Origin of the sequence: Fulvimarina endophytica, from assembly GCF_003403015.1 — a bacterium.
Classification (GTDB): domain Bacteria; phylum Pseudomonadota; class Alphaproteobacteria; order Rhizobiales; family Rhizobiaceae; genus Fulvimarina; species Fulvimarina endophytica.
The window spans coordinates 57672-114713 of record NZ_QURL01000005.1; the positions used below are offsets into that span (position 1 = coordinate 57672).

Consider the following 57042-nt stretch of genomic DNA (forward strand, 5'->3'; position numbering starts at 1 on the left):
CGCCTGCAGTTCGTCATCCTTGACGAAATCGATCCCGCCTTCGCAGAGCGCATCGACGAGGCTCGCGGTGCCCTCCGGATCGAGGCCGACCGACGGCTTGACGATGGTCCCGACGATGGGACCGGAGGCGACACCCGCCAGGCGCCGCGTTCCCTCGATGCCGAAGCCGGGGCCCGGATAGGCCGCCTTGAAGCTCCCGGGCAGATGGATGTCCTCGATCTTGAGACCCGCCACTCCCTTGAGTTCGAACAGATTGCCGGCGACCGTGGCAAGAAGATTGGGGATCGAGGGTCCGAGATTGGACATCGGCCAGGAGAGCCGCAGGCGGAACGAGCGCGCTCTATCAGCGCCGGACGAACCGGGAAGCACCGGGGTCGCGTCGTCCTCGACTTCCTCCAGTCTCTCGACGGTCGCCGAGGCGCGCTCCTTCAGCGCCAGATCCTCACCGGGGGTCGCGATGAAGGTTCCGGAAGACTGTTCTCCGGCGACCGTCTCGGCCACCTTGCGCGGGTCGTCCTGCGTGCGAAGACGATAGTCGACGATCAGTCGCTCAACCAAATGGATGTTCCTTCGTGAGGTGACGGAACTGCATGGGAGTCCCTCGAAGCGAACCCGGTTCATATTTCGCGATGGCGCCGAGTTCAACGCGTTGGCGTTGGGCGATCCACTCGCCCATCAGCGAAGTCATCGAAGAAGGAACGCCGGTTCGGTCCTCGACCATCGGCAATCAGGCTGAAGTTCCACTCATCCAGCCAAGCCCTTCGGATGTCGTGTGCTCGGGCACGTATTCGCAACCGATGAAACTGCGATAGCCGTTCTTCCGAAGCGCTGCCTTAACGGACGCAAAATCGATGGACCCGCTCCCCGGTTCATGACGACCCGGCACATCGGCAATATGGACATGCGCGATTCGCCCGTGTTCGGCGTTGATCAGGGCGACAGGATCGTCACCGACCGAGACCGTATGGAAGACGTCGAGGAGAAGGCCGAGATTTCGGTGACCGGCCTCGTCGATCGCTTCGCGCGCAGCGGCGAGCGTCGGGAGATAATAATCGGGAACGGCTGCGGGGCTCATTGCTTCGACGATGATGCGGATCCCCCGCTTTTCCGCTTCTTCGGCCGCCAGCGCGAGGTTTTCGATGTAACAGGCACGATGTTCGGGACGGCGCCGACCCTCGGGCAGGACGCCAGCCATTGCGTGCAGCATTTTTACGCCGATCGTCTCGGCATAATCGAGAGCTTCGGCGAGATTGGCGCGGAATTCCGCCCGCCTGTCGGGGAATAGACCGATCCCCTTTTCGCCCTTCGACGCATCACCCGAGCGCAGGCCGAACTGCACGTAGGGGAGTTCGGCATCGGCGAGAAGCCTCGCCATGTCCGGGGCCGGTGTTCCGTAAGGTGCCGGAAATTCGACGGCGGAAAAGCCGGCATCGCGCGCGGCTCGGATCCGCTTCTCGAACGGCAGTTCCGTGAAGAGATAGCCGATATGGGCGCTGTAGGCGAAAGATTCGGTCATCGGCGCCTCCCAGCGCTCGTCTCGTGTCATCGGTTAGAGGCAGAGCGCCGTCTCAGGCGAACATGTCCGGTCCGAACATTCCTTCACGCCTTGCGGGCCGCGCAGGTCGCCCTCCCCCGGCAAGCCTGTGATCGACGGCCCATTTGACGACAGGTTCCGACGGAGCCTTCCGCGACGACGCCGATCGACATCCCGTCTCAGTTCGCTTCGACAAGTTGCTTCATCCGCGAGACGGCGGCTTCCGGCGCGGTAAAGACCGGCACGTCGACCACGGCGCGAACGGCCTCAGCGGCGCGCGAGGTCGAGAAATGCGCGAGCATGATCGCATCGCGACCCGCAAATTCCGGCGCGCGTTCGGCGACCAGTCGGTTGTGGCTCTCGACGTCCCCCTTGCGCAGGAGATCGATCGCATCGGCAACGACGATGGTTTCGAGTTCGGCGGAAGACCCGGTTTCGGCTCTGAAATTCAGAAATTCGTCGGTCATCGTGGAGACCGACGGGCCGAAGGTCGCGATCATGCCGATGCGCTCGCCCGCCTCGATCGCTTCCCGAAACATCGCCTCGTTCGGACGAACCACCGGGATCGGCAGGACCTCGCTCATCCGGTCGATCGCGGGCCCGAAGGCGGAACAGGTGACGAGAACCCCGTCGGCTCCGATCCGGCGGGCATAGCGACCGAAATCGACGAAGCGATCCGTCAGTTCCTGCGAGATCGTCGGGCCCTCTTTGGCCCGATCGAGCGTCAGGCCGTCGTCGAGCAGGTTCACGGCCTCGGCCTGCGGCCAGAATTCGGCCATCGCGATGCCGACCGGCTCCATGGCGACCGGCGTTGCATGAAGGAGGACGATACGAGGACGGGCGGACATGGAGATATCCTCAGTTTGCTGGTGCATTGGAAAGACGGGAGGTCAGGCCGCTGGCCTCGTAGGCTCGAGCCGCCTCGGGCGAGGTCAGGTGCTGAACGAGGCGTGCCGCCTCCCTCGCATGTTCGGCATCGGCGAAGATCGCCACGGAGAAGTCGGTGCCGGACTGGACATCGGCCGGCAGCGGGCCGAGGATATCGACATCCTCGACCGACATCAGTTCGCTGATCTGCTGGATCGCGAGGTCAGCCTTTCCCTCGACGATCTGCCGGGCGGTGAAACCCTCCGGGATGACGGTCGCCTTCTCGTTGACCGCATCGGCGATCCCGAGCCGTTCGATCAGATCGGCGAAATAGATGCCGCTGGCACCCGCACGCGAATAGGCGACGGATCGAGCCTTCAGGAGCGCGCCCTTGAACTCGTCGACGCTTTCGATCGCAGGACGGTCCGCACCTCTCGCCATGGCGATACCGATCTTCGCGGTCGCGATGGGACGAACGCTGTCCGCGACGACGATGCCCTTCTCAACGAGTTCGGCCATGGATTTGTCGATCAGCACGAGCGCATCGGCTCGCCGGCCGTCCGCGATGCGCTGCATGATCACCTTGGTCGGGTTCCAGCTGACGTCTAGGGCGATGCCCGTCGTCTCGATGAAGGACGGAAGAAGATTCCGTTTCAGCGCGACCTCCACGGCGAGCGTGCTCATCAGGTTCAGGGTCATGGTCGATCCTCGTTGTTTCAGGTGCCACCCGTCAGCGCTTCACGGGCCGCGAGTTGGGGGATCAGAGCGGGCGACCGTCGGTTCGCACGACGAAACCCTGATCGAGATCGCCGGGCCGTCTGACGCCGAGGAGCGCGAGATCGCGATCGATCTCGGTGCGCAGGATGCCGATCGCATGACCGACGCCGTCCGCGCCCCCGACCGTCGCCGCATAGAGGAAGGGCCGGCCGAGAAAGACGAAATCGGCACCGAGCGCCACGGCTTTGAGAACATCGGTTCCACGCCTCAGACCACTGTCGATCATCACTTTCATGGCGCCCTTTTCGGACGCGGCTTCCGCGAGGCTGTCGAGCGGTGCGATCGTGTGGTCGAGCTGGCGCCCGCCATGGTTCGACAGGATAACGCCATCGGCCCCGCTCTCGCGGGCGATCCGTGCATCGGATGCCGTCACGATGCCCTTGATGACGAGGTTTCCCGTCCAGCGGCGCCGGATCGCCTCCACATGCTTCCACTGAAGTTCGTCGCGCTTGGCCGTGTTGCGCACCAGCTTCGACATCATCGGCGGCCCGCGCTCGGCATCCGTGTTCTCGAAATGTGGGCTGCCATGGCGCCAATAGGTCCGCCCGACCGTGCCGAGCAACCAGCCGGGCGCCATGGCGCTCTGCCAGACGACCTTCGGGGTCAGCTTCATCGGCATCGAAAAGCCGCTGCGAATATTGTGTTCGCGATTGCCGAGGATCGGCGTGTCACCGGTGACGACGAGCGTCTTGAATCCTGCTGCCGCAACGCGGTCGATCAGCCGGTCGATACGCGGCTGATCGCCGGCGAGATAGGCCTGGAACCATGCATCCGGATTGGCGGCATGCACGTCCTCGAGGCGGATGAGGGAGGACGCGCTGAGGATCATCGGAACGTTCTCGGTCCGGGCGGCTTCGGCAAGGCGGATATCCGCCCGGTAGGCCACGAAAGCCGCGCCACCCAAGGGAGCGATGCCGAAGGGCGAGGACCATCTGCGCCCGAAAAGCTCCACCGACTGGTCGCGCCCGGACACGTCGACGAAGGTTCTCGGCTTGAAGCGGTAGTTCTGGAAGGCAAGCCGCGCGGTATCGAAGGACGCGCCCGTCTCCACCGCACCCGCCACATAGCCGTAGACCATGCGCGGCAGCCGGCGCCTCGCGTGACGGTCGAAGTCCTCGATCGCGAGAAGGTCCCGGAACTTGCGCGGCGTCGGCCTCGGGCGCTGACCGATCGCGGCGCCGGGATCGATGCGGGATGTCGTCCGGGCCTGATCGGTCGCCGGCTCGGACACGCCGAACAACGCGTGATCGCCGGGACGCCCGCCGACGCTGCCGCTGCGCTCGTGACCCGTGACGGTCGCCGACCGAGCCCCGACGTCGCCGGCTGTCCGTTCGATCGCATTCGCCACAGTTCAACCTCCGTTGTTTCCGCTCCCTCTTGCTTACATTATTGTCAACAATTTCGTCAACATCACGGGACTCGACGATCTGAAGCCCTCGACGCCGTCCGGCATGTCGGACGATCGAAGGGTCGGGAAATGAATGATGAGAGAGCGGAGAAGACGTCGCCTCGCCGCTCGCTTCTCGATGCGACGAGGCCTCGGATCGCGAGCGGGTCGCTCGGGCAGCCGAGCGTTCGTCCAAGCGTCGGCCGCCGCCTTGGGGCTGCGATGCCCCAGGCTTCGCGAATTCGATCAGATCGCAGCACGCGGATCGAATTTCGCAAGGCGCATCAAAAGACGGTCCACATCCGCCCTGGTGCGATCGGTCAGCTTCGGTCCGGGCGTGCGCAGCGTGTCGTGCGCGATGGCGCCACGCTTCTTCAGAATGTATTTGCGGACCGAGAGACCGATGACCGGCTGCTGCTCGTAACGCAGCAGCGGCAGATGCGTGTCGAAAATGTCCTGGGCACCGTCGAGATCACCGGCAAGGCTCCGATCGACCACGTCGCGCAGCATCTCGGGAAAAGCGTATCCGGTCATGGCGCCGTCCGCTCCGCGCTGCATCTCGAGTTCGAGAAACAGCGCACCGTTTCCGCACAGGATCGAGATGTGTCGCAGATCGCCGCTGTCTTCCCAGTCTCGCAACTGGGAGACCTTATCGAGCCCGGGCCAGTCCTCGTGCTTGAGCATGACGCAGGACGGGTTGTCGTCGACGATGCGCCGGATCACCATCGGCGTTATCTGAACGCCTGTCGCCTGCGGGTGGTCCTGAAGCACGAACGGGATGTCGCGACCGATCTGCGCGATCGCCTGCGCATAATAGCCGACGATCTGATCGTCGGTCCGCAGGGCGGAGGGCGGAGCGATCATGACGGCGGCAGCACCGGCTTCCATCGCCTCGTTCGCGAGCCGCTTCATCGCGGCAAAGCCGGGGGCCGAGACACCGACGACGATCGGCCGCCCGTCCGCCTTCGCGATCACCTGCCGGACGATCTGCATCGACTCTTCGGGTTCCAGCTTCTGGGCTTCGCCCATGATGCCGAGAATGGTCAGGCCGTCGGCGCCGGCCTTCCAGTAGAACTCCGTCATCTGGTCGACGGAGGCCTCGTCGAGGCTGCCATCGGGCAGAAACGGTGTCGGAGCGATCGCGAAAACGCCCTTCGTGTCGGTCGAAAGCATCGTCCTGTCCTTATTTCTGTTCGTCGTAGCGGGCGCGGGTCTCGGCGTTCATCGGATAGAGACCGGGGAGCGACCGGCCCGCCTCCACCTCACCGACGATCCAGGCCTCCATGCGCTCCTGCTCGGGACCTTCCTTCAGCACGTCGTCGACCAATGCCTGCGGGATGACGACCGCGCCGTCGTCGTCGACGACCATCACATCGTCCGGAACGATCGCGACATGGCCGCAGCCGATCGTCTCCTGCCAGCCGACGAATGTCAGCGCCGCGACCGAGGGCGGAGCGGCAAAGCCCCGGCTCCAGACCGGCAGGCCGGAGTTCTTGACGCCGACGACGTCGCGCAGGACGCCATCCGTCACCAGTCCCGCGACGTTCCGCTTCGCCATGCGCGCGCAGAGAATGTCGCCGAAGATGCCGGCATCCGTCACGCCCATGGCATCGGCGACGACGACACATCCCTCGGGCATTGCCTCGATGGCCGCGCGCGTCGAGATCGGCGACCCCCATGAGGCCGGCGTCGCGAGATCTTCACGCGATGGCACGAATCTCAACGTAAAGGCCGGCCCGACGATGCGCGCCTGCCCCGGCGACAGGGGCATGGCCCCACGGACCCACACATTGCGCAGACCCTTCTTGAGAAGGATCGTCGTGACCGTCGCGGTCGAGACGCTTTGAAGGATTTCGATGGCTTCCTTGGACAAGGACATTCGGTAAACCTTTCTAGATGCTGGGGATGTAGCCGCCGTCGATCCGCACGACGCTGCCGGTGACGTAGGCGGCGCGTTCGGAGGCGAGGAATGCGACGACGTCGGCATATTCCTGCGGGTCGCCATAGCGCCCGAGCGCGATCGATCCGGTGCTCTGCGCCACCACATCCTCGATCGCCCGGCCCTCGCGCTCGGCCTTGTTCCGGTCGAGATAGGTGATGCGCTCCGTGGCGATGCGGCCGGGCAGCACGATGTTGGCGGTCACGCCGTCCCTGCCGACCTCGCCGGCGAGCGTCTTCGACCAGCCCAGAAGGGTGGATCGCAACGCATTGGACAGGCCGAGATTGGGGATCGGCGCGACGACACCCGACGATGTCGAGGTGATGATACGGCCCCAGCCGCGTTCCCGCATGCCCGGCACGACGCGATCGGTGATGGCGAAGACGGAGAGGACCATCGCCTCGAAATGCTTGCGCCAGAGATCGGGCGACTGGCCAAGGACGCCGCCGGGGGGCGGACCGCCGGTGATCGAAACGAGGATATCGACGCCGCCGAGTTCGGTCTCGATCGTCGAGACGTTCCGGTCGATCAGATCGAGGTTGGCAAGGTCCCATTCCAGCGCGATCGCGCGGCCACCGCCTTGCGAGATCGTGTCGACGGTTCGGCCCGCAGCGCCACGGTCGAGATCCGCGACGGCGACCTTCGCCCCCTCGCCGGCCAGCGTTGCCGCGATGGCGCTTCCGAGGCCCCCGCCGGCTCCGAGAACCAGCGCGGTTCTGTTTCCAAGTCCAAGATCCAAGACGATCTCCTTCGCTGCGATCACGTGGCACCTGCCGGAACCTTTGCATGTTGAAACGCGAAAGGAAGTCTGCTGTTCTCCGTTGAGAACGAAGAGAGGTTTCGCTTTCATGGACAGCCGCCTGCTCGAGACCCTGATTGCCGTCGCCGCGAAGGGATCGTTCGTCGGTGCTGCGGATGCGTTGGAGATCACGCCGAACGCCGTCTCCCAACGGCTTCGCGTCCTGGAAAAGGACATCGGAGTTCAGCTTGTCGCGCGATCCGGTCGCACCGTGCGCCCGACAGAAGCCGGCCATGCCGTGCTTGCGCACTCGGAGGCTGTTCTGCGGCAGGTTCGGGATCTGCGCACTGCGGCCCGCGGCGGCGACATCGCAGGCGAACTGCGGATCGGGGCCATCTCGACGACCCTCACGGGCCTCTTCCCGCAGGTGCTCGAACGTCTTTCGGAGCGTCACGCCAAGCTCGACATCTACCTCGAGCCGGGAACCTCCGCCGGGCTCTACGATCGTGTCGTGTCCGGTGCGCTCGATGTCGCCGCCATCGTGCAGCCGACCTTCGAGATGCCGAAATCCGTGGACTTCGTGTCATGGCGACAGGAACCGCTGGTCCTCGTCGCCCCGATCGGAGAACGGCGAACGGACGTCGTCGCGATACTCGAGACGACGCCGTTCATTCGCTACGATCGCCGCCAATGGGGCGGGCGTCTCGCAACATCCTTCCTCGAAGCCTTCGATATCGCGCCGAAGGAGCGTTTCGAGCTGGACGCTCTCGACGCAATCGTCATGATGGTCTCGCGCGGTCTCGGTGTTTCCCTGGTCCCGGATTTCGCGGGGCCCTGGGCTGAGGGCGTGCAGCGCCTGCCCCTTCCCCATCCGGCTCCCGTTCGCAGGATCGGGTTTCTCCATCTTCGCAATTCGCCGCGCAACCACCTCGTCAGCGTCCTCACGAGCGTCGCGGCCGAACAGAGCACCTGATGCACCGTTCCGGCCGACCCGACGGCGCGTTTCGACCGTGCTTCGCGCATTCGGTCTTCTTCTCGATTTTCGTTGCCAACTTTCGACGAGGACGCCGTCCGGCACCATGCGCTGGACGGCAGGGCTTAGTCTCAGCCCACGAAGCCCACGACTGCTAGCCGTTCAGATGGGAAGAAGGCTGCGTCAGTTCGTGCCGTTGTCGTTCTCATGCGGCTCGGCGAAGCGCGAGCGATAGGTCTCGACGTAGAAATTCTTGGCGGGCGCGAGATGGTTCCGGCAATGCTCGACGAACGCCTCGCGGTCACCGGCCTTAGCGGCGGCCACGATACGGGCATGGTCCTCGGCCGCCCACAAGAGATAGGATCGGTCGTTCACGAAGATATGCCGATAGGCATGCGACTTCTGCGCGAAGGTATTGATCGCCTCGATCAGGGCATCGTTGCCGCAAAAGCTGAACAGGGTCTGGTGAAAATCGATATTGGCGCGGAAGACGGTGTAGCCGTCTCCGGCCAGCACCGCTTCATGGTGGCGCTTCTGAAGCGTGTCGAGCAGTGCCAGCGCCTTCGGCGGCAGCGGAAGAGGCACGAGCGACGCCGCGCGGGACTCCAGCAGTTCGCGAACCGCGTTAATGTCCTCCACCTGCTTGGCGGTGTAGAGGCGCACGACCGCTCCGCGATTGGGATGGCGGTCGACGAGGCCGAGACTCTCGAGTTTGACGAGAGCCTGACGCACCACATGGCGCTTGGCATCGAAGCGGAGCGCGATGTCTTCCTCCACCAGCCGCTCGCGCGGATGAAGGCGCCCGAAGACGATGTCCTCCTCCAGGCGAGTGACGATCCTGTCGATCAGATCCTCGCTCTTCTGGCGCTTCTCGCCGGGGCGGATCGTGCTCTCTTCGGACTTTTGCTGAAGTTCGGACATCGGCTTCCCTCGCTCAACACCCGTCTAGGACAACCGAGGGTCTCTGACAATTTGTAACGCCGGGGGCCCGATACACGAAAAGTCGCATCCGGTCGCTCCCCCGCGCTCACTCTCAGTCGCGGCTCCCGGCCATGTCGCCGCCTGCCGGTTCCGCGCCCTTCGGCGGCTTCTTCCGGAACGCCTTGACGATCGAGCCAAACAGCGGGGTTGCCTGGAGGATGGAGAGGAGCGCGAACGCGAGCAGCGTCGCCGAGATCGGGTTCTGGAGGAAGACCATCCAGTTCCCACCGCCGATGAGCAAAGACTGCTGCAGCGTGGTGTCGAGGATCGGACCGAGGATCAGCCCGATCACCAGCGGCGGTGTCGGAATGCGGAAGGTATCGAAGACGAGACCCAGGATGCCGAAGGCGATCATCAGGCCGATGTCGAACACCGAATTGTTGATCGCATAGGCGCCGATGACGGACAGGACGACGATGACCGGGCCGACGACACGATTGGGGATCTTCGTCACGGCGACGCAGGCGCGGGTGAAGAGAATGCCGACGAGGAACAGCGCGACATTCGCGAAGAGGACAGCCCAAAGAAGCGTGTAGGTGACGTCGCCATAGTCCGACATCAGCGTTGGACCCGGAAGGATACCATGCACCATGAGCCCCCCGAGAAGGACCGCGGTCGAGGACGAACCGGGAATGCCGAGCGCGATGGTCGGGATCAGCGCGCCGCCGACGACCGCGTTGTTCGCAGCTTCCGGGGCGACGATGCCGGCGGGATAGCCGGTACCGAACTCGGCCTTGCGACGCGAGAACCGCTTCGCCTCGTTATAGGCGAACCAAGAGGCGGTATCGCCGCCCGTGCCGGGAATGAGGCCGACGAAGACGCCGATGAAACCGGACCGGATGCTGTTGGGAAGCAGCTTGACGAATTCGCGTCCCGTCGGAAGCATCCGGTCGGCGATGCGCGAGACCGTGCCCTTATCCCGTTTGCCGTTGCCTTTCATGACGAGACGAACCGCCTGGGGAATCGAGAACAGGCCGATCAGCGCGACTGTGAAGTCGATCCCGCCGAAGAGTTCGAGGTTGTCGAAGGCGAAACGGGGCGTTCCCGTCGTCGGGTCCATGCCGATGGTTGCGAGCAGCAAGCCGATGGCACCGGACAGGAGACCGAGGATCGTCGAGCCTTGCGAAAGCGAGCCGATGATCGTGATGCCGAGCACGGCCACGGCGAAGATCTCCACCGGGCCGAAATTGAGGACGACGCGGCCGAGGAGAGGCGCGACGGTGAGAAGAATGACGGAGGACAGAAGGCCGCCGATGAGAGAGGCGGTCAGCGAGAGGCCGAGCGCCTGACCGGCCTTGCCCTTCTGCGCCATCGGATATCCGTCCATCACGGTCGCGGCCGCGGCAGGCGTTCCGGGAGTGCGCAGGAGAATGGCCGCGATCGATCCGCCATACATCGCGGCGAGATAGAGCGATGCGAGAAGGGCAAGGCCCGTTTCCGGCTTGAACGAATAGGTCAGCGGCAGCAGGAGCGCGATGGCCATGGTGGCCGAGAGCCCCGGCATCGCGCCGACGAACATTCCGATGATCGTCCCGATCGCGATCGCGGTGAGGTTCATCGGATCGAGGACGTTCGTCAGACCGACCCAGAAGAAGGATTCCATGTCTCTACGTCCTCAGAAAGCCGGATAGAGGGGGATCGACAGGTTCAGGAACCAGACGAAGACGCCGAAGATGACGGCCGTCACCGAAACGATCGTGGCGAGAGTGGCGACGAGCCCGACGGGTCTCAGCACGATCAGCGGGATCAGCAGGAAGAGCGGCGTCGCGACGAGATAGCCGATGCGCGTGATGCTCCAACCGTAAAGAACGATGAGACCCAGGAACCCGGCCGCAACAGCAAGATCGCGCCATTCGGGCGATGGCTCCGCGGCCGCGACGTCCCCGCGAAGGCGCAGCCGTGCGACGCTCGCTTGGACGATCGCCGCAATGGCGAGAAGCGCGACGACGACCGCCAGAAGCTGGGGCAGTTGCGCTGCCGTTTCCGGATAGGTGGACGCCTCCGTCCAGAAGAAGCCGGCGAGCGCAATCGCCGCGAGCGCGACGCAGATTTGACCGATCAAGGGAAAGCCTCTCCGTGAGAAGACGGCGGCGCGCGTTCGCGCGCCGCGTCAGGCCTCGGATGTTATTGAGCCTGCGCCTGTCCTTCGGACTGCAACTCGCTCCAGAGTTCCTTGAACTCGCCTTCCTGCTCTTTCAGCATGGCGCGGTAGTCCTCGCCGAAGACGAAATCGAGGTTCAGGGCCTGGGCCTTGGCGGCGGCCTGGAAGTCGGGATTTTCCATGACCCGCTGGAAGCCTTCGATGAGCTGCTGGCGCGCTTCGTCCGGCAGCCCGCCGGGACCGCTGTAGCCGCGCGAGGACCCGGCGACGAGGTCGTAGCCGAGTTCCTTGGCGGTCGGCACATCGGGCAGTTCGGGCAGACGCTCCTCGGCGAACACGGCGAGCGCCCGCAGATTGCCTTCCTTGATCTGCGGATAGGTCACGCCGACATTGGTGAAGCTCGCATCGATCTTGCCGCCCATGGCGGCGGTCCATGACGGGCCATCCCCCTGGAACGGCACCTTCTGCAGCTGGACCCCGGCCTGGCGCTCGAACTGGAGCGAGGTGAAGTAGTCGTCGCCGCCAACGCCCGAATTTCCGACCGTTACCGTGGAAGGCTTCTCCTTGGCCGCGTTGACGAAATCCTCGAAGCTCTGGAAGGGCGAGTCCGCTGCGACGACCGCGATCCCCGGATCGGTGACTACATTGGCGATCGGGGTGATCTCGTCGATCGTGTAGGTGATCGACGGGTTCATGATGTAGTTTGTCTGCAGCATCGGCGTGTTGGTGATGCTGATGGTGGAGCCATCGGCGGGCGCCTGCTTTGCAAGGCGCGTCCAGGCGATGGCCCCGGTGGCGCCGGGAATGTACTGATTGACGAAATTCACGCCGAGTTCCCGGGCAAGATAGGGCTGAACGAGCTGGGCGAGCGCGTCCGATCCGCCACCGGCCTTGAAGCCCTGCATGACGTTGATCTCGCTCGCCGCCTCGTATTTCGCATCCTGTGCAAGGACCGGTGAGACGAGGACGGTGGTCGCAACGAGGGTCGCAGCGAATGCGCGTTTCATGATGAACCTCCCATAAATTTGGCCGGCGCTCCTCCAGCGCCTCACGATGATAGGAACATCGTTCCTTTTTTGTCAAATATATTGTTGACAATTTTGATGACGGAATGCTTTGACGGATCTTGGTGGTTGCAGGGAGAAGCGGAATGGCCGAACGCGCGGAGCAAGGGTTGAAGAAGGGGCTGACGAGCTACGGGGATACCGGGTTCTCCCTGTTTCTGCGCAAGGCTTTCATCAAGGGCATGGGCTATTCCGACGACGCGCTCGATCGGCCGATTGTGGGCATCATCGATACGGCGAGCGGTTTCAACGCCTGCCATGCCAACGTCCCGGATCTCGTCGAGGCGGTCAAACGCGGCGTGATGCTGGCCGGCGCGCTGCCGGTGCCGTTTCCGACCATTTCGGTTCACGAGTCTTTCTCCCACCCGACCTCGATGTTCCTTCGGAACCTGATGGCGATCGATACCGAGGAGATGATCCGCGCCCAGCCGATGGATGCGGTGGTCATGATCGGGGGATGCGACAAGACCGTACCCGCCCAGCTGATGGGCGCGATCAGCGCCGATATTCCGGCGATCCAGCTCGTCACCGGGCCGATGCTCACCGGGCGCCATCGCTCGGAGCGGGTCGGCGCCTGCACGGACTGCCGCAGGTTCTGGGGACGCCACAGGGCCGGCGAGATCGACGAGGCCGAGATCGCGGAGGTCAACGACCGGCTCGTCCCGGGCGCAGGCACATGCGGCGTGATGGGCACCGCTTCGACAATGGCCCTCGTCACCGAGGCGATGGGGATGATGGCGCCCGGCGGTGCGACGCCGCCGGCGGTCTCGGCCGATCGCAGGCGCGTCGCCGAGACAACCGGCGGGCTCGCCGTGCGCCTCGCTGCCGAAGGGCGAAAGCCCTCCGAGATCGTCACACGCGATTCGATCGAGAACGCTCTCGTGGTTCTCCTTGCGACCGGCGGCTCGACCAACGCCATCGTCCATCTCGCCGCCATCGCCGGCCGGGCCGGCCTGAAGCTCGACCTAGACGCCTTCGATGCCATCGGGCGCCGGGTGCCGGTGCTCGTCGACCTGAAGCCGTCCGGCAGCAACTACATGGAGGACCTTCACGCGGCGGGCGGCCTGCTGACGATCCTGCGCGAGCTGACCGGGCATCTGCATCTCGATTGCATGACGGTGACCGGGCGCACGCTCGGTCAGGAGATCGAGGCGGGTCCCGCGGGCTGGCGGCAGGAGATCGTCGCGCCACTCGCCAAGCCGATCTATCCCGAAGGCGGCATCGCCGTTGTGCGCGGCAATCTGGCCCCCGGCGGCGCGATCGTGAAGCAATCGGCCGCGACCGCGAACCTTCTCACCCATCGCGGACGTGCGATCGTCTTCAGTTCGATTGCGGACATGGCCGCTCGGGTCGACGACCCCGATCTCGACGTGAGAGCCGAGGATATTCTCGTTCTTCAGAACGCCGGACCGAAGGGTGCGCCCGGCATGCCGGAGGCCGGCTACATGCCGATTCCGAAGAAGCTCGGCGCAGCCGGTGTGAAGGACATGGTCCGCATCTCGGACGCGCGGATGAGCGGAACCGCTTCAGGGACGATCGTCCTTCACGTCACGCCGGAATCGGCCGATGGTGGCCCGCTCGCGCTCGTCAGGACCGGCGACATCATCGAGCTCGACGTGCCGGGACGCCGCCTGCATCTCGATGTTTCGAACGAGGAACTGGAAGAGCGGCGCAAGAGCTTCGTCGCCCCGGACCATCAAGGCTCCGATCGCGGCTACAAGAAGCTTTTCCTCGATACGGTTCTCCAGGCCGACGAAGGCTGCGACTTCTCGTTCCTGCTGCCGGCGCGGACGGGCGTCGTGCCGGGGAGCGAATGACCGGACTGCATCGAGACGGTTTCGCAATGACCGATCGGCCCAAGGACGAGGGTCGCTCCACCCCGGAACAGGACAGAAAAGAGGTATCATGGTGAGCAATTCCGGACCCGGCATCTTTCGCCCCGACGAGATCCCTGCCCGCGAACGCGGAGGCGGCGCGAAAACGATACCGCTTGTCAACCGGGCATCGGGAACGACCAGTTTCATCAACGGCATCACGATCTTCGCACCGGGCGCCGCGATCCCGTTGCACAGCCACAATTGCGAGGAGAGCGTCATGCTTCTCGAAGGTCATGCGATTGCCGAGATGGGCGGCGAACGCCATGAGCTGAAGCCGCAGGACACGACCTTCATTCCGGCAAACCTTCCCCACCGATTCATCAACAAGTCGGAGACGAAGCCCATGAAGATCCTCTGGATCTACGCTTCCGTCGACGCGACGCGGACGATCATCGAAACCGGCGATACGCGTTCGATCGACGACGAACACGCCGCTCGAACGGCTGAATGAGGAGACGAGGATGTTTCTGGAAATCGCCGAGATCAATGTGAAGCCTGGTTCCAATGCAGCCTTCGAGGCAGCCGTCGCAGAGGCGGTCCCGGTCTTTCTGCGGGCGCAAGGATGTCTGGGGGTCGAACTCCACCAGACGGTCGAGGAGCCGCAACGCTACCGGCTGATCGTGCAGTGGCAGCGCGTCGAGGATCACATGGAGACTTTCCGCAACTCCGAAGATTTCCAGGAATGGCGCCGCCTCGCCTCCCCACACTTCGCCGCGCCCCCGCGCGTGGTGCACACGCGGTCGGTGGTCTCGAGATCGGCTGCGACCGATGTGGATTGAAGAAGCCGGCCTTGGGCAGAAAGGGCGACATTCTACTACGCGCGACACCGGCGATCCGGTCCATCATCGAACAGTGAGAGATTGCTTATCGCGAACCGGGTGACCGGGAAGACGTCATCGAACGGGTCTTCGTCGCCCCGCCCGTCGAAGTCCTCGGAGAACTTCGGCAACTTGCCGTGTCCGTGCACCGGACGCGCAACGATCGCGTCCAGTACCACTTCACGTTCAGCAAGGACGACGGGAGCCCTGGAATCGGTGTTGCAGGTGGACACTCGAGCGCGAGCTCGAGGAGGTCAGCGGAAGAAGGCGCCCCCGACGCTTCGACCGAAGCACAAGACATCGAGGAGAGCAACGACACCAGCGACCCGGGGAGCGGTACCCGGTTGGCCTATCGGATAACCCGATCGACAGCACAGAAAGCGCCGCTGGCGATGCCGACGCGAGGCCGGGAATCAACCCCGGAGGGCCATCCGCCGAAGACGGACCGCTACCTGGCTTCGAAGTGCCACTTCAACGCGCCGGCACGGCCAATCTATTTCGATCCCCTAGAAAGAACAACCAGGGGACGGGATGTCTAACTCGACTGTCTAACGCGACATGGTCGCGCACAATCGTGCTGGTCCGGAGCTCTGGAAGGCCTGCAAAACAAGGGGTTAGGTGGTAGCGGGAGAGGGACTTGAACCCCCGACACGCGGATTATGATTCCGCTGCTCTAACCAGCTGAGCTACCCCGCCACGATATGCTGCCGACGCTCGTAAGGGCCGGAGGCATGGCGGTCCTATAAGCAAGGATCGCCATGCCTGTCAACGGTTCGCCATCGCAGCTTCGTCCAGCCAGAAGGTCGGGAGTTGATAGCCGTAGAGCGGCGTCTTCTCCGGATGCTCGACGAAGGCCCAGCGGGCCAGCCGCTGTTCGGGGAGATGGAAGAGCGGGATGACGTACTGACCGGAGACAAGGACGCGGTCATAGGCGCGCACGGCGGTCACGAAGTCCTCGCGGGAGCGAGCGGTCACGATCTTCTGGATCAGCGCGTCGAGGGCCGGATCGGCGACGCCTGCGAAGTTGAAGGTGCCCTCGACGTCCCGCGAACCGGAGCCCCAGCGATAAACCTGCTCAGCGCCCGGTGAAAGGGAGGCGGCATAGGTCGCGAAGATCATGTCGTAGTCGTAGCTCGCCCTGCGGGCCTGATACTGGGAATCGTCGACCGTGCGCAGCTTCAGGTCGATCCCGAGCCGCGAAAGCGTTCGCTTGTAGGCGAGCGCGATTCGCTCCTGCTCGTTCGTCTGGGCCAGAACCTCGAAGGAGAGCGGCCGTCCGTCAGGCCCGACAAGACTGCGACCCTCGAATCGGTATCCGGCGTCGTTGAGAAGTTTCAGCGCCCTGCGCATCACGTCGCGGTCGGCCCCCGATCCATCCGTCGTCGCCGGCCGGTAGGTGCCGTCCATCACGTCCGGGGCCACGGCACCCGGGAACGGGGCGAGAAGCTCGCGTTCGGCCGCGCTGGCCGGAATACCGGAGGACGACAGCTCGGAGTTCTCGAAGAAGGAGGAGGTCCGTGCATAGGCCTCGTAGAAGAGGTTCCGGTTCACCCATTCGAAATCGAACAGCATGGCCAGCGCCTCGCGCACCTTGCGGTCCTCGAAGACCTGTCGCCGGGTGTTGAAGACGAAGCCGAGCATGTTCGACGGCGCGCCGACCTCGAACCTGTCCTTGATCACCCGGCCGTCCCGGACCGCCGGAAAGTCATAGGCCGTGCGCCAGTGATTGGGGTCGCCATCGGGATAGACGTAGGTGTTGCCCTTCTTGAAGGCCTCGAACTGGGCATTCGCATCGCGGAAATAGTCGATGACGATCCGGTCGTAATTGTCGAAGCCCTTCTTGATCGGCAGGTCCCTGCCCCAATAGTCCGGGTTCTTGCGATAGGTGATCTGCTGTCCGGGACGCACGTCGTCGATGACATAGGGGCCGGAGCCGATCACCGGCTTCAGCGTCGTGCGCTCGAACGTCTCCCGGTCGAAGGCATGCTCGGGCAGGACCGGCAGCCCGGCGATCAGAAGCGGCGTCTCGCGGTCGGCCGTCTCGTCGAAGGTGAAGCGCACGCCGTGCTCGCCGACCTTCTCGATCGTCTTGGCCGGGCGCAGCCAGTTCGCATAGAACGGCCGGCCGTGCTCGCGCAGCATCTCGACGGTGAAGAGGACATCCTCCGGGCGAACCGGCTCGCCATCGGAGAATCTGGCCTCGGGGTTCAGCTGGAACTCGACGAAACTGCGCTGCTCGTCCGTCTCCACGGTCTCGGCAAGGAGCCCGTACATGGTGAACGCCTCGTCCCGGGAGCGCTGCATCAGCGGCTCGAAGACCAGATTGCCGAATTCCCGATCGAACCAGATGCCGCGCGCAGTCGTCAGGGCACCGCGAACGATCACCGGGTTCAGGTTGTCGAAACTGCCATAGACGCCGTAGCGCATGGTTCCGCCCTGGGGCGCGTCCGGATTGACCGACGGCACGTGATCGAAATCGGCGGAAAGCTCCGGCTCTCCCTGCATGGCGAGCGCATGGGAAGGCTCGGCCCTCGAAGGACCCGCCATCAGACCAGCGGCGCCCGCCAGAACGACGACGAGGAACGAGAGGGTTCGTTGCCGGGCAAGGAACGTCAAAATGCAGTCTCCACGCAGCATGTCTGTCATCGGGCACCCGCAGGAGGCGGTGAGCCGAAGGGAGGCCCGGAATCGCCATTCCTGCGGTGCCGGGCGCGTGCTGTCTAGGTCTTCAATTGGCCTTATTTGCGTCAGACGGAGCGGCCGGCTAAGGAACGACCGAATACCGGCCGGAGCCGATCTCGCGATGCGATCGAAGGGTCATCGCGTTCGACCCTCGGACCGGAGGGACATCACCAAGGTCCGTCGCGAACCCCAGAGGAACAAAGGCCCGATTTCATGCACCGCCATTCCCTTTCCCTGACGATCGCCGCCGCTCTCGTCGGCGTTGCAACGCTCACCGGTGGAGCCGCCGCACAGCAGGCCGAGCCCCAGCGTGCAGCGGGCGCTGCCGGCCAGGCTCCTTCGGTTCCCGGCGAATGGTTCAAGGTCTGTTCCGAACAGGGTGAGAACAATATCTGCAACACGCAGTTCACTCTCGTTGCCGATACCCGTCAGCTGATCACCGCGGTGAACCTCATCGAAGTCACCGGCAAGGTCAATCAGAAGGTGGTTCAGGCCGTCGTTCCGACCGGCCGCGTCATTCCGGCGGGCGTCCAGATCAAGGTCGACGAGAACACCCCCGTAACGCTGAACTATTCGGTCTGCTTCCAGGATCGCTGCATCGCGGAGGCCGAACTGACGGACGCGCTCGTCAGCAGCATGAAGCGCGGCCAGCGGATGGCGGTCACCTCAATCAACTTCCAGCGCCAGCCCAACCCCGTTCCCATCACGCTTGCCGGCTTCACCGCCGCGATCGACGGCGAACCGAGGGATGCGTCCGAGATCGCATCGCGCCAGCGCGAGCTCAACGAAGCTCTTCAGCAGCAGGCCGAACAGCGCCGCCAGAAGTTCGAGGCGGCACAGGAAGCGGCCAAGAGCGGTGGAGCCGAAGGCGCAAGCAGCGCTCAGTAATCAGAGCGGTCTTCTCGATCGAACCGAAGGAGCGTCCCGGCCAGTCCGGGGCGCTCTTTCTTTTTGGGAACTCCGCGGACCGGGGAAGGTCTTCGAGCCTCGCCCGGCAGCGAGCCTACTTGCCCGCCTTCTTCTCGAATGTCAGGTCGGACACCGTCACGTCCTCGCCGTCGATCTTCTCGACGACGGTCATCTGGAAGGTGCCGTCGCCCGTGTTCGCGATGCGCATTTTGGCCGTGTCGTCGTCATAGATCTTCTTGTTCCAGGTCACGGTGAGATCGAGCGCATCGCCTTCACGGCTTCCCGCAAGTTTGGCCGGCCCGCTCTTCGAACCCGTATAGACCCCCGTGTAGTCACCGGTCGCTTCGTCGAGGGTAATCTGCGCACCGATATCGTTGCTCATCACGAGGAAGGCGCTGCAATTTCCGGCGAGCGAGAATTCGGTGTCGCTCTCGACCACGCCGTCGAGATCGCAGGACACGTCGACGGGAGCCGGCAATTGCTGGACCCTCACCTGTCCGCCGCCGGTCCAAGGTCCGGCATAGCGTTCGAAATAGTCCCGCGAGCCGTCCTGCGCCATCGCCGAAAGCGGCAGAGCGAATCCCGCCGAAAGGGCGATCGCTAAGGCACGTGCGCAAATCTTCATTCTCGAATTCCTGTTCTTGTTCTGGGCAGTCCGTCGGGTTCGGTCCTCGGAGACAACCCAACGGAAAGGGATCCATCGCTTCCGGCCGGCGTCCCCTCCGGATGTCCCGGACCCTCCTGAATATCGGATGCCATGATCGGATGGCGATATTCGGACACGGAACGTCAGGGGGACACGCTGCGTTGCACACCGAATTTCAAACTTCCAAACCGGAGCATCAGAAGTCATGGACATCATCAGGATCATTCTGGCGATCATTCTGCCGCCGCTCGGCGTCTTTCTTCAGGTCGGTCTCGGCAAGCATTTCTGGATCAACATTCTTCTGACGATCCTCGGCTTCATCCCGGGCGTCATTCATGCGATCTGGGTGATCGGGCGTTACTGAGCGCGACCGCGCCACGGACGATTCTGAAAGCGGAGAGCCCGGATCCCAAATCCGGGCTCGATTTATGAGAGGATGGCCCGATGCCGCATTTTTCCAGCGATGGTCTCGACCTCCATTTCGTGGACGAAGGGCCCCGCGATGGAGCCCCGATCCTCCTCGTCCACGGATTCGCTTCCTCCATCCGCTTCAACTGGACCGATCCGGGCTGGATCGAAACCCTGACCAAGGCCGGCTACAGAGCCATCGCGTTCGACCATCGCGGCCATGGCGAAAGCGCCAAGCCGACGGAGGAAGCGGCCTACCGGCCCCAGCGTATGGCCGAGGACGCGTTCCGCCTTCTCGATCATCTCGAACTCGAAACGAGCGTCTTCTTCGGATATTCCATGGGCGCGCGGGTCAGCGCCTTTGCCGCGATCGACCGGCCAGAGCGGGTTTCCAAGCTCGTCCTCGGGGGTCTCGGCTCGGGGCTGATCGATGGCGTCGGAGACTGGGACCCGATCGCACGGGCCTTGCGCGCTCCTTCCATCGATGAAGTGAAGGACGCCCGCGGCCAGATGTTCCGCGCCTTTGCCGACAAGACCCGGAGCAATCGCGAGGCACTCGCCGCCTGCATCGCTCACTCGCGCCAGGAACTGACGGAGGATCAGGTGCGGTCGATCACCTGCCCGACGCTCATCGGGGTCGGATCGAAGGACGACATCGCGGGTTCGGCGGAGAAACTCGCCGCGATCATGCCGAATGCGACGGCCTTCGAGATCGCCAATCGCGACCACATGCTGGCGGTCGGCGACAAGACGTTCAAGGCAGCGGTGCTTCAGTTTCTCGAAACATGATTGCGGCCAAAGGCCCCGGCGCGCAAACTTGATCCATCGCGGTTGGATCGAGAAGCAGAACAGCCTATCTTTACGCCCAGCAGCCTACCATCGGTTCGCGATAGCGCAACAGTCCATGAACCGGAGCCCGTCGATGGTCACCCGAAACGCGACCAAACTCAGCACCATTCAGAACGTCGATCCGATCTGGACCACGTTGCGTGACGAAGCCAAGGCGATGGCCGATTTCGAGCCGTCGCTTGCCGGTTTCGTCTATTCGACGATCCTCAATCAGAATTCGTTCGAGGCGGCGCTCGCCCACCGCATCGCCCAGCGAATGGATCACGGCGACGTTCCCGCCTACATGATCTCCCAGGCGTTCGAGCAGATGTTCGCCGACGATCCGGAGATCTCCCAGATCGTCCGCACCGATATCCAGGCGGTTCTCGACCGGGACGCCGCCTGCGACCGGTACATCGAGCCGTTTCTTTATTTCAAAGGATTCCACGCGCTCCAGACCCACCGTCTGGCCCACTGGTTCTGGAAGAACGATCGTCGGGACTTCGCGCTTTTCCTCCAGTCGCGCTCGTCCTCCGTTTTCCAATGCGACATCAATCCGAATGCGCGCTTCGGGCGGGGCATCTTCCTCGATCACTCGACCGGGATCGTCGTCGGCGAAACTGCGGTCGTCGATGACGACGTGTCGATCCTTCAGGAGGTCACTCTTGGCGGAACCGGCAAGGAAGACGGTGATCGCCATCCGAAAGTCGGCAAGGGCGTGCTCATCGGTGCCGGAGCCAAGATCCTCGGCAATATCCGCATCGGCGACTGCTCGAAGGTGGCGGCCGGCTCGGTCGTCCTGAAGGACGTTCCGCAATATGCGACCGTCGCCGGCGTTCCCGCGCGCGTTGTATCCGTTCGCAAGGGCTGCGAGCCACCGTCCCGCGTGATGGATCAGGGCATAGAGCGCTGATCCCTACGGGGTCAGCCGTGCCAGATCGTTTCGGCGAGGATCGGAAGCACGGATAGCACCAGCAGTCCGGCCATCGCCCCATTGAAGATGCGGCGGCGCCGGCTGCTGGAGAGCCATTTTGAGACCGCGGCTCCGCCGACCAGCCAGATGCCCGAAAAGGGTGAGCCGGCGACGAGGAAGACGGCGGCAAGAACCATCGCCTGAACGATCGGGTCGGAGTGGCCTGTCGCGTAGGTCACGCTGGCACTCGTCGCCATGATCCAGGCCTTGGGATTGACCCACTGGAACAGTGCGGCTTCCGTAAACGTGATCGGCTGGCCACGGCCCGCCTGGGTCCCCGACGTCTCCGCCGTCGCGATGCGAAAAGCGAGGTAGAGGAGGTAGGTGATCCCGACGAAACGGAGCACTGCCGAAAAGATCGGAAACTGGAGAAGCGTCGCGCCGAGACCGGCCGCGACGACAAAGACCATGGCGGTAAATCCGAGATTGACGCCGAGGTAATGCGGCAGAGCCCGCCGAACCCCGAAATTGGCGCCAGAGGCAAGAAGCATCGCATTGTTCGGCCCCGGGGTCCCGACGGCGACGATCACGAACAGGACGAGAGGGAGGAGGGTCTCGCTCATCGACCTTCGACCGAGGGATCGTCGACGGTGCCGAGAAACGGCTCCACCTCTCGCCCGGGCTCGAATTCGCCGATGCGCTTGATCTCCCACTCCAGAAGGATGCCCGAATTCTCGTGAACGCGGCGACGGACGGTTTCCCCGAGCGTCTCCAGATCGTGCGCGCTCGCAGTGCCCGTGTTGATCATGAAGTTGCAGTGCATTTCGGACATCTGGGCATCGCCCACCATCAGGCCGCGACACCCGGCCTTGTCGATCTCCTTCCAGGCCGATGTCCCCTCGGGGTTCTTGAAGGTCGAGCCGCCCGTCTTCTCCTTCACCGGCTGCACGGTTTCGCGGTGATGCTGGACCTCGTCCATCTTCGCCTGGATATCGGACGGATCGCCCGACGGGCCCTCGAAGACCGCGCCCGTGAAGATCAGGTCCGTATCGGCGGATGAATGCCGATAGGCGTAACCCATCTCCTCGTTCGTCAAGACGTGGCGCCGCCCATCACGGCCGAGAGCGTGAACCTCGACGACGCGCTCGCGGGTCTCGACGCCGTTGGCGCCTGCATTCATGCGCAGGGCGCCACCGACGCTCCCGGGAATGCCGTGATAGAAATGAAAGCCGGCAAGCCCCGCATCGAGAGCGGCTGCCGCAAGCCGCTTGTCGGGACAAGCCGTTCCTGCCCGAAGCCGCGTCTCGCCCACCCGTTCGACCGACCCGAACCCCTTCGCCGAAAGCCGGATCACGACGCCCGGTATGCCGCCGTCCCGCACCATCAGGTTCGAGCCGATCCCCACAACGCGCACTGGAATGTCGACTGGGATCGCGGCGAGAAGGAGGGCGAGATCCTCTTCGTCGGCCGGCATCGCGAGGAGGTCCGCCGGACCTCCGACGCGGAACCAGGTGACCTTCTCCATAGGCGCATTGGCCGTCAACCGGCCGCGGAAGTCACCGAGACGGGCCTGAAGATCGGCGAGAAGGGCATCACCGCCCGTCATCGTGCGGCGTTCCGTTCGCGCAGCTCTTCCAGCTGCTTAGGCAAGGCATAGGCCCACTGGGTGATCGAACCTGCACCGAGCAGGATCACGAGATCGCCGGACTGCGCGACGATGTCGACGATGCCGGCGAGTTCTTCCGGTCCGTCGATCAGGCGGGCGTCGCGATGGCCGCCGAGCTTGATGCGTTCGACCAGAAGCTCGGAATCGGCAAATTCGATCGGCTCCTCGCCCGCCGCATAGACCGGCGCGACGATGACCGTATCGGCATCGTTGAAGCAGGAGGCGAAGTCGGCGAACAGCGCTTGCAGGCGCGAATAGCGGTGGGGCTGCACGATCGCGATCACCCTGCCCTCGGCCGAGGCCCGTGCGGCCGAAAGCACCGAGCGGATCTCCACGGGATGGTGTCCGTAATCGTCGTAGATCGAGATCCCGTCGACGGTCCCCGTATGGGTGAATCGACGCTTGACGCCGCCGAAGCTCGCGAGGCCCTTCTGGATCTGCTCCGGCTTCAGACCGATGCGATGGGCGAGCGCGATGGCCGCCGTCGCATTGGAGACGTTGTGCTTGCCGGGCATCGGAAGCGTCAGATCCACGAGACGCTCTTCGGTTCCCTTGGCACGGTCGCGGATCGTCACCGAGAAATGGGACTTGCCCGGCTCGAAGCTCACGTTTTCGAAGCGGACATCGGCCTGGGGGTTCTCGCCATAGGTGATGACCCGTCGATCCTCGATCTCCGAGACCACGCTCTGGACGACCGGATGGTCGATGCACATCACCGCGAACCCGTAGAAGGGGACGTTCTCGACGAAGGACCGGAAGGCCTCCTTCACCTTGTCGAAGGTGCCGTAATGATCGAGATGCTCGGGATCGATATTGGTGACGACGGCAACGTCGGCAGGCAGCTTCAGGAAGGTGCCGTCGGACTCGTCGGCCTCGACCACCATCCAGTCGCCCTCGCCCATCCGGGCATTGGTGCCGTAGGCATTGATGATGCCGCCATTGACCACCGTCGGATCGAGACCACCGGCATCGAGAAGCGTGGCGACCATGGACGTCGTCGTCGTCTTGCCATGCGTCCCGCCGATCGCGATCGCCTGTCGGAAGCGCATCAGCTCGGCCAGCATCTCGGCGCGGCGAACGATCGGAAGAAGGCGCTCGCGGGCCTCCGAGAGCTCCGGATTGGACCGCTTGATGGCGGTCGAGACCACCACCACCTCGGCCTCGCCGAGATTGTCGGCATGGTGGCCGATGGCGATCGTCACGCCCTTGTCGCGCAACCTCTGCACATTGGCGTTCTCGGACTGGTCCGATCCCTGGACCCGGTAACCGAGATTGACGAGAACCTCCGCGATCCCGCTCATCCCGATGCCGCCGATGCCGATGAAATGGATCGGGCCGATATCTGGCGGCATCTTCATGGGGATCTCCTGTGCGGCGGTTCCGGCTGCCGGTTTCACGGGTGAGAAACCGGAAGGCGCGGAAATTCGAGAACGAGACGGGCGCCCTGCCCCTATGCGGCTCGCGTCGCGGCGCGGGCCGTCGATCAGACTGAACGCGGCATAGACTCTACGAGGTCGGCGAGCAAGAAGGCGGCATCGGGAACGCCGGTTCGCTTGGCCGCCGCCGCCATGGCGGATGCGCGTTCCGGGTTGTTCGCGATCTCCTCGATGATGCCTGCGAGATTTTCCGGGGAAAGGTCGTCCTGGCGCACGACCATGGCTCCGTTTTCGGCCTCGAGCCGTGCGGCATTGGCCGCCTGGTCGTGATCGAGCGCGTAGGGATAGGGCACGAGAACGGCCGGGCGTCCGATCACCGCGATCTCCGAAACCGTCGACGCGCCCGACCTGCAGATGACGAGCTGGGCGTTCGCGATCCGCGAGGCCATGTCGTTGAAGAAAGGCGAGACCTCGGCCGGGATACCCCTTTCGGCGTAATAGGCCTTCACTTGGTCCGCATCTTCTGGGCGTGCCTGCTGGGTCACCCTTAGGCGCCTGCGCAATGCATCCGGCATGCGTTCCATCGCCTTGGGCACGACTTCGCCGAAATACTTCGCGCCCTGACTGCCCCCGAAGACGACGAGCTCGAACGGCTCGTCGACGCTCGGCACCCGGTAGGGCGTCTCGGCCGCCTTCAGCACCGGCCCGCGAACCGGATTTCCGGTGACGGTGGTCTTGTCCGCGATCGCCTGTTCGGCATCGACCTGGGGAATGCCGACGGCGATCTTCGTGACGCGGCGGGCGAGAAACTTGTTGGCCCGCCCCATCACCGCATTCTGCTCGTGGATTAGCGTGGGCCGGCCAGCCCGGAATGCCGCCATCAGCGGCGGAACGGTCGGATAGCCGCCGAAGCCCACCACCACGTCGGGCCGGATCCGACGCACGAGACGTCCGGCCTCGCGAAATCCGCGCCAGAGCGTCAGCAGCGTCTTGAGGACCGCGACCGGATTGCGGGAGGCGAAGGTCGCCGACTGAATGACGTGCACGGCCTCGCCGGGGAAGCTGTCGATGAAGCGTCCTGCCCTGTCGTCCGTTGCGAGGTGAACGCTGTGGCCGCGTGCGGCAAGCTCCTGCGCCAGAGCCTCGGCCGGGAACAGGTGACCGCCGGTCCCGCCGGCCGAGAGAAGAACTGTGCTCATGAAATTCCTGTCAGCGCCTCATGGGTCGCAGATGACGTCTTCGATGATCCGAAGCACGGGCCGCGACGTTCGCGGCAGCATTCCGCCTGGCACCGGAAGATATGGCGAGAGCGCCGGGCTTCGAGGCCCGGCCACTCCGTCTCAAGTCCCGTGAACGAGTGCCGTCCGCTCCAGGAGCCTGTCCGTATAGGACCGGTTTTCCGGCCGCCTGCGCGTCAGGGCGAGAACGAAGCCCGCGCTGATCGAGATCGCGATCATCGAGGAGCCGCCATAGGAGATGAACGGAAGCGTCATGCCCTTGGCCGGCATCAGCTGAAGGTTCACCGCCATGTTGATGATCGACTGAAGCCCGAACACGAAGACCAGACCGGAAATCGAGAGACGAACGAACGGGTCGCGCTGGGCAAGGGCGACCGACAGGCCACGCATGACGATGAAGGCGAAGACGAGCGACAGCGCGATGCAGGTGATGATGCCGAATTCCTCGGCGACGACGGCAAACGCGAAATCGGTATGACTGTCGGGCAGGAGGCGCTTGACCGTTCCCTCGCCCGGACCCTGGCCGAACCATCCGCCGTTGAGGATGGCCTGGTGGGCCGTATCGGTCTGGAAGGTATCGCCCTCGCCGGTGAGGAACCGGTCGATACGGCTCGCCACGTGGTCGAACACTTCATAGGCGAAGAAGGCGCCCGTCAGACCGATGGCTCCGAGAACCGCGATCCAGAGCCACGGCATGCCGGCCATGAAGAAGAGCCCGCCCCAGGTCGCGGCGACGAGCAGCGTCTGCCCGAGATCCGGCTGTGCGACGAGAAGCGCGACCGAGATCAAAAGCAGCACGAGAGCGCAGAGATTGCCGGGGATCTCCGAGCGCCGTCCGTTCTCGGCGAAGAGGAAAGCGCAGACGACCACGAAGGAGGGCTTCAGGAATTCGGACGGCTGGATGTTGATCGGACCGAAATCGATCCAGCGGCGCGCGCCCTTGATCTCCGTTCCGAAGAACAGGGCAAGGATCATCAGCACCATCGCCCCGCCGAGCATGATGAAGGCTGCGCGCCGAACGCCGCGTGGCGTCAGAAGCGAGGTTGCGAACATCACCATCGCGGACGGAATCAGGAAGAAGATGTGGCGCTCGACGAAATGGAACGGCTGAAGGCCGATCCGCTCGGCGACCGGCGGGCTTGCCGCGAAGGAGAGAACCGCACCCCCGATCAGGAGGATGAGGAACGCCCCGAGGAGCCAGTGGTCGAGCCCGCGCCACCAGTCCGATATCCTGATGATCTTGTGTCCGCTATCGCTCATTTCTTCGTTTCACTTTCGACATCGGCCAATGCGAGCACGCACTCGCGGAAGGCATCGCCTCGAACTTCGAAGTTACGATACTGGTCGAAGCTGGCGCAGGCCGGGGAGAGCAGGACGGCGGACGGCCGATCGTCGGCTGCGGCATCCCGGGCGGCACTGACGACCGCATTCGGAAGCGTCGCCGAAATCTCGAACGGTACGCTCATTCCGAGCGTTGCGGCAAAGGCCGGTGCGGCTTCACCGATGAGATAGGCTTTCGCGATCTTCGGGAAGAAGCGGGCGAGATCCGCGATTCCGCCTGCCTTGGGCAGGCCGCCGGCGATCCAGTAGATCCGATCGAAGGAGGCGAGCGCCGTCGCGGCCGCATCCGCATTGGTCGCCTTGGAGTCGTTGATGAACAGGGTCTGGCCGATCCGCCCGACCTCCTCCATCCGGTGCGAAAGGCCCGGGAAGCTCTTGAGGCCGTTTCGGATCTCGTCGTCGGAGAGACCGGCGAGGGTCAGAGCGGCGACCGCCGCCGCAGCGTTCTGGCCATTGTGACGCCCGCGCAGGGACCCGATGCCGGAGAGGTCGAAATCGGCCTGCGGATGACCGCCCATCCGGCGCCGCACGACGCCATCCGAAAAGCCCACTCCGTCATCGACGTCGCCGTTCGCGCTGACCCGCACCACCGGTCGGCCCTGGGCTTTCAGGTCGTCGGCGATGGCGGCGCACCAGCTGTCGTCGATCCCGACGACCGCCTGCTCCGCGACTGCGACGAGCCTTTCCTTCACCGCCGCGTAATGCTCCATCGTGCCATGGCGATCGAGATGGTCGGGCGTGAGGTTCAGGAGAAGACCGATCGAGGGCGCGAGACCCGGCGCGAGATCGATCTGATAGGACGAGCACTCGACCACGTAGTGGCGCTCGGGCGCCGGATCGTCCAGCGTCAGAACGGGCACGCCGATATTCCCGCCGAGCTGCGTAACGCGGCCGGCGGACCTCAGGCAGTGGGCGATCAGTGCCGTCGTCGTCGACTTTCCGTTGGTGCCGGTGATCGCGACGAAAGGAGCACTCGGCGCCTGCGCCGCGCGTTCCCGGCCGAAGATTTCGACATCGCCGATGATCGGCACACCCGCCGCATTCGCAAGATCCACGGTCCAGTGCGGCTTGGGGTGCGTCAGCGGCACACCGGGCGACAGAACGAAGAGTTCGATCTCCGACCAGTCGATCTCTTTCAGATCCTGAACGCGAAGGCCCGCCTCCGCCGCCACTTCCGCCCGCTCGGGGTTGTCGTCGAAGACGAAAAGATCGGCGCCGCCCTCGGCCAGAGCCTTCGCGGTCGCAAGTCCAGATCCTCCGAGACCGAACAGGGCGAGCCTTTGTCCGGAAAAGCTGACGATCTTCATGGGCCTTACCGCAGTTTGAGAGTGGACAACCCGACGAAGGCGAGAAGGAAGGCGATGATCCAGAACCGGATCACGACCTGGCTTTCCGTCCAGCCGAGCTTCTCGAAATGGTGGTGGATCGGCGCCATCAGGAAGACCCGGCGGCCCGTCAGCTTGAACCACGCCACCTGGATGATGACCGAGAGGGCCTCGATCACGAAGAGCCCGCCGATGATCGCGAGCACGAGCTCATGCTTGGTAGAGACCGCGATCGCGCCCGTCATGCCGCCGAGGGCGAGGGACCCCGTATCGCCCATGAAGATCGCCGCCGGAGGGGCGTTGAACCAGAGGAAGCCGAGGCCCGCGCCGATGACGGCGCCGCAGACGGGCGCGAGCTCCCCGGTTCCCATCACGTAGTGGATCTGGAGATAGTTCGCGAAATTGATGTTGCCGGCGAGGTATGAGATCAGCCCGAGAGCCGCGATCGCGATCATGATCGGAACGATCGCCAGCCCGTCCAGCCCGTCCGTGAGGTTCACCGCATTCGCGGCTCCCACGATGACGAAGGCCGCAAAGCCGATATAGAACCAGCCGAGATTGAGAAGCAGTTCCTTCACGAACGGGAAGGTCAGGGACGTCGCAAATCCGCCTTCGGTTCGCATGACGACGAGGAGCACGGCGAGCGAGGCGATGATGAACTCCAGAAGGAGCCGCATCTTGCCGGAAAAGCCCTTGTCGCTCTGCTTGGTCACCTTCAGATAGTCGTCGTAGAAGCCGATCGCGCCGAAACCGACGGTCACCAGCAGCACGGACCAGACATAGACATTGGTAAGGTCTGCCCAGAGCAGGATCGAGACCAGGACACCCGAGAGAATCATCAGACCGCCCATCGTGGGCGTTCCGGCCTTCTTGAAATGGGTCTGCGGTCCGTCCGCGCGGATCGGCTGGCCGCGCCCCTGTCGCAGGCGCAGACCCTGGATGATCGCCGGTCCGAACAGGAACACGGTGATGAACCCGAAGATCATCGCCGCGCCGGTGCGGAAGGTGATGTACCTGAAGACATTGAACAGCGCGATCTGATCCGCGTACGCTCCGAGATAGGCGATCATCGGGTCGGATTCTCCGGTTGTTCGTCGTCGTTCTGCGGCTCGGCCGCCTCTTCGGCGGTTTGGATCGGCGCAGGGGGCACGTCAAGTTTGGCAGGCGGCGGGAAGCGCGAGACGAGCGCTTCCACGACGCTCTCGAGGCCGATGCTGCGCGAGGCCTTGACGAGGATCGCATCGCCGGCGCGCATATCGGTGAGAAGCGACTCCTGCGCCTCCTTCGGCGATGCGTGCATCGAGACGGTCATATCGTCTTCGGCAAGAGCCTGCGCGAGCGGCGCGATCTCCTCACCGACGAGGAAGAGGCGCGACACGCCTGCCTCGCGAAGAGGATCGGCGAGACCCGCGTGAAGGTCGTGGCTGTGGCCGCCGAGTTCCTTCATGTCGCCGAGGACCGCGATGCGGCGTCCGTCCTCTCCGAGCCGGGCCTGGGCGAGCGTCGCGATCGCTGCCCGCATCGAAGCGGGATTGGCGTTGTAGCTGTCGTCGAAGAGCTGGATCTCGCCGCCGGACGGCATCGGCAGGTGATAGCGCTGCCCCCTGCCCTTGACCGGCTGCCAGCCGGCGAGTTCGGCGGCGACGGCCTCCACATCGGCGCCCATCAGGCTGGCCGCTCCGAGGACCGCAAGCGTGTTCTGCGCGAAATGGCGTCCCGACATCGCAAGATCCACCGAGACGGTCGTCCCGGCGATCTCCGCGATCATCGTCGCGCCATCGGCGGAGGCTTCGAAGTCCGTCAGCCGGAAGTCGGCGCCATTCGCCTCGCCGAAGGTCGAGACCTTCGAGACGCCGACGCTCCTTGCGATCGATGCCAATTTCACGGATTTCGGATCGTCCGCATTGACGATCGCGGTGCCACCGGTGACGAGACCTTCGAAAATCTCGGCCTTCGCATCCGCAATCTCGTCGAGATCGCGGAAGTGACCGAGATGGGCGGCCGCGATCAGGGTGACGATCGCGACATGCGGGCGAACGAGCTTCACCAGCGGGCGGATCTCGCCCGGATGGTTCATGCCGATTTCGAAGACCGCATAGCGCGTCTCGGCCGGGAGACGGGCGAGACTGAGGGGGACACCCCAGTGATTGTTGAAGGATGCCGCGCTGGCATGGACGCTGGCGCCGTTGGCGGCCAGACCGTGACGCAGGGCCTCCTTGGTCGTGGTCTTGCCGACACTGCCGGTAACGGCGACGATCTGCGCCTTGCTGCGCGCGCGCGCCGCTTCCGCGAGGCGGCCGAGCGCGGCGAGCACGTCGTCGACGACGAGCATCGGCGCCTGAAGGCGGCCGAGGGCCGGCAGGCGCCGTTCGGAGACGATATGGAGCGCGGCTCCGGCCTTACGCGCATTGGTCAGGAAGTCGTGGCCGTCGAAACGGTCGCCGGCGATGGCGAAGAAGGCGTCGCCCGGCTCGACCGTGCGGCTGTCGATGGAAATGCCGTTGATGCCGCCCGGCAGCCCCGTGCCGATCGGCCGGGCCTTCATGGCGTCGATCAGAACGCTCGTTTCCCAGAGAAAATCGGTCACGCGCCCAACTCCGTGATGGCCGCCGCGACCTCTTCATGGTCACTGAAGTGCTGGGTGACTCCCCCTGCCGACTGACCGGTTTCGTGGCCCTTGCCGGCGACGACGACGGTATCGCCCGTGCGCGCCTCCGCGACGGCGGCGCGGATCGCCTCGCGGCGGTCGCCGATCTCGCGGGCACCGGGTGCGGCGGCGAGAATTTCGGCACGGATCGTCGCGGGAACCTCGCTGCGCGGATTGTCGTCCGTCACGATCACGACATCGGCGAGCCGGCTTGCGATCTCGCCCATCATGGGGCGCTTGGCCTTGTCCCTGTCGCCTCCGCAGCCGATGACGACGACGACACGGCCGGTGGTGAAGGGGCGCACCGCCTTCAGCACGTTTTCGAGCGCATCGGGCTTGTGGGCATAGTCCACGAAGACCGGGACCCCGTCCCTCGTGGTGCCGGCCTTTTCCAGCCGGCCCGAAGCGCCCTTCAGGCCTTCGAGCGCGGCGAGCGCATCAGGGATCGCGGTTCCAGTGACGATCGCAAGGCCCGCGGCGACGAGGGCGTTCGACATCTGGAACTCGCCGGCGAGCGGAAGCACGATCCGCTGGATCCCCTCGGGTGTCTTGATCTCCGCCGCCTGCCGGTCGCGCTCATGCTCGAGGCGGCTCAGGGTCAGGAGCGACCCGTTCCGGCCGACCGTGTGAACCGTGCAGCCGCAGCCGGTCGCGATCTCGATCGCCCGTCCCGACCAGCGGTCGTCGGTGTTGATGACGGCCGGCGCGCCCTTTTCGAGCAGGCGCGTGAACAGCCCCATCTTGGCGGTGAAGTAGTCTTCGAGATCGGCATGATAATCGAGATGGTCATGGCCGAGATTGGTGAACGCCCCGGCCGAAAGCCTGACGCCGTCGAGGCGATGCTGGTCGATGCCGTGGCTGGAGGCCTCGAGCGAGGCATGGGTCACGCCCTCACCCTTGAGATCGGCCAGAAGACGGGCGAGAGCGACCGGGTCCGGCGTGGTCAGGGTTCCGTAGTCCGAGCGGGTCGGCGAGACGACCCCGGTGGTTCCGATCGATGCGGCCTGAAGACCGGTCCGCGCCCAGATCTGGCGCACGAAGGAGGCGACCGAGGTCTTGCCGGCGGTTCCCGTCACCGCAACGATGGTTTCGGGCTGGGCGCCGTGAAAACGCGCCGCCATTTCAGCCACCGCCATTCGGGGGCTCACGGCAGTGACGAGCGGCAGCGTTGTCGAGATCGAAGCGCCTTCAGCACAGAGAACCGCGACGGCCCCGTTCGCCTCGGCATCCCTGGCGTGGGCCGCCCCATCGACCTTCGAGCCGGGAAGCGCGGCGAACAGAAAGCCTCGCTCGACGGTTCGCGAATCGAGGCTCAGGCCGCCGATCTCGATCTCCTCGGCACCGGACGGCACATGCCCGATACCCTCTGCAAGTTTTCCAAGCTTCATTCTCTGCGCGTCCAGTTGCTCGCATTCGGTGCGGGCGAGGCATCGCCCCGGCCCTCTTATTGCAACCGCCATGTTGCGTGAACCGGGATTTCAAACAGACGCGGCGTCATTAGGGCGAGATCCGCCGACCGCCCGATGACCCCGTCAGTACGAGACCAGAAGCGTCTTGCCGGTTTCACCGAGATCGGGCTTGACGCCGAGCAGGGCTCCGGCACGGCGGATGATGTTGCCGACGACGGGAGCTGCGTTCATGCCGGCGGTCGCATAATACTTGCCGGGCTCCGGCTGCGGCTCGTCGATGAAGACGAGAACCACGTAGCGCGGATCGCTCATCGGGAAGCCGGCCAGGAAGGCGTTGAACTTCTTCGTATCCGAATAGCGGCCGTTGACCACCTTGTTCGCGGTGCCCGTCTTTCCGCCGACCTCGTAGCCGTCGATATCGGCGTAGTTGCCCGAGCCGCGCTGGTCGGCGACGTTGAGGCGGAAAAGGTAGCGCATGTCGTCGCTGGTCTCCTTGGAGATGACCTGCGTCGAGATCTTCTTGGCCTCCTCCTCCGTGCGCGGCAGGAATGTCGGCGGAATGAGAAGCCCGCCATTCAGCAGCGACGTCGCGGCGACCGCGGTCTGAAGCGGCGTGGTCGAGACGCCGTGGCCGTAGGAGATCGTAATCGAATTGACCTGCTTCCAGACCTTCGGCTGTGTCGGCGTCGCAACCTCTGGCAGTTCGGTCTTCAGGCGCGTCAGGAGGCCCAGCTTGGTCAGGAACTCCTGATGCCCCTTAATGCCGACGAGTTCAGCTTCCTTCGCCGACCCGATATTGGAGGAGTAGATGAACACCTCCTCGAGGGTCAGCACGCGCTTCTTGCCGTGGAAGTCGGAAATGCGATGGCCGCCGATATGGATCGGGTTCCTCGCATCGAAGGTCGAATGAAGGTTCACCTTCTTGGTGTCGAGCGCCATGGCGCTGGTGAACGACTTGAAGGTCGATCCCATTTCGAAAAGACCGGCGGATGTCCGGTTCATCCGGTCCTTTTCCAGCGCCTGACGGGGATCGTTCGGATCGTAGTCCGGCAGCGAGGTCATCGCGAGGACCTCGCCGGTATGGGCGTCGAGAACGACGCCGCCGGCTGCGATCGAGCGGTAGCGCGTCATCGCCGCCGTCAGCTCGTCATGCAGGATGTTCTGCACCCGAAGATCGATCGAGAGACGGACGGGCTCCAGTTCGGCGTCGACCGCGAGGCCGGAATTCTGGAGCGCCAGGTAACCCTGGTCGTCCAGATACTTCTCCATGCCAGCAATGCCCTGATTGTCGACATTGACGTGGCCGGTCACGAAGCCTGCAACGGTTCCGCCCGGATAGAAGCGCCGCTTCTCGGTGCGGAAGCCGATGCCGGGTACACCGAGATCCAGGATCGCCTGCTGCTGGCTCGGCGTCAGCTCGCGCCGCAGCCAGAGGAAGGCGGCTTCGCTGGACAGGCTGTTATAAAGCCATTTCGGATCGAGATCGGGCAGGACGGTGCGAAGGCGTTCGCTCGCCTCGTTGGCGTCGACGATCTTGCGCGGCTCGGCGAAAAGCGAGCCGACGCGGATATCGGTCGCCAGCACATTGCCGTTGCGGTCGACGAGATCGGGGCGCGAAGCCATGAACTGGTCTGCCGCACGGAAGGCGAGCGCACGCTCGTCGGGCTCGGTTCCCCAGGTCACCAGCCGCCCGGCGATCACGCCGTAGACGCCAATGAACATGGTCATCGCGATGATGTAGCGGCTCTTGCCGAGCGGCACCGAACTTGCGCGATCCCGGCGGCGAACGGCATTGCGTTCGGCGCGTCGCGGCAGATCCTCGGAGATCTCTTCGGGTTTGGGCTTGCGTTTGAACATCAGCGCACCGCCGCCGCGTTTTCCGCGACCAGTTGAGCCTCGATATCCTCGATCGTCAGCTCCTTCTCCTTGGGCGGAGCGGGACGCGGAAGCTGGTTCTCGGCGACGAACTGATCGGGCCTGATCTCCACGAGGTTCAGCTGATCGGCATAGGTGCGCGCGAGCGTCTGAAGACGGGAAGGCTGGTTGAGAAGGTTCCAGTCCGCCGAAAGAATCGCGATCGCTTCCTTTTCGGACTTGATGGCGCGCTCGACCTTGCGGATCTCGGTCTCCACCAGATCGGTCTCGTATTTCACGTGGAAGGTATAGGATGCGACGCCGATGAGCGCGACGATCGACAGAATGTCCAGGGTTCTCAGCATGTTGGTCTCAAATCCTCGACAAGTCGGCGAGAGCTGGAAGGGACGCGAAGGAGAGATCGGAGGCATCGCCGCGCGGCGGGGCATCAAGCCTGACGCCGAGCCGCAGCTTGGCCGATCGGGCCCGTGGATTGACCGAGGCCTCGGCCTCGCTCGCGGCCACCACCTTGTTGCGCGCCTCGAAGGTCGGCCTCGTGACGACGACGTCCGGCAGGTGCCGCGAACCGCCCGCCGTTCCCGAACGATCCTGTAGGAAGCGCTTGACGATCCGGTCCTCGAGCGAATGGAAGGCGACGATCACCAGACGCCCGCCCGGCTTCAGGAGGCGTTCGGCCCCGACCAGGGCACGCGCGAGCTCGCCGAGTTCGTCGTTGACGAAGATGCGCAGGGCCTGGAAGCAGCGGGTCGCCGGATCGATCTTGTCGTTCTTTCCGCGCCCCACAGCCTTGCCGACGACATTCGCGAGATCGAGCGTACGCGCGAAAGGCGCGTCTTCGCGCCGCGCGACGATCGCCCGTGCCGCACGCCCGGCATACCGCTCGTCGCCCAGAAAATTGAAAATGCGTGCGAGATCGCCGACCGAGAGCGTGTTGACCACGTCGGCAGCCGTCGGCCCATGATTTCCCATGCGCATGTCGAGCGGCCCGTCCTTCTGGAAGGAGAAGCCCCGCTCGGCCTCGTCGATCTGCATCGAGGACACACCGATATCGAGGACGATGCCGTCGATATCGCCCTCCCGGCCCGAGAGCAGAGCGGCCATCTCGCCGAACCGCCCGGCGACCGGCGTCAGACGGCCGTCATGGCCTTCGGCGAGCCCTTTCGCGCGCTCGACGGCGGTGGGGTCGCGATCGATCGCGAACACCCGTGCACCGGCATCGAGGATCGCACGCGTGTAACCACCCGCGCCGAACGTCCCGTCGACGATTGTTTCGCCCGGCTTGACGTCGAGCGCCTGCATGACTTCGGCAAGGAGGACAGGGACGTGAAGGGTCGGTCCGCCAATGGCCGAGCTGTGGGGCTCGCCATGACCCTTCATCGTTCCGTCGTTCCCGCCGATCCCGTCGCGGCAGAGCGATGCTTCGCCTGCCGCTCGCGCAGCGCCGCGATCTTCTCCTCGAAGTCCTCCGGTCGCCACAGCTGAAACATCTTGCCCACGCCCACGAAAGTCGCGCGATCGGTGATCCCGGTATGCTCCCGAATGAGATCGTTGATCACGATGCGCCCTTCCGAGTCGCTCTTCAGATAGGTTCCGTCGCCATAGGCGAGGATCGCAAGTTCCTGATATTCCGGGGAGAAGGGATCCAAAGTCTCCATCTTCGCCTCGAAATGGCTCATCAATTCCGGCCCGCCGACATTCATCACCGGCAGATAGAGATCGCGCATCGAGAAGAGATCGCGAATACCCCGGGACGCCAGAACCTGCCGATAGGCTGCAGGTACGGAAACGCGCCCCTTGGAATCGACGCTGTGGACATAGTGGGAAAGGAACCGATCCATCAGAGCGGCACGCCCGCTCCGACCCGAACCCTCTGCTCAGCCTCCTTATCCGCGACGACGAAACGCAAGACAAAACCTTTCCTGCGGCTCGGCGCCATTGCCCCGACCGTACGAAACGCAGCCTCGCTTCTGCGCCCTCGAACTGCTCAAAAATGGGTCCGCCAGACCCTCTGGAAGATGACGTAGGGGATATCATGGGACCCCATGGGCGTCAATGGTAAGGCGCCCTGTGAACAGGTGGTGGAAAGGCTTGATTAAGCATGCGCCGAGGGCGGTTAACAGGCGGTTAATAATGAGGAATTCGCGATAAATGCAGCTCGCCCCATCGCGTCCCATGAACACCGTCCGCAGCCGCCTCCAGACCGTTCGCGGCGGTGCAACAGCCCGGCTCACAAGGGCTTTTGGAAGGGTGGGGAAACAGGCACGATTTTTTTGCGATCGACCGCTGATGAGCGCACGAAGCCTCGACCCATAGGGCGCCACAAAATGTCCGCAAGATGCCTTCGGACCCGAATTTTCAGGGAATCGAAGAGTGTCAGCCGGCCTGTAAGCCGGGTTCTGTTCGCGCACCGCCAGACGGCGAAAGCGCGCGGCGACCATTCCTCTGGGACGCCTCTTGCGAGACGCCTCGAGCAACCCACCCGAACGACTGTCCCGGAGATCGGATGGACGACCATCGGCCGTCCGCGTCGTTCCTATTCGGTCTTGCTCCCGGTGGGGCTTGCCGTGCCGTTCCCGTTACCGGCAACGCGGTGGGCTCTTACCCCGCCGTTTCACCCTTACCCTTCCGCACGAAGTCGAATGGGCGGTCTGTTTTCTGTGGCGCTATCCCTGAGGTCACCCTCGCCGGACGTTATCCGGCACCGTCTCTCCGTGGAGCCCGGACTTTCCTCCCCCGCCACCTTTCGGCGATTGGCGAGAGCGGCCGCCCGGCCGGCTGACAGCCGGGCATTTGCGGGTTCGGTGACGGGAAGTCAAATCGTTTCGGCGGCGCCGAGGCGTTCAAACGAGATCGCCACGCCCTTCGAATGGCGAGCGATCGAGGGCCCGCAGAAGCGTGTGCAGGGTCTCGACCGTCGAGGTGTCCACGACGCCGTCGACCCGGGCCGGGCGAAAATGGCGTTGGAACGCGACCACCGCGAGCCGGGTCGCCTCATCGAAGACGCCGTCGATCTCGACGCCGTATCCATAGGCCGCGAGCATCGCCTGGAAGGCTGCGACCGGCTCGCCGCTGTCGCCGCGCGAGAAGAAGCGGCCGCCACGCAGCGGCGCCGGCTCCACCAGATGACCGATGCCGGCCTCATGCAGCGTCCGCCACGGGAAATGCTCGCCCGGATCCTCCTTGCGCGCCGGCGCGATGTCGGAATGGGCCAGCACGAATTCCGAGACGATCCGGTGGCGGGAAAGGATATCGCGGCAGAGTGAGACGACGGAGGCGATCTGCTCTTCGGGATAGGCCGGAAGCCCCCCGGAATGCCCGCCATTGACGATCTCGATGCCGATCGAGCGCGAATTCACATCCGCCTTTCCCCGCCAGGACCCCTCGCCGGCATGCCAGGCGCGATGGGCTTCTTCGACGAGTTGCAGAATGCGGCCGTCCTCATGGACGAGATAGTGGCTGGAGACCTTGCTCTCCTCGCGGCACAGCCAGTCGAGGGCCTGATCGCCGGTTCCCATGCCCGTGTAGTGGAGAAGGAGAATGCTCGGCTCTCCTTCGCCCGAACGGGTGTCGAAGTTCGGCGATGGCCTGACATCGCAGGCAAGACGTGTATCGGGTGTCACGCAGCGGTCTTTCCGGCGATCTGTTCGTAGGCGGTGTTGATCGCCTTCATGCGTTCGGTGGCGATGAAAAGAAACTCCTCCGGCACGCCGCGCGCCTGCAGCTGGTCGGGATGGTTCTCGCGCACGAGCGTCAGATAACGGCGCCGTGCTTCACGAGGCGTGCTGTCCGGATTGATGCCGAGGACGGCATACGGATCGTTGGGTCCTTCCAGATGCCGATGCTGCATCCGGGCGAAGGCCTGTTCGGAAAGTCCGAAGATCGTCGCGATATCCTGAAGGAAGACGAGTTCACGCTCGTGAATGAGCCCGTCCGCCTTGGCGATATGAAACAGCGCGTCGAGGACGTCGGTCAGAAGCGGGCAGTCGCCGTCGCCGTTCGAGCAGAAATCCTTCAGGCGCTGCGCATAGATCTCGTAGCCGGCGGTATCCTGCTTGGCGATATCGTAGAGACGGAAGACGTTTCGGGTCTCCTCGGCCGGAATGTCGAGAATGTCGCGGAAGGCATCGACCTCGTCCATGGTTACGACGCCGTCCGCCTTCGCCATCTTGGCCGAGAGCGCGATGATCGCGACGGAGAACGCGACCCTGCGGCGGGTCTCCGGATCTCCGCTCCAGGCCGTCCGCACCGCATCGATGATCGCGTCGATCGTCGAGCGCCCCCGTGCGGCAAGCATCTGGAGCAGCTCGTTGAGCCGGGTGAAAATGCTCATCGCTCGTTCGGGCCTCGGATGTCCTTCGAAGGGGTGATCTGGTCGCCTCGCCCAGCCTTTCAACACAAAGCCGGCCGGGAAACATACCCGCTATGCACAGCGAAGGCCACGACGGATCGCGTCTTCGATGCCTGAACGCGTGAGAGTCCCGTTCCGCGACAGGCCGGCATGGCAGAACGGAGGCGACCGCAATATTTCCGCCGTTTTCCCGGAGAGGGTGTCGGCGTCAGACAGCTATCGATGGGGGAAGGAATGGCCGACAGCAGATCGTCGACGACCGGGCACGGGCGCCCGTTCGCACGTCACGGGACGGGCCGCCGCCCCGCAGGCGCACTCGCTGCCGGTGTTCTCGCCCTCTTCCTCTCCGCCTGCAGTTCCTCGATGCCGCTCAGCACCGAATCGCTGGGCCTCGGCTATCCGGGCATCGCGCTCAGCGAGTTCAAGGGCCAGAAGCCATCCGACTACCCGGTGCACGGCATCGACGTGTCGAAATATCAGGGCACGATCGACTGGAACGCGGTGCGCGCGGGTGGGATCGAATTCGCCTACCTGAAATCCACCGAAGGCGGCGACATGCTCGACAGCCGCTTCATGGACAACTGGAACGGCGCAGCCCGCGCAGGCGTGCCTCGCGGCGCCTATCATTTCTGGTATCACTGCCGCTCCGGCGTGGAGCAGGCCGACTGGTTCATCCGCAACGTGCCGAAGGACCCGCGCGCCCTGCCGCCGGTGATCGACGTCGAGTGGACGCCGTTCTCGCCGACCTGCACCGCCCGCCCGGCCCGCGAGAACCTGATCCGCGAAGTGATGGCCATGGCCGACAAGCTCGAGCGCCATTACGGGCAGCGGCCCGTCCTCTACATTCCGATCGACGTTCATCGCGAGCGCTGGGTGGATGCGACCAACACCCACGAGATCTGGGCCCGAGCCGTCGCCGATCATCCGGACAATGTCTACGAGCGGCGCAAATTCCGGTTCTGGCAGTATACGGAAAGCGGAACGGTGCCGGGCATTCGCGGCGGCGTGGACAAGAACGTCTTCGCCGGCACCCGCGACGACTGGCAGAAATGGCTGCGCCACCACACGCGCGGCTGAGGTCTCGGCGCAGGTGAAGAGCAGTCAGGGCGCCATCGGGCGCTCGTCCGTCTCCGGAGGAGAGGCGCGCTCCTCGCTCGCCTTCGAACGCGCCAGCGCCTTGGCCTTGCGGCGCCGGTTCACGGCGCGGCGCAGCGCGCGCAGGCGCACGCGCAATGCGAGGCCCGCATCCCCCACCGTCTCCACCTGATCGTTCAGAAGCTCCGCGAGCGCGGACTTGAACTCCGCGTAGCCGAACCGCGCCTCCCCCTCGATCGCCCGCATCACGATCATCCAGGCCGGCGATACGAGCAGCGAGACGGCCGTGACGGCAAGCGCCAGACGGTAGACGTCCATCCCGATCGCACCCGAAGCGAAGGCCGCCGCCGCCAGCACGAAGGAGAATTCGCCGATCTGCGCCATGGACAGGCCGGCCTCCACCGCCGTCTTGTGCGGCAGACCGGCGAGGCGGATCAGCGCGATGTTCCAGGCGCTCTTTGCGACGACCACGAAGATGCTCGCGGTGAGCACAAGCACCCATTCGCGTTGGATGTAATCGATATCGATCAGGAGGCCGATGGAGAGGAAGAAGACCACGAGAAGGATGGCCTGGATCGGTTCGACCACATGGATCACCGACGAGCGCAGCGAGGACGCGCCGACGATCAGGCCTGCGATGAACGCGCCATAGGCCGGCGACAGACCGGCAAAACCCGAGATCGCCGCCGCTCCGAAGCAGAAGGCCAGCGCGCCGAGGGCCAGCATCTCCACATTGCCCTCGACGGCCGCCGCGAAGCGGGGCTTCAATTTCGAGCGGTTTCCCAGATACCAGAGCAGCCAGGCGAGGACGGCGACCGAGACCGCGATCTTGATGGAGAGGCCGATCCAGCCGGCCGCGTCCATGCCGTCACCGCCCAAAGAGGTCGCGATCATCAGCATGGGCACGACCGCGAGATCCTGCGCGATCAGGACCGCGACCGCGATGCGCCCGGGCTGCGAGCGCAGCTCGCCGATATCGTCGAGCATCTTCATCGCCACGACCGTCGAGGAGAGCGCGATGATGAAGCCGAGAATGATCGCTTCGGCAAGCGACGCGTCGGAGATCGCCATCAGCCCGAAGGAAATCGCCATGGCGGCGCCGAGCTGACCGCCCGCAATGAGGATCGCTGGTCTCAGGGACGCGACGAACGCCTTCAGCGACAGCTCCATGCCGATGAAGAACAGAAGCATCAAGACGCCCATCTCGGCGAGCATCGTGATGTCCTCGTTCGAGGCATCGACGACGCCGACGCCGGACGGACCGAGGATGATGCCGGCCAGGATGAAGCCGACGAGTGGCGGCTGCTTCAGGCGCATGAGGAGAATGCCGACCGACACCGCCATCACGATGACGAACGCGATCTCCGTCAGGCCGGTCCCGTGGGCTTGTTGGGCCGCATGTTCCATAGGTCCTCCAGATAGTCGTTCCGCGTTTCCGTTCCCCCTCGCCCGCGGCACAGGTCATGAAAGGCGGGCACTCCCCGTCGCCCTGTCACTCGGGGGCGCCGCCGGCAGAGCGATTTCCGGTCGCCGGGGCCGACACGGTTTGGTGAACGGGCACGGCCTTCCCATATCGGCAAGCAACCGAATTGCACAGGACCAGACCGAATGCCCGAGGCCACACGAAGGCTGACGCCCGACCAGCTCCGCCGATTGAAGCGCGTCGCCAAGATCGCCCGCTTCATGGACACCGCCCTGCGGATTCCGGGGACGGGGATCCGCTTCGGCGGCGATGCGATCGTCGGCCTGCTTCCCGTCATCGGCGATTCCGGCGCTGCCGTCGTGCAGCTCTGGGCCGTCAACGAAGCACGCCGCCTCGGCATGCCCAAGGACAAGCTGGCGCGCATGGTGGGCAATGTGGGCGTGGATACGGTCGTCGGCTCGATCCCGATCCTGGGCAGCGTGTTCGACGTCTATTTCAAGGCGAGCCGCCGAAACCTTCAGATCATTCTCGAACATTTCGGCGAGGAGCATCTCGTCGATGTCATCGACGACGACGAGATGGATATCTCGCGCATGAAGGACATCACGCCCGGCCGAAAGGACAGGCGCTAGCCGGCCTCTGCGCGGTCCCGGGCGAAAGGCTCCGGCCTGTCGTATCCTCGTCATCAGGATGTGAGATCGGTCGCCGATGGTGGGATTTTCCGGACAGGACGAGGACGGGCGATCGAGCGGTCCTCGCACGATCGCCGAAACCTCTGCAGGCGCTACGGCGGTGGAGGCGCCCGACCACGGCGAGATCTTCCGCGCCTTCCTGGTTCTTGGACTGACCGCGTTCGGCGGACCGATCGCCCATCTCGCCTACTTCCGGGAAGCCTTCGTCGTGCGCCGGCGCTGGCTTACCGACCGGGCCTATGCCGATCTCGTCGCCCTGTGCCAGTTCCTGCCCGGCCCCGCGTCGAGCCAGGTCGGCTTTGCGATCGGCTTCTCGCGTGGCGGCCTCCTTGGCGCATGTCTCGCCTGGACCGCATTCACGATTCCCTCCGCTCTCGCCCTGATGTTGTTCGCTCTCGGAGCCGGCCTCGCGAGTGACGGGATCGGCGCCGAGATCATCGGCGGGCTGAAGGTCGCCGCCGTCGCGGTGGTCGCCCATGCGCTTCTCGGAATGGCACGCAATCTGACACCGGACCCGAAACGGGCCGGGATCGCGGTCCTCGCCATCGCGATCCTCGCCTGGATGCCGGGGGCCTTCGGTCAGGTCACGGCAATCTGTGCCGGCGTCGTCCTCGGTCTCGCCATCCTGCCCGGCGTGGCGGTCCAGCCCGAGGCACCCGCGATCTCGACCACCATATCCCGCAGCCTCGCCGCGATCTGCCTGACCGTCTTCCTCGTGCTTCTTCTGGCAGGCCCGATACTCGCCGGGATCGATCCGCTCGGCGAGTTCCTGGCCGGCATCTACCGCGCGGGCGCCCTCGTGTTCGGTGGGGGTCACGTCGTCCTTCCGTTGCTCGAGGCCGAAACCGTCGCGACGGGTTTCGTATCGAAGGAGGCGTTCCTCGCAGGCTATGGCGCGGCGCAGGCCGTGCCCGGCCCGCTCTTCACCTTTGCCGCCTTCCTCGGCACGACAGCCGACGGACCCTCATGGGGCGCGCTCGCCCTCATCGCCGTCTTCATGCCGGGAATGCTTCTTCTCATCGGCATCCTTCCGTTCTGGTCGGCGATCTCGTCCTCGGCAAAGGCACGAACGGCGCTGAGCGGGGCGAATGCCGCCGTGGTCGGCATTCTCGCAGCCGCGCTCTACGATCCGGTCTTCACGAGCGCGATCCTCGATCTGCAAGCCTTCGCGCTCGCGGCACTGCTCTTCGTCATGCTCACCGTCTGGAAGCTTCCGCCCGTCCTCGTCGTCGGCGTCGCGGCCTGCGCTGGGCCTTTCCTTCTCGCCTAGCCGCTCACCATCGCCGGGTCCGCGCGAAGTAATCGTCGGTCGCCCGGCCGAAAGCCGATCGCAGGCCGCGTTCCTCCGCGCGCACGAAGCGGGCGGTGATGAGGAACGGGAAACCGAGCGCGACGATCGCGGAACTCAACGCTCCGAGCCACAATGCCAGACCGAGGAGAACCAGGGTCATCCCGGTATAGATCGGATTGCGATTGATCCGGAACGGTCCTTCGACGATGAGCGCGCTCGGCGTCTCGCCGGGCTCGATCGCCGTCTTCTTGCGCGCAAACCAGAACGCGGCCCAGCCTGCGAGACCGAGGCCGAGACAGGCGAGGACGAGGCCGAGCGCCGCCGAGATCGGGGAGCCGAAGACGTTGATCGGGACATAAAGAGCCGCAAGCCATTCGGCTGCGAAGAATCCGATCGCCCAGACGGGCGGGAGATCGGGAAACCGCTGTCTCATCCCCATGGATCTCAGGCCCCGCCCAGCGTCTCTAAGGAAGCGTCCCGCTCCCGCTTGGCGACATCGAACACCACATGGGCGACGTCCGAGCCGGGTTCGGCCCCTTCCCGTTCGAAGCCGAGATTGCGAGCCATTCGGATCATGTTCGTGTTCTCCCTCAGGATCTCTCCGTAGACCCGCTTCAGGCCGCGCTGGCTCGCATAGTCGAGAATCGCGTTCATCAGCGCGTAGCCGAGCCCCTTCCCCTTCATATCCGAGCGAACGAGCACGGCATATTCGGCTTCCTCGTTCTCGGGATCGGCGATCAGCCTGACGACGCCGAAGATCTCGCCCGTTCCGTAGGCCACGCCCGGCTCGACGGCGACGAAGGCCATCTCGCGGTCGTAGTCGATCTGCGAGAATCGCGCCGACATCTGGTGGGGCATCTGCTTCATCGGGCCCATGAACCGCAGGCGCAGGTCCTCGGCATGGGTCTTTGCGACCATTTCGGCAAGCGCGTTCTCGTCGTCCGGCCGGATCGGCCTCATGAGGAAGCGTTCGCCGCTCTTGAGGTCGACCGCGCGCTCCAGGGCGAACGGATAAGGCCGGATCGCGAGGCGGTCGGCATCCTTTGGAACCGGGCGAACGGCGATATGGGCGTCCAGAGCGAGAACGGCTTCGCCCTGGACGAGAAGCGGATTGATGTCGAGTTCGACGATCTCAGGCACGTGAACCGCGATTTCGGAAAGACGCACCAGAATGTCGACGATCATGCCCATCGGGGCTGCCGGCACGTTTCCGTAGCCTGCAAGGCGGCGCGCGACCCGTGTCTTCTCGACGATGCGCCGGGCGAGCGCAGAATTGAGCGGCGGGAAACCGACGGAGCGGTCAGCGATCACCTCGGCTGCGCGCCCGCCCCGACCGAACAGGACGACCGGACCGAAGGTCGCATCAGTCGCGATCCCCGCGAGAACCTCCAGCCCGTCCCGGGTCTTCGCCATGGGCTGCACGCTGAGACCGAGGATACGGGCCTCCGGCAGGTCCCGGCCGATGCGATCGAGCATCTCGCGCGCGGCTTCGCGGACCGCCTGCGGTCCCCTGAGGTCGAGGCGCACCCCGCCATGGTCGGACTTGTGCGCGATGTCGGGCGAGACGATCTTCAGGGCGATCGGCCCGTCGATGTCAGCCGCCTTCGCTGCCGCGTCGTCGGCATCGGTGGCGATGACCGTTCGCACGGTGGGAATGTCGAAGATTTCGAGAAGACGTTTGCTCTCGGGCTCGGTCATCACGGATCGACCCTCGCCGAGAACCGACGCGATGAGGTCGTGTGCCGCTTCGATGGCGAAGCTCGAAATGTAGATGCCGGCCTCCGGCGTTTCGATGAGATCCCTCTGGTTCGCCTGGTAGCGGACGAGATGGGTGAAGGCCCGGACGGCCTTCGAGGGGGTCTCGAAGGTCGCGATGCCGCCGCTCGTCAGGATCTCGCGCACAGAGCGGCCATTGCGGGCGCCCAGCCAGTTGGCGATCAGCGGCAAGGTGCGCCGATCCTGCTTGAACCGGACGAGCTCCTGCGCCACCGCTACCGGATCGACGATCGCCTGAGGGCAATGGATGGCAAAGACGGCGCCCTGTCCGTCACGCTCGGCGAGAACGTCGAGAACCGCACGATATCGCTCCGGTCCCGCATCGCCGAGAATGTCGATGGGATTGGCTCGCGACCATCCCTTCGGCAGAACCGCGTCGAGGGCGCTGCGCGTTTCCTCGTCGAGCGGCTTCAGGGTGCCGCCGTAAGCCTCCAGCGCGTCGACTGCGAGAATGCCCGCCGCACCGCCATTGGTGACGACCGTCAGCCCGTCGCCGCGGATGCGAAGACCGGTCGCGAGCGTCTCGGCCGCCTCGAACACCTCCTCGATCTTGTTGACGCGCAGGAGGCCCGCCCGGTCGAAGGCCGCGCCATAGACGAGATCGCTGCCCGCAAGCACGCCGGTATGGCTGAGCGCGGCCCGCGAGCCGGCCTCGCTGCGGCCGGCCTTCATGACGATGACGGGCCGCGAACGGGCCGCGATGCGCGCGGCCGACATGAACTTCTTCGCCTGCGTGATGTTCTCGGCGTATAGGAAGATCGCCCGGGTGCGCCGATCGCCGGCGAGGAAATCGAGCATGTCGCCGAAGTCGACATCGCTCATATCGCCCAGCGAGACCACGTGGGAGAAGCCGATCTCCCGCTCTTCGGCCCAGTCGAGCATGGCATTGATGATGGCGCCCGACTGACTGACGAGCGCGATGCCGCCCGCCTGCGGCGTTCGTGCGGCAAAGCTTGCATTCAGCTTCAGGTGCGGGGCCGCAAAGCCCATGGAATTGGGGCCGAGAATGCGCATCAGGCACGAGCCGGCGATATCGAGAACGTCCTGAAAGACGAGATCGGTCTCGTCGGCGGCGCCGAAGCCGGAGGAGACGACGACGGCCGCGCGGCACCCCTTCTCGCAAAGCTGCCGAATGGTTTCGAGGACGAGCGGCGCCTTCACGGCAACGATCGCGAGATCGGGCACCTCCGGGAGCTCCGGGATGCTGGCGAAGCTCGGGAGCGAATGAACCGAACTTCGATGCGGGTTGACCGGCATGATCCGTCCCGCAAATCCGCTGGAGGCGAGATTGTGCATGAGAACGCTGCCGACCGAGCCGGGCGTCTCGCTCGCGCCCACCAGCGCGATGGAGTTCGGACGGAAGAGTTTATCGAAGTTTCGGGTGCTCATGGCGACAAGATGGTCCCGTGCCGGGCGCTCGTCCAACGGGGAGCGGCAGGGTTACGCAGAGCGCATGGCCGCTCGGTTCGCAGAATCTCCACCGGCTGCTATAGCGGGGCCCCGATCAACCGGCCGGACGAGAGCGACAGAATGACCGATACCGAGGCCCGCACCGTTCCGGACGCATTCTTCGACATCCACCGCCACGGCTTCGTGCGGATCGCCGTCGCGACCCCGCCGGTTCGCAATGCCGATCCCGCCTTCAACGGGGCCGCGATCCTCGCCCAGGCCCAGGAGGCGGCGAAGGCCAAGGCAGATCTCGTCGTATTCCCCGAACTCAGCCTGTCGGGATACGCCAATGACGATCTCCATCTTCAGGAGGTTCTCTGCGAAGAGACCGAGCGGCAGCTCGTCGCCCTCGCCCGTTCGACGGCAGGCCTTGCGCCGCTGCTTCTCGTCGGCGCCGTCCTGAAGCGTGCGGGACGCCTATACAACACCGCCGTCGCCATCCATCGCGGCAGGATCCTCGGCGTCGTTCCGAAGATCTTCCTTCCGAACTACCGGGAATATTACGAAAAGCGTTGGTTCGCCTCCGGCGACGGCATGGATGGTCTCACGATGTCGCTCGCCGGACTGTCCGTTCCCTTCGGCCCCGATCTTCTGTTCGCTGCCGAGGATCTTCCCGGCTTCACGGTGCACGCCGAGATCTGCGAGGATTACTGGAGCCCCTTCCCGCCCTCGATCGACGGCGCACTCGCCGGGGCGACGATCCTGTGCAACCTTTCGGCCTCCAACATCACGATCGGCAAGAGCCGCGATCGTCATCTTCTCTCCGCGTCCCAGTCCATGCGCTGCCTCGCGGCCTATGTTTATTCGGCGGCGGGTCACGGCGAGAGCACGACGGATCTGGCCTGGGACGGCCAAGGAGGCATCTACGAACTCGGTGACGAGATGGCGGCCTCCGAGCGCTTCTCCCATGCGAACGATCTCCTCGTCTGCGATATCGACGTGGATCGGATCACGCAGGAAAGACTGCGCATGCCGACCTTCAACGATGCCGCCGCGCGCCGGGCCCATCCGGAAAAGCGGTTTCGAAAGATCTCCTTCGAACATCGGCCCGCGATGCTCGCCGATGCGCTGAAGCGGCCCATCCGGCGCTATCCCTTCGTGCCGAACGATGCGGGCCGGCTCGACGAGGACTGCTACGAAGCCTTCAACATCCAGGTCGAGGGCCTCGTCACGCGCTACAGGGCGACCCCCGGCGACACCATGGTCATCGGCATTTCGGGCGGTCTCGACTCGACCCATGCCATCGTCGTCGCGGCCAAGGCCTGCGACCGGATGAAGGTTCCGCGCTCGAACATCCTCTGCTTCACGATGCCCGGATTTGCCACCGGCGAGACCACGCGTTCGAACGCCTGGACACTGATGAAGGCGATGGGCGTCACCGCCGAGGAAATCGACATCCGGCCGGCGGCGCGGCAGCTTCTCGCCGACATGAACCATCCGTTCTCGGACGGGGAGCCGGTCTACGACATCACCTTCGAGAACGTTCAGGCGGGTCTTCGGACCGATTATCTCTTCCGCCTCGCCAATCAGCGCGGCGGCTTCGTGGTGGGAACCGGCGACCTGTCGGAACTCGCGCTCGGCTGGTGCACCTATGGCGTCGGCGACCAGATGAGCCACTACGCGGTCAACACCGGCGTTCCGAAGACCCTCATTCAGTATCTGATCCGCTGGTGCATCGCCTCGAACCAGTTCGACGCGCAGACGGACGCGGTGCTGGACGCGATTCTCGACACCGAGATTTCGCCCGAGCTCGTTCCCCAGGATGCGCCGGGCGGACTGCAGAGCACCGAGGAGAAGATCGGGCCCTACGAACTCAACGACTTCTTCCTCTTCCACATCCTGAGATACGGATTGCGTCCGTCGAAGGTCGCCTTCCTCGCTCATCAGGCCTGGCATTCGGTCGATGGTGGCAGCTGGCCCCACAAGTTCCCGGATGCGAAGAAGAATGCCTACGATCTCGACACCATCGCTCACTGGCTCGAGAAATTTCTCTTCCGCTTCTTCCAGACCTCCCAGTTCAAGCGATCGGCCCTGCCGAATGGCCCGAAGGTCTCGGCGGGCGGAAGCCTGTCGCCGCGTGGCGACTGGCGTGCGCCGTCCGACGGCCGCGCCGATCTCTGGCTTGCGGAATTGCGCGAGGCTCTGGGCCGGGGATGATGGCCGGACGCGGCGGAGGAACGGGACGGCAGACGATGGGAAACGCGCCGCCGGTCCGATCTTCACCACGTGTCGGCATCGCGGGCGCGTTCAGCCTATCCATTGGATATGTTCGGTGAGAGCGGGGTTGCGTGAGATGCACGAACGCCGCCGGGCCGTTCGGCTCGGCGGCGCCGGTCTCAGGTTCGATTGTCCCAGGACTGGATCGCTTCCTTGAAAACCCGGTCGCCGGGCAATCCCTTCTCGATCGAGACGAGAGCGCGGCGTCCGGTCGCGTAGGCAATCGGAATGTCGATCCATTCCTGATCCTCGAGCAGGGCCAGATTGTTCTGAACGGCCTGGTCGAGATTGTTGAGCGCGATGATGAAGAAACCGTCGGAGATCTTGCCCGCAACGCCGATCAACGGTTCGCCGCGCGCCTGTTCGGTCTGCTTCAATGCGAGGCGCTGGACGGTCGCGACATCGCCTCCCGGGAAATTGTCGGGCGTATCGAAGAGCAATTCGATGACATGGCTCGCCGGCAATGTCGGATCGGCATTGCGCCGGATCGTCATCGTCATCGTCATGTTCTCTTCGGGGATATCCGCAACGGCCCGGATCGCCGGCTCGGGCGGCTGGCCCTCAATCGGCGGTTCCTGGACGACGGACCAGACCACATTGCCGGTCTCCTGCGTCCCCGGCTGTTCGCCGGTCCGCTCCTGATAGAAGACGGCACGCTGGGCGACGGGAACGGAGGGATCGGCCTGGGATGTCGTGGGTGCGGGTTCGGCTCCCTCGGCGCTCGCCGCCGTTTCCGGGGTCTCGCCCCCGACGACCTGCGGCTCCTGGCCGATCTCGCTCGAGACGGTCGGGCTGGTTCCCTCGCTCGCCGCATCCTCGGCCACCGAGGCAGCCGCGACGTCCGTTCCCTCGCCGAACTGGTTCTCTTCACGCTCCGCAGGACCCTCGTCCACCTCGCTGCCGTCGGGCAGCAGGCGCTGGGTGAACTGCCGCGTGCCTTCGCTCTGCGCTCCGGGTTGCGAAGTTGCGGCGCTTCCATCGCCAGCAGCCGTCTGCGTGGCGTCCGTGCCGTCCGTCGCGGCGCCGTCCGCGACCGTGGTCTGGTCTTCGCCCAGGATCGCGCCGGAAATCTCGTCGCCGTAGAACCATGCGACGGCACCCAGGCCCCCGACGATCACCACGAGGGACAGGATCGCGGCCATCGACCCACCGCGATTGCCATGTCTGGCCTCACGCGGGGGAACATAAGCGGGACCCGAGACATCGGCCTCGGGGATGGACACCGAACCATCGAAGTCGCCCGAATAGCCCTGGCGGTCCAGTTCGAAGCTCTCGCGGTCTTCGTTCCGTTCGTCCGGGTGCCGGTCGTCGTGCGAATAATCGGCATAGGCCGCAGCATCCGCCTCGGCCGTCGTGGCTCCGGCGGCTGCGCCGGCAAAACCCGTTGCGGTGCGGGCGGAATAGCGATCGTCCTCGTAACGGCGGCGGTCGTCCTCGTAGGCATCGGCCTCGTGCGTGCCGCTCGCCTCCGACGACGGCGCACCCCAGTTCGACCGGCCGGTATGGACGCCGTAATCATCGCTGCGGGGCAACCCCTCGCCCCGATAGGTCGAGACGCCCGGGGTCGGCGCAAGCGGCGCCTCTTCCAGACGATCCTGAACGACTTCGGCCTGGATCGTCTCGTCGGTCGAGCTTCTGGCCTCGGCGGGCGTGTAGTCGTGGTGAGCGCGATCGTCCGCGTCCGCGTCATCGCCCGAAGGTTCCGGTTCCGGCGGAACTGCGGTCTCCTCGGGATCGATCGACGGGCCGTTCTCCAGCTCGACGTAATGATCCTCGGTGCGCCCGATCGCATCCTCGAGCGCGGCGAGCCTCGCATCCGCGACCTCCGGCGACAGGGGCGGATTGGCGGCCTGAATCTGACGCTGAATAGCGGCCCGCGCCTTCTCGTAGACGCGTGCCCGCATGTCAGGCGTCGACCGCGGCAGACCGTCGATCGTCTTGCGGAGTACGCCGCTCAAGTCAGCCATGAAACGCTATAACCTGGTTCATCAAAGCTTCGATTGATCCCGTTGAAGTTTAATCCTGAAACGGATCGCGAACAAGTATCGTGTCGTCCCGCTCGGGCGAGGTCGACAGCAGTGCGACAGGGGCCGAAACCAGCTCCTCGATATGGCGGACATACTTCACGGCCTGTGCCGGCAGATCGCTCCAGCGGCGGGCGCCGCGCGTGGTCTCGCTCCAGCCGGGCAGGGTCTCGTAGATCGGCTCCAGGGCCTGCTGGTCGGAGACACTCGCCGGAAGATAGTCGATCTCCTCGCCATTGAGCCGGTAGCCGGTGACGACCTTGATCTCGTCGAGACCGTCCAGGACGTCGAGCTTGGTCAGCGCCAGACCCGACAGGCCGTTGATCGCGACCGCCTGTCGCACGAGCACCGCATCGAACCAGCCGCAGCGGCGTTCGCGCCCCGTGACCGTTCCGAACTCGTGGCCGCGCTCGCCGAGGAAACGGCCGATCTCGTTTTTCTGCTCGCTCGGGAACGGACCCTCGCCGACACGGGTCGTATAGGCCTTCGTGATGCCGAGAACGTAGCCAACCTGCCCCGGCCCGGTTCCCGAACCCGCGGCCGCCTGGCCGGCGACGGTGTTGGACGAGGTCACAAAGGGATAGGTGCCGTGGTCGATATCGAGGAGCGAGCCCTGCGCGCCCTCGAACAGGATGCGCTCGCCGCTCTTGCGGCAATTGTCGAGGAGGCGCCACACGCGGTCGATATAGGGCGTGATCTGCGCCGCGACGCTGGTCAGCTCCTCGAGGATGTCCGCATGCTTGATCTCGGGTTCGCCGAGACCGCGCCTCAGCGCGTTGTGGTGGGCGAGCAGTCGCTCGATGCGGGCCGGCAGACCGTCGATATTGGCGAGATCCATCACGCGGATCGCCCGGCGTCCGACCTTGTCCTCATAGGCCGGCCCGATGCCGCGCCCCGTGGTGCCGATCTTCATGCCCTTGGCGGCGGCATTCTCGCGCGCGGCGTCGAGTTCGCGGTGGATGGACAGGATCAGCGCGGCGTTATCTGCGATGCGCAGATTGTCGGGCCCGATCTTGACCCCCTGCCCCTCGAGCCGTGCCTTCTCCGCGACGAAGGCATGGGGATCGAAGACGACGCCGTTGCCGATGACCGAGAGCTTGCCTTCACGCACGATGCCGGAGGGCAGAAGGGACAGTTTGTAGGACACGCCATCGATGACCAGCGTGTGGCCGGCATTGTGGCCGCCCTGGAATCGCACGACGACATCCGCCCGCTCGGACAGCCAATCGACGATCTTTCCCTTTCCTTCGTCGCCCCATTGGGACCCGACGACGACGACATTGGCCATGGTGAACGTACTCCTGCTTCAACGGGTTCTACCGGCCCCTTAACAGGGCGACGGCACTATAGGGAACCGATCTCGCAGACGCGAACGGCCAAACGCGATTCTTTTGTTCACCCATCCTTCTGATCCATCAGGCTTGTCCACCGCTTGCGCGGGCTGCAGCCGGTGCCGTTTGCATGAGCGCTCTGCCCCGGTAGAAGCCGTCTCATGATTCGCATCGTCTCCCATCCTTACGTCCTTCTGGCGCTCACCACTCTCTTCTGGGGCGGCAATGCGGTGGCCGGAAAGCTCGCGGCGGGACATGTCTCGCCGATGCTCCTGACGCTGATGCGCTGGACCTTCGCCTGTTGTCTGATGGCGCCCTTCGCCATCGCCCATGTGCGGGCGGAATGGCCGATCATCCGCCGTCACCTCGTGAGGCTCTTCCTCCTCGGCGCCTGCGGTTTCACGCTCTTCAACGCCTCGCTCTATCTCGCGCTCAACTACACGACGGCCATCAACGCGACGATCGAGCAGTCCTCGATGCCGCTCGTCGTCTTCGTCCTCAACTTTCTTCTCTTTCGAACCCGCGTGACCCCGTATCAGGTCGCGGGCTTCGGATTGACGCTGGTCGGCGTCGCTCTCACTGCCTCCCATGGCGACGTGACGACGCTCCTGACGCTCTCGCTGAATGTCGGCGACGCCATCATGCTGTTCGGCGTGCTGGTCTACGGAGCCTATACGGTCGCGTTGAGGGTCAAGCCCGATCTCTCCTGGCAATCGACGATCTTCTGCCTGTCCGTCGCCGCATTCCTCGCCTCGATCCTCGCCGCGGGCATCGAATATTCGCTCGGCAACACGATCTGGCCGGATCTCACCGGAACCTCGGCCGCGCTCTACACGGCGATCTTCCCCGCCCTCATCGCGCAATCGCTCTACATCAAGGGCGTCGAGGCGATCGGGCCGAACCGGGCCAATCTCTTCGTCAATCTCGTCCCGATCTACGGGGCCGGTCTCGCCGTCCTGATCCTCGGGGAGACGCTCGAATTCTATCATCTCCTGGCGCTCGCCTTCGTGATCGGCGGCATTCTCCTGGCGGAGCGGGGCGGCCGCAAAACCTGGGCTGACAGCGCGAAGAACGCCGGCCCCTCCCATCCGGGCTGACCCTTTCCCGTTTTTCGCAAGCCGCGACGATGCGCGCGGCTTGCCCGTGCGGCGGGCGCCGATAGCTAACGGCCGGATCGAGACCTGCCGCGATCGCGGCCCGAGCCGGAAAGGACGACCCCGTCATGACCAAGCGAAGCCTCGTCATCGGCGCCAGCGGCGGCATCGGCGCGGCTCTGGCGGATCGCTGCCGAGAGGACGGCGAGGTGGTGACGCTATCGCGCAGCCGTAATGGTCTGGACGTCACCGACGAGCGGAGCATCGAGCGGGTTTTCTCGACCATCGAAGGGCCGTTCGACCGGGTCCTGATCGCGATCGGGATCCTCACCGCCGAACGCGAGACGCCGGAGAAGAAGGTTTCGGAATGCGAGGCGGCGGAACTGGCGCAGCTCTTCACGGTCAACGCCATCGGCCCGCTTCTGGTGCTGAAACATCTTCTGCCCCATCTTCCCCGCGAGCACCCGGTTCGGATCGGCGTCCTGTCCGCGCGTGTCGGCTCGATCGGCGACAACGGCCTCGGGGGCTGGTATGCCTACCGGGCCTCCAAGGCTGCCCTCAACCAGTATGTCCGCAGCTTCGCCATCGAGATGCAGCGCAGCCATGACGACGCGGCCGTCCTCGCGCTTCATCCGGGCACCGTGGCAACGCCGTTCACGGCGAAGTTCCAGGGACGGCACAAGACCGTCGAGCCCGATGAGGCCGCACGGAACATCGTCGCGGTCCTCGACGCCCATGGTCCGGGCGATACGGGACGGTTCTTCGACCAGAACGACGAACCGATCGAATGGTGAGCCGACACCGCCCCGCCCATCGTCCGGGCCCGGGCGGGGACGGGGTTTCGCCGCATGCGTCCATGAAAGACGAGAACGACCCGGCGGTTCGTCGCCCGAGGATCAGGCGGACGTCTTCGCCATCGCGGCGAGATCGGCCCCGTTGAGCCTCGCGACGTAATCGGAGATCGTCGTCACGTAGTCGCTTCCGGCTCCGCTGGCTTCCGCTTCCTTGAAGTAGTGCCACATGGCCGGCGCCACCTTGCCGTCGACGCCGTTCGCCTCGGCCATGGCGTTCAGATAGCGCAGATCCTTCGAGGCGTTCTCGATCGTGAACTTGTGCACTTCGAGGTCGCGGTCGACGACATAGCGCATGAAGGTATCGAAGAAGCCGTTCGTAAGCCGGCTGGAGCCGATCACGTCGCGTACCGTCCCGGGCGCGATGCCGGATTTCGCCGCGACGACGACCGCCTCGGCGTAGAGGGCCGCATATCCCATGGAGATGAAGTTCATCACGAGCTTCATCTTATGGCCCGAACCGACAGGTCCGACATGGCGGATATTGGAGGCCCAGCATTCGATGACCGGCTTCACCCGCTCGAAGACGTCCTCGTTGCAGCCGACCATGCAGTCCAGAGTGCCCTCCTCCGCCTCCTTCGGGGTGCGCCCGAGCGGGGCATCGACGAAGATTCCGCCCTTGGCGCCAAGTCTTTCGGCCAGAGCGAGGGTCGAATCGGGGTCCGCCGTCGTCGTATCGATCACGATCAGGCCCTCATGCGCACCGGCGAGAAGGCCGTTTTCGCCATCCATGACCGCTTCGACCTGGGACGAATTCGACAGGCAGAGATGGACGATCGAAGAGGTCTCGGCGAGTTCGCGCGGGCTTTCGGCCTCCCTCGCCCCGATCGAGACGAGATCCTCGACCGGCTTTCGATTGCGATTGCCGAGAACGGAGACGTGATACCCCTTTCGGATCAGGTTCTTGGCCATGCCGTGGCCCATATAGCCGACGCCGATGAAGCCGATTGCCGGTTTGTCGTTCATAATCGCTCTTCCCCTCGAAGCGTTTCAGTTCACCGGTGTGAGCAAGGGCTGCCCGGCCAGATAGGCCTCGATATTGTCACGCTGCAGACGGCCCATATCCGCCCGCGTCTCGACCGTCGCCGAAGCCTGGTGGGGCTGGAGAACGACGTTCTCCAGATCGAAGAAGCGCGTATGGGCATGCGGCTCGTTGCGGAAGACGTCGAGCCCGGCTCCGCCGAGCCGGCCCTCCTCCAGCGCGTCGATCAGGGCGTCCTCGTCGATGGTCGTTCCACGTGAAATATTGACGAGAACGCCGCGCGGTCCGAGCGCCTCGATCATCTCCTTCGTGACGAACCCTTCCGTCGCCGCCCCGCCAACGAGCGCGACGACGGCGAAGTCCACGGCCTTCATCATGGCGAGGGCATCGTCGTGATAGGTCCAGCCGGACGCGGCCTCGGCCTTCGGCGAGCGCGACCAGTAATGGACCTCCATCTTGAAGGCGGCGAGCCGGCTGGCGATCTCGACCCCGATCCGCCCGAGCCCCAGAATACCGACCTTCTGGCCGCTCATCTTGCGCTGAAGCGGGAACGGCTCCTTGCGGCTCCAGGCCCCCGAGCGCACGTGGGCATCGGCCTTGATGACCGAACGCAATTGGGCGAGCAGCAAGGCGACCGCAAGATCGGCCACGTCGTCGGAGAGGACATCGGGCGTGTTCGTGACCTTGATTCCCCGCTCCGAGGCGGCATCGACGTCGATCGCGTCGTAGCCGACCCCGTAATTGGAGATCAGCCGCAGGTTCGGGAAGCGGTCCATCAGGTCGGGACCGAAGGGGTGATGGCCGAGATAGGCGACCGCCTCTATGGCGCCCCGTTCGGCCTCGTCCGCTTCGGCGGCTCCGGTGATCGCGTCGTAGCGAAGCCAACCCTTCTCCTCGATCGCCTGCCGGCTCGCTGCATCGAACCGCCCCACCGCCAGAACCTTGTTCATATTCCTGCCTCTCCCGCTGTCTCTGCCAGTCTTTCGTATCTCCGCTCCCGCCAAGTTGCCTTCGAGAGCCCGGAAGTAAAGGCGCAAAGCGCCCGAAGGGCGGGTGATGGGAACGATCCGGCCGCCCTGCGCTCGTCAGGCGGTCGTGAATCGATAGATCGACACCTGCCGGAAGGTCTCGCCCGTATCGAGGCGCGCGGACGGGAAATGCGGCTGATTCGGTGCGTCGGGGAAGAGCTGGGGCTCGAGGCACAGCCCGTCGCCCATCCGGGTCAGGCGACCGCCCTTTCCCGGAATCCCGCCGAACAGCGAATTTCCCGAATAGAACTGAAGCCCGGGAGCCGTTGTGAGGAATTCGAGAACCCGTCCGCTTCGCTCGTCCGCGAGTCGGGCCGCAAATCTCGGGCTCGGGGCGCTGTCATCGGCAAGAACCATGCAGTGGTCGAAGCCGCGGGCAAGCGCCATCTGCGCCTCACTGCCGTCGCGCAATCCCTCGGCGACCCGTTTCCCGTTCCTGAAGTCGAAGACGCTTCCCTTCACCGAACGAACCTCGCCCGTCGGAATGAAGGTGTCGTCCACCGGCAGATAGCGATCGGCCGCAAGGGTCAGATGATGGTTCTCGACGCTCTCGGTCGTCGGCACGCCGCCGAGGTTGAAATAGGCGTGATTGGTGAGGTTGCAAAGCGTCGGCGCTTCGGAGACCGCCTCATAGGTCAGGGTGAGCTCGCCCGGCCCGGTGAGCTCGTACCGAGCCGTCGCGTGCAGCGTGCCGGGATAGCCGCCGTCCCCGTCGGGGCTCGAGAGCGCGAAGGTCACGGACGGGTTCGCACTCTCCGCCTCCACGGCCTCGACGCGCCAGTTCATGACGCCGAAGCCCGCCGAGCCGCCATGCAGATGATTCGGTCCGTCATTGGTCTCCAGCCGATAGTCGCGTCCGTCGAGGGTGAACCGGCCCCGCGCGATCCGGTTGGCGAACCGCCCGACCGAAACGCCGAAATGCTGGGGGTGGGTCTCGTAGGGCCGCAACTCGTCATAGCCGAGAACGACATCGCCGATCCGGCCCGTCCGGTCCAGCACGCGAACGGCCTGCAGCATCGCGCCGAAGCCGACCACCGTCACCGACAGCCCTTCGGTTTCGAGATCGAATGCCAGGGCATCCTCGCCGGTCGACAGCGTTCCGAAGCGCCTCTCCGTCACCT

At 64.8% G+C, this 57042-nt stretch carries 51 protein-coding genes, 1 tRNA gene and 1 other RNA gene (2 of these 53 running past the window's edge); 14 read left to right on the forward strand and 39 right to left on the reverse strand.

Going from position 1 to position 57042, the window contains the following annotated elements:
* The 8 genes from DYI37_RS12350 to DYI37_RS12385 all read right to left on the reverse strand — a co-directional run.
* A protein-coding gene (locus DYI37_RS12350; protein ID WP_245413899.1) for a ribulose-bisphosphate carboxylase large subunit family protein crosses the window boundary here: on the reverse strand, nt 1-558 show its start. It extends 687 nt beyond the left edge of the window; 558 of the gene's 1245 nt are visible here — the first part of the coding sequence; its start codon is at nt 556-558; its stop codon lies off the left edge, out of view.
* 169 nt (nt 559-727) lie between these two features.
* The gene (locus DYI37_RS12355) at nt 728-1516 is read right to left on the reverse strand and encodes a hydroxypyruvate isomerase family protein (protein WP_158555168.1); all 789 of its coding nucleotides are present in this window, start codon (nt 1514-1516) and stop codon (nt 728-730) included.
* A gap of 197 nt (nt 1517-1713) precedes the next feature.
* Nucleotides 1714-2382, reverse strand: coding sequence for an aspartate/glutamate racemase family protein (locus DYI37_RS12360; RefSeq protein ID WP_116683577.1), 669 nt, complete (start codon nt 2380-2382; stop codon nt 1714-1716).
* Nucleotides 2383-2392: 10 nt separating this feature from the next.
* On the reverse strand, nt 2393-3100 hold the full coding sequence (locus DYI37_RS12365; RefSeq protein ID WP_116683578.1) for a substrate-binding domain-containing protein: 708 nt from the start codon (nt 3098-3100) through the stop codon (nt 2393-2395).
* A 61-nt stretch (nt 3101-3161) separates the two neighbouring features.
* Nucleotides 3162-4367: an alpha-hydroxy acid oxidase gene (locus tag DYI37_RS12370; RefSeq protein ID WP_425365048.1), complete on the reverse strand. Its 1206-nt coding sequence runs from the start codon at nt 4365-4367 to the stop codon at nt 3162-3164.
* A gap of 444 nt (nt 4368-4811) precedes the next feature.
* Nucleotides 4812-5738 carry a dihydrodipicolinate synthase family protein gene (locus DYI37_RS12375; RefSeq protein ID WP_116683579.1) on the reverse strand — a complete coding sequence of 309 codons (927 nt, stop codon included), beginning with the start codon at nt 5736-5738 and terminating at the stop codon, nt 4812-4814.
* Between the two features lie 10 nt (nt 5739-5748).
* Nucleotides 5749-6444 (reverse strand): ribonuclease activity regulator RraA, encoded by a 696-nt coding sequence (locus tag DYI37_RS12380; RefSeq protein WP_116683580.1) that lies wholly within the window; start codon nt 6442-6444, stop codon nt 5749-5751.
* 13 nt (nt 6445-6457) lie between these two features.
* Nucleotides 6458-7243 carry an SDR family oxidoreductase gene (locus DYI37_RS12385; RefSeq protein WP_116683965.1) on the reverse strand — a complete coding sequence of 262 codons (786 nt, stop codon included), beginning with the start codon at nt 7241-7243 and terminating at the stop codon, nt 6458-6460.
* Between the two features lie 109 nt (nt 7244-7352).
* Between DYI37_RS12385 and DYI37_RS12390 the strand changes: the two genes are divergently transcribed.
* Complete coding sequence (locus tag DYI37_RS12390; protein WP_116683581.1) at nt 7353-8216, forward strand: LysR substrate-binding domain-containing protein; 864 nt, start codon at nt 7353-7355, stop codon at nt 8214-8216.
* Between the two features lie 183 nt (nt 8217-8399).
* Here DYI37_RS12390 and DYI37_RS12395 read toward each other — a convergent pair whose 3' ends face one another.
* The 4 genes from DYI37_RS12395 to DYI37_RS12410 all read right to left on the reverse strand — a co-directional run bounded on the left by DYI37_RS12395 (nt 8400) and on the right by DYI37_RS12410 (nt 12305).
* A complete protein-coding gene (locus DYI37_RS12395; RefSeq protein ID WP_116683582.1) occupies nt 8400-9137 on the reverse strand; it encodes a GntR family transcriptional regulator in 738 nt (245 codons plus the stop codon).
* Between the two features lie 112 nt (nt 9138-9249).
* Entirely contained in the window at nt 9250-10800 is a 1551-nt protein-coding gene (locus tag DYI37_RS12400) for a tripartite tricarboxylate transporter permease (protein WP_116683583.1), read from the reverse strand.
* A 12-nt stretch (nt 10801-10812) separates the two neighbouring features.
* Entirely contained in the window at nt 10813-11259 is a 447-nt protein-coding gene (locus tag DYI37_RS12405; RefSeq protein WP_116683584.1) for a tripartite tricarboxylate transporter TctB family protein, read from the reverse strand.
* A 62-nt stretch (nt 11260-11321) separates the two neighbouring features.
* The gene (locus DYI37_RS12410) at nt 11322-12305 is read right to left on the reverse strand and encodes a tripartite tricarboxylate transporter substrate binding protein (protein WP_116683585.1); all 984 of its coding nucleotides are present in this window, start codon (nt 12303-12305) and stop codon (nt 11322-11324) included.
* A 143-nt stretch (nt 12306-12448) separates the two neighbouring features.
* Here DYI37_RS12410 and DYI37_RS12415 point away from each other — a divergent pair, with 143 nt between their 5' ends.
* The 3 genes from DYI37_RS12415 to DYI37_RS12425 all read left to right on the forward strand — a co-directional run bounded on the left by DYI37_RS12415 (nt 12449) and on the right by DYI37_RS12425 (nt 15018).
* Complete coding sequence (locus tag DYI37_RS12415; RefSeq protein WP_116683586.1) at nt 12449-14179, forward strand: IlvD/Edd family dehydratase; 1731 nt, start codon at nt 12449-12451, stop codon at nt 14177-14179.
* 88 nt (nt 14180-14267) lie between these two features.
* A complete protein-coding gene (locus DYI37_RS12420; protein ID WP_116683587.1) occupies nt 14268-14690 on the forward strand; it encodes a cupin domain-containing protein in 423 nt (140 codons plus the stop codon).
* A gap of 10 nt (nt 14691-14700) precedes the next feature.
* On the forward strand, nt 14701-15018 hold the full coding sequence (locus tag DYI37_RS12425; RefSeq protein WP_116683588.1) for an antibiotic biosynthesis monooxygenase family protein: 318 nt from the start codon (nt 14701-14703) through the stop codon (nt 15016-15018).
* A 658-nt stretch (nt 15019-15676) separates the two neighbouring features.
* On the opposite strand, the gene DYI37_RS12435 is transcribed toward DYI37_RS12425, so the two are convergent.
* Nucleotides 15677-15753, reverse strand: a tRNA-Met gene (locus DYI37_RS12435).
* 69 nt (nt 15754-15822) lie between these two features.
* The gene (locus DYI37_RS12440) at nt 15823-17703 is read right to left on the reverse strand and encodes an extracellular solute-binding protein (RefSeq protein ID WP_245413900.1); all 1881 of its coding nucleotides are present in this window, start codon (nt 17701-17703) and stop codon (nt 15823-15825) included.
* 249 nt (nt 17704-17952) lie between these two features.
* On the opposite strand from DYI37_RS12440, the gene DYI37_RS12445 reads away from it, so the two are divergent.
* Nucleotides 17953-18627 carry an invasion associated locus B family protein gene (locus DYI37_RS12445; protein ID WP_116683591.1) on the forward strand — a complete coding sequence of 225 codons (675 nt, stop codon included), beginning with the start codon at nt 17953-17955 and terminating at the stop codon, nt 18625-18627.
* A 115-nt stretch (nt 18628-18742) separates the two neighbouring features.
* Here DYI37_RS12445 and DYI37_RS12450 read toward each other — a convergent pair whose 3' ends face one another.
* Complete coding sequence (locus DYI37_RS12450; RefSeq protein ID WP_116683592.1) at nt 18743-19273, reverse strand: hypothetical protein; 531 nt, start codon at nt 19271-19273, stop codon at nt 18743-18745.
* A 226-nt stretch (nt 19274-19499) separates the two neighbouring features.
* Between DYI37_RS12450 and DYI37_RS12455 the strand changes: the two genes are divergently transcribed.
* From DYI37_RS12455 to cysE, 3 genes are all read left to right on the forward strand, one after another.
* Nucleotides 19500-19658: a YqaE/Pmp3 family membrane protein gene (locus tag DYI37_RS12455; protein WP_116683593.1), complete on the forward strand. Its 159-nt coding sequence runs from the start codon at nt 19500-19502 to the stop codon at nt 19656-19658.
* A gap of 80 nt (nt 19659-19738) precedes the next feature.
* Complete coding sequence (locus DYI37_RS12460; protein WP_116683594.1) at nt 19739-20491, forward strand: alpha/beta fold hydrolase; 753 nt, start codon at nt 19739-19741, stop codon at nt 20489-20491.
* Between the two features lie 133 nt (nt 20492-20624).
* Complete coding sequence (gene cysE / locus DYI37_RS12465) at nt 20625-21443, forward strand: serine O-acetyltransferase (protein ID WP_116683595.1); 819 nt, start codon at nt 20625-20627, stop codon at nt 21441-21443.
* Between the two features lie 11 nt (nt 21444-21454).
* On the opposite strand, the gene DYI37_RS12470 is transcribed toward cysE, so the two are convergent.
* The 16 genes from DYI37_RS12470 to DYI37_RS12545 form a co-directional block, all read right to left on the reverse strand.
* Nucleotides 21455-22066: a LysE family translocator gene (locus tag DYI37_RS12470; RefSeq protein WP_116683596.1), complete on the reverse strand. Its 612-nt coding sequence runs from the start codon at nt 22064-22066 to the stop codon at nt 21455-21457.
* Nucleotides 22063-23049, reverse strand: a complete 987-nt coding sequence (gene murB / locus DYI37_RS12475) for a UDP-N-acetylmuramate dehydrogenase (RefSeq protein ID WP_116683597.1) — start codon at nt 23047-23049, stop codon at nt 22063-22065. The genes DYI37_RS12470 and murB overlap by 4 nt, the downstream gene beginning before the upstream one ends.
* A complete protein-coding gene (gene murC / locus DYI37_RS12480) occupies nt 23046-24467 on the reverse strand; it encodes a UDP-N-acetylmuramate--L-alanine ligase (RefSeq protein WP_116683598.1) in 1422 nt (473 codons plus the stop codon). Before murC ends, murB begins: the two co-directional genes overlap by 4 nt.
* A gap of 125 nt (nt 24468-24592) precedes the next feature.
* Nucleotides 24593-25684: an undecaprenyldiphospho-muramoylpentapeptide beta-N-acetylglucosaminyltransferase gene (gene murG, locus DYI37_RS12485; RefSeq protein WP_116683599.1), complete on the reverse strand. Its 1092-nt coding sequence runs from the start codon at nt 25682-25684 to the stop codon at nt 24593-24595.
* A 141-nt stretch (nt 25685-25825) separates the two neighbouring features.
* Entirely contained in the window at nt 25826-26983 is a 1158-nt protein-coding gene (gene ftsW / locus DYI37_RS12490) for a putative lipid II flippase FtsW (RefSeq protein WP_116683600.1), read from the reverse strand.
* A complete protein-coding gene (gene murD, locus DYI37_RS12495) occupies nt 26980-28371 on the reverse strand; it encodes a UDP-N-acetylmuramoyl-L-alanine--D-glutamate ligase (RefSeq protein ID WP_116683601.1) in 1392 nt (463 codons plus the stop codon). Before murD ends, ftsW begins: the two co-directional genes overlap by 4 nt.
* A 5-nt stretch (nt 28372-28376) precedes the next feature.
* The gene (gene mraY, locus DYI37_RS12500; protein ID WP_116683602.1) at nt 28377-29459 is read right to left on the reverse strand and encodes a phospho-N-acetylmuramoyl-pentapeptide-transferase; all 1083 of its coding nucleotides are present in this window, start codon (nt 29457-29459) and stop codon (nt 28377-28379) included.
* Entirely contained in the window at nt 29456-30976 is a 1521-nt protein-coding gene (locus tag DYI37_RS12505) for a UDP-N-acetylmuramoylalanyl-D-glutamyl-2,6-diaminopimelate--D-alanyl-D-alanine ligase (protein ID WP_116683603.1), read from the reverse strand. Before DYI37_RS12505 ends, mraY begins: the two co-directional genes overlap by 4 nt.
* Nucleotides 30973-32424, reverse strand: coding sequence for a UDP-N-acetylmuramoyl-L-alanyl-D-glutamate--2,6-diaminopimelate ligase (locus tag DYI37_RS12510; protein WP_116683604.1), 1452 nt, complete (start codon nt 32422-32424; stop codon nt 30973-30975). Before DYI37_RS12510 ends, DYI37_RS12505 begins: the two co-directional genes overlap by 4 nt.
* 144 nt (nt 32425-32568) lie before the next feature.
* Nucleotides 32569-34302 (reverse strand): peptidoglycan D,D-transpeptidase FtsI family protein, encoded by a 1734-nt coding sequence (locus DYI37_RS12515; protein WP_116683605.1) that lies wholly within the window; start codon nt 34300-34302, stop codon nt 32569-32571.
* Nucleotides 34302-34664, reverse strand: a complete 363-nt coding sequence (gene ftsL, locus DYI37_RS12520) for a cell division protein FtsL (protein WP_116683606.1) — start codon at nt 34662-34664, stop codon at nt 34302-34304. The genes DYI37_RS12515 and ftsL overlap by 1 nt, the downstream gene beginning before the upstream one ends.
* A gap of 7 nt (nt 34665-34671) precedes the next feature.
* On the reverse strand, nt 34672-35697 hold the full coding sequence (rsmH, locus tag DYI37_RS12525) for a 16S rRNA (cytosine(1402)-N(4))-methyltransferase RsmH (protein WP_116683607.1): 1026 nt from the start codon (nt 35695-35697) through the stop codon (nt 34672-34674).
* Nucleotides 35694-36158 carry a division/cell wall cluster transcriptional repressor MraZ gene (gene mraZ, locus DYI37_RS12530; RefSeq protein WP_116683608.1) on the reverse strand — a complete coding sequence of 155 codons (465 nt, stop codon included), beginning with the start codon at nt 36156-36158 and terminating at the stop codon, nt 35694-35696. Before mraZ ends, rsmH begins: the two co-directional genes overlap by 4 nt.
* A 531-nt stretch (nt 36159-36689) precedes the next feature.
* Nucleotides 36690-37099: RNase P RNA component class A (gene rnpB / locus DYI37_RS12535), an RNA gene on the reverse strand.
* Nucleotides 37100-37160: 61 nt separating this feature from the next.
* The gene (locus DYI37_RS12540) at nt 37161-37940 is read right to left on the reverse strand and encodes an N-acetylmuramoyl-L-alanine amidase (RefSeq protein ID WP_116683609.1); all 780 of its coding nucleotides are present in this window, start codon (nt 37938-37940) and stop codon (nt 37161-37163) included.
* On the reverse strand, nt 37937-38650 hold the full coding sequence (locus DYI37_RS12545; protein WP_116683610.1) for a J domain-containing protein: 714 nt from the start codon (nt 38648-38650) through the stop codon (nt 37937-37939). Before DYI37_RS12545 ends, DYI37_RS12540 begins: the two co-directional genes overlap by 4 nt.
* Nucleotides 38651-38902: 252 nt before the next feature.
* On the opposite strand from DYI37_RS12545, the gene DYI37_RS12550 reads away from it, so the two are divergent.
* Nucleotides 38903-39745 (forward strand): glycoside hydrolase family 25 protein, encoded by an 843-nt coding sequence (locus tag DYI37_RS12550; RefSeq protein ID WP_116683611.1) that lies wholly within the window; start codon nt 38903-38905, stop codon nt 39743-39745.
* A 24-nt stretch (nt 39746-39769) separates the two neighbouring features.
* Here DYI37_RS12550 and DYI37_RS12555 read toward each other — a convergent pair whose 3' ends face one another.
* Nucleotides 39770-41170, reverse strand: a complete 1401-nt coding sequence (locus DYI37_RS12555) for a cation:proton antiporter (protein ID WP_116683612.1) — start codon at nt 41168-41170, stop codon at nt 39770-39772.
* Between the two features lie 201 nt (nt 41171-41371).
* Here DYI37_RS12555 and DYI37_RS12560 point away from each other — a divergent pair, with 201 nt between their 5' ends.
* A complete protein-coding gene (locus tag DYI37_RS12560; protein ID WP_116683613.1) occupies nt 41372-41818 on the forward strand; it encodes a DUF4112 domain-containing protein in 447 nt (148 codons plus the stop codon).
* Nucleotides 41819-41894: 76 nt separating this feature from the next.
* Nucleotides 41895-43148 carry a chromate efflux transporter gene (gene chrA, locus DYI37_RS12565; protein ID WP_116683614.1) on the forward strand — a complete coding sequence of 418 codons (1254 nt, stop codon included), beginning with the start codon at nt 41895-41897 and terminating at the stop codon, nt 43146-43148.
* Between the two features lie 4 nt (nt 43149-43152).
* Here the strand turns inward: chrA and DYI37_RS12570 are convergent, their stop codons facing one another.
* Nucleotides 43153-43608 carry a methyltransferase family protein gene (locus DYI37_RS12570; RefSeq protein WP_116683615.1) on the reverse strand — a complete coding sequence of 152 codons (456 nt, stop codon included), beginning with the start codon at nt 43606-43608 and terminating at the stop codon, nt 43153-43155.
* Between the two features lie 5 nt (nt 43609-43613).
* Nucleotides 43614-46334 carry a bifunctional acetate--CoA ligase family protein/GNAT family N-acetyltransferase gene (locus DYI37_RS12575; RefSeq protein WP_116683616.1) on the reverse strand — a complete coding sequence of 907 codons (2721 nt, stop codon included), beginning with the start codon at nt 46332-46334 and terminating at the stop codon, nt 43614-43616.
* Nucleotides 46335-46475: 141 nt separating this feature from the next.
* On the opposite strand from DYI37_RS12575, the gene DYI37_RS12580 reads away from it, so the two are divergent.
* Nucleotides 46476-48551 (forward strand): NAD(+) synthase, encoded by a 2076-nt coding sequence (locus DYI37_RS12580; RefSeq protein WP_116683617.1) that lies wholly within the window; start codon nt 46476-46478, stop codon nt 48549-48551.
* Between the two features lie 179 nt (nt 48552-48730).
* Here DYI37_RS12580 and DYI37_RS12585 read toward each other — a convergent pair whose 3' ends face one another.
* Nucleotides 48731-50578: a hypothetical protein gene (locus tag DYI37_RS12585; RefSeq protein WP_116683618.1), complete on the reverse strand. Its 1848-nt coding sequence runs from the start codon at nt 50576-50578 to the stop codon at nt 48731-48733.
* 49 nt (nt 50579-50627) lie between these two features.
* Nucleotides 50628-51923, reverse strand: a complete 1296-nt coding sequence (locus DYI37_RS12590; RefSeq protein ID WP_116683619.1) for an adenylosuccinate synthase — start codon at nt 51921-51923, stop codon at nt 50628-50630.
* A gap of 213 nt (nt 51924-52136) precedes the next feature.
* Here DYI37_RS12590 and DYI37_RS12595 point away from each other — a divergent pair, with 213 nt between their 5' ends.
* A complete protein-coding gene (locus tag DYI37_RS12595) occupies nt 52137-53063 on the forward strand; it encodes a DMT family transporter (protein WP_116683966.1) in 927 nt (308 codons plus the stop codon).
* Between the two features lie 125 nt (nt 53064-53188).
* Complete coding sequence (locus DYI37_RS12600) at nt 53189-53854, forward strand: SDR family NAD(P)-dependent oxidoreductase (RefSeq protein WP_116683620.1); 666 nt, start codon at nt 53189-53191, stop codon at nt 53852-53854.
* Nucleotides 53855-53956: 102 nt separating this feature from the next.
* On the opposite strand, the gene DYI37_RS12605 is transcribed toward DYI37_RS12600, so the two are convergent.
* From DYI37_RS12605 to DYI37_RS12615, 3 genes are all read right to left on the reverse strand, one after another.
* On the reverse strand, nt 53957-54877 hold the full coding sequence (locus DYI37_RS12605) for an NAD(P)-dependent oxidoreductase (RefSeq protein WP_116683621.1): 921 nt from the start codon (nt 54875-54877) through the stop codon (nt 53957-53959).
* 24 nt (nt 54878-54901) lie between these two features.
* Nucleotides 54902-55843, reverse strand: a complete 942-nt coding sequence (locus tag DYI37_RS12610; protein WP_116683622.1) for a 2-hydroxyacid dehydrogenase — start codon at nt 55841-55843, stop codon at nt 54902-54904.
* 135 nt (nt 55844-55978) lie between these two features.
* Nucleotides 55979-57042, reverse strand: the 3' portion of a protein-coding gene (locus DYI37_RS12615) for an aldose epimerase family protein (protein WP_116683623.1). Its footprint extends 7 nt past the window's final position; only the last 1064 of its 1071 coding nucleotides appear in the window; its start codon lies beyond the right edge, outside the window; the stop codon is at nt 55979-55981.

Bases quoted from the DNA above. Each gene is read 5' to 3' on its own strand.
- DYI37_RS12440 (WP_245413900.1), bottom strand. From the start codon at position 17,703: ATGACAGACATGCTGCGTGGAGACTGCATTTTGACGTTCCTTGCCCGG.
- DYI37_RS12600 (WP_116683620.1), top strand. From the start codon at position 53,189: ATGACCAAGCGAAGCCTCGTCATCGGCGCCAGCGGCGGCATCGGCGCG.
- DYI37_RS12580 (WP_116683617.1), top strand. From the start codon at position 46,476: ATGACCGATACCGAGGCCCGCACCGTTCCGGACGCATTCTTCGACATC.
- DYI37_RS12610 (WP_116683622.1), bottom strand. From the start codon at position 55,843: ATGAACAAGGTTCTGGCGGTGGGGCGGTTCGATGCAGCGAGCCGGCAG.
- cysE (WP_116683595.1), top strand. From the start codon at position 20,625: ATGGTCACCCGAAACGCGACCAAACTCAGCACCATTCAGAACGTCGAT.
- DYI37_RS12450 (WP_116683592.1), bottom strand. From the start codon at position 19,273: ATGAAGATTTGCGCACGTGCCTTAGCGATCGCCCTTTCGGCGGGATTC.
- DYI37_RS12395 (WP_116683582.1), bottom strand. From the start codon at position 9,137: ATGTCCGAACTTCAGCAAAAGTCCGAAGAGAGCACGATCCGCCCCGGC.
- DYI37_RS12410 (WP_116683585.1), bottom strand. From the start codon at position 12,305: ATGAAACGCGCATTCGCTGCGACCCTCGTTGCGACCACCGTCCTCGTC.
- DYI37_RS12460 (WP_116683594.1), top strand. From the start codon at position 19,739: ATGCCGCATTTTTCCAGCGATGGTCTCGACCTCCATTTCGTGGACGAA.
- DYI37_RS12425 (WP_116683588.1), top strand. From the start codon at position 14,701: ATGTTTCTGGAAATCGCCGAGATCAATGTGAAGCCTGGTTCCAATGCA.
- murD (WP_116683601.1), bottom strand. From the start codon at position 28,371: ATGAAGATCGTCAGCTTTTCCGGACAAAGGCTCGCCCTGTTCGGTCTC.
- DYI37_RS12545 (WP_116683610.1), bottom strand. From the start codon at position 38,650: ATGAGCATTTTCACCCGGCTCAACGAGCTGCTCCAGATGCTTGCCGCA.
- DYI37_RS12400 (WP_116683583.1), bottom strand. From the start codon at position 10,800: ATGGAATCCTTCTTCTGGGTCGGTCTGACGAACGTCCTCGATCCGATG.
- DYI37_RS12380 (WP_116683580.1), bottom strand. From the start codon at position 6,444: ATGTCCTTGTCCAAGGAAGCCATCGAAATCCTTCAAAGCGTCTCGACC.
- murC (WP_116683598.1), bottom strand. From the start codon at position 24,467: ATGAAGATGCCGCCAGATATCGGCCCGATCCATTTCATCGGCATCGGC.
- DYI37_RS12560 (WP_116683613.1), top strand. From the start codon at position 41,372: ATGCCCGAGGCCACACGAAGGCTGACGCCCGACCAGCTCCGCCGATTG.
- DYI37_RS12515 (WP_116683605.1), bottom strand. From the start codon at position 34,302: ATGTTCAAACGCAAGCCCAAACCCGAAGAGATCTCCGAGGATCTGCCG.
- murB (WP_116683597.1), bottom strand. From the start codon at position 23,049: ATGACGGGCGGTGATGCCCTTCTCGCCGATCTTCAGGCCCGTCTCGGT.
- murG (WP_116683599.1), bottom strand. From the start codon at position 25,684: ATGAGCACAGTTCTTCTCTCGGCCGGCGGGACCGGCGGTCACCTGTTC.
- DYI37_RS12355 (WP_158555168.1), bottom strand. From the start codon at position 1,516: ATGACCGAATCTTTCGCCTACAGCGCCCATATCGGCTATCTCTTCACG.
- ftsW (WP_116683600.1), bottom strand. From the start codon at position 26,983: ATGAGCGATAGCGGACACAAGATCATCAGGATATCGGACTGGTGGCGC.
- DYI37_RS12590 (WP_116683619.1), bottom strand. From the start codon at position 51,923: ATGGCCAATGTCGTCGTCGTCGGGTCCCAATGGGGCGACGAAGGAAAG.
- DYI37_RS12570 (WP_116683615.1), bottom strand. From the start codon at position 43,608: ATGGGGATGAGACAGCGGTTTCCCGATCTCCCGCCCGTCTGGGCGATC.
- DYI37_RS12365 (WP_116683578.1), bottom strand. From the start codon at position 3,100: ATGACCCTGAACCTGATGAGCACGCTCGCCGTGGAGGTCGCGCTGAAA.
- DYI37_RS12420 (WP_116683587.1), top strand. From the start codon at position 14,268: ATGGTGAGCAATTCCGGACCCGGCATCTTTCGCCCCGACGAGATCCCT.
- DYI37_RS12550 (WP_116683611.1), top strand. From the start codon at position 38,903: ATGGCCGACAGCAGATCGTCGACGACCGGGCACGGGCGCCCGTTCGCA.
- DYI37_RS12390 (WP_116683581.1), top strand. From the start codon at position 7,353: ATGGACAGCCGCCTGCTCGAGACCCTGATTGCCGTCGCCGCGAAGGGA.
- DYI37_RS12605 (WP_116683621.1), bottom strand. From the start codon at position 54,877: ATGAACGACAAACCGGCAATCGGCTTCATCGGCGTCGGCTATATGGGC.
- DYI37_RS12510 (WP_116683604.1), bottom strand. From the start codon at position 32,424: ATGAAGCTTGGAAAACTTGCAGAGGGTATCGGGCATGTGCCGTCCGGT.
- mraY (WP_116683602.1), bottom strand. From the start codon at position 29,459: ATGATCGCCTATCTCGGAGCGTACGCGGATCAGATCGCGCTGTTCAAT.
- DYI37_RS12360 (WP_116683577.1), bottom strand. From the start codon at position 2,382: ATGTCCGCCCGTCCTCGTATCGTCCTCCTTCATGCAACGCCGGTCGCC.
- DYI37_RS12415 (WP_116683586.1), top strand. From the start codon at position 12,449: ATGGCCGAACGCGCGGAGCAAGGGTTGAAGAAGGGGCTGACGAGCTAC.
- ftsL (WP_116683606.1), bottom strand. From the start codon at position 34,664: ATGCTGAGAACCCTGGACATTCTGTCGATCGTCGCGCTCATCGGCGTC.
- DYI37_RS12375 (WP_116683579.1), bottom strand. From the start codon at position 5,738: ATGCTTTCGACCGACACGAAGGGCGTTTTCGCGATCGCTCCGACACCG.
- DYI37_RS12470 (WP_116683596.1), bottom strand. From the start codon at position 22,066: ATGAGCGAGACCCTCCTCCCTCTCGTCCTGTTCGTGATCGTCGCCGTC.
- DYI37_RS12575 (WP_116683616.1), bottom strand. From the start codon at position 46,334: ATGAGCACCCGAAACTTCGATAAACTCTTCCGTCCGAACTCCATCGCG.
- DYI37_RS12555 (WP_116683612.1), bottom strand. From the start codon at position 41,170: ATGGAACATGCGGCCCAACAAGCCCACGGGACCGGCCTGACGGAGATC.
- DYI37_RS12455 (WP_116683593.1), top strand. From the start codon at position 19,500: ATGGACATCATCAGGATCATTCTGGCGATCATTCTGCCGCCGCTCGGC.
- mraZ (WP_116683608.1), bottom strand. From the start codon at position 36,158: ATGGATCGGTTCCTTTCCCACTATGTCCACAGCGTCGATTCCAAGGGG.
- DYI37_RS12445 (WP_116683591.1), top strand. From the start codon at position 17,953: ATGCACCGCCATTCCCTTTCCCTGACGATCGCCGCCGCTCTCGTCGGC.
- rsmH (WP_116683607.1), bottom strand. From the start codon at position 35,697: ATGAAGGGTCATGGCGAGCCCCACAGCTCGGCCATTGGCGGACCGACC.
- DYI37_RS12585 (WP_116683618.1), bottom strand. From the start codon at position 50,578: ATGGCTGACTTGAGCGGCGTACTCCGCAAGACGATCGACGGTCTGCCG.
- chrA (WP_116683614.1), top strand. From the start codon at position 41,895: ATGGTGGGATTTTCCGGACAGGACGAGGACGGGCGATCGAGCGGTCCT.